This window comes from Colwellia sp. BRX8-7 (assembly GCF_014077275.1).
Taxonomy (GTDB): domain Bacteria; phylum Pseudomonadota; class Gammaproteobacteria; order Enterobacterales; family Alteromonadaceae; genus Colwellia_A.
In genome coordinates this window covers 115343-167365 of sequence record NZ_JACGVP010000012.1, presented here as the reverse complement: position 1 = coordinate 167365, position 52023 = coordinate 115343, and the positions used below count along the sequence as shown (strand labels likewise).

Annotated in this window: 46 protein-coding genes, 1 other RNA gene and 2 pseudogenes (1 of these 49 running past the window's edge); 24 read left to right on the top strand and 25 right to left on the bottom strand. The window is 37.8% G+C overall.

The window, feature by feature from the left end; all coding sequences use genetic code 11:
* The first annotated feature begins 222 nt into the window (after positions 1-222).
* Positions 223-1041 (top strand): site-specific integrase, encoded by an 819-nt coding sequence (locus H4J57_RS13355; RefSeq protein WP_182243293.1) that lies wholly within the window; start codon positions 223-225, stop codon positions 1039-1041.
* Positions 1042-1106: 65 nt separating this feature from the next.
* Positions 1107-2166 (top strand): annotated as a pseudogene (locus tag H4J57_RS13350) (IS91 family transposase).
* A gap of 389 nt (positions 2167-2555) precedes the next feature.
* Here the strand turns inward: H4J57_RS13350 and H4J57_RS13345 are convergent.
* Both H4J57_RS13345 and H4J57_RS13340 read right to left on the bottom strand, forming a co-directional pair.
* Positions 2556-3791 (bottom strand): hypothetical protein, encoded by a 1236-nt coding sequence (locus tag H4J57_RS13345; protein WP_182243291.1) that lies wholly within the window; start codon positions 3789-3791, stop codon positions 2556-2558.
* A 75-nt stretch (positions 3792-3866) separates the two neighbouring features.
* Complete coding sequence (locus tag H4J57_RS13340) at positions 3867-4778, bottom strand: MBL fold metallo-hydrolase (RefSeq protein WP_182243289.1); 912 nt, start codon at positions 4776-4778, stop codon at positions 3867-3869.
* Between the two features lie 268 nt (positions 4779-5046).
* Here H4J57_RS13340 and H4J57_RS13335 point away from each other — a divergent pair, with 268 nt between their 5' ends.
* From H4J57_RS13335 to H4J57_RS13320, 4 genes are all read left to right on the top strand, one after another.
* Positions 5047-5985 (top strand): LysR family transcriptional regulator, encoded by a 939-nt coding sequence (locus H4J57_RS13335; RefSeq protein ID WP_182243287.1) that lies wholly within the window; start codon positions 5047-5049, stop codon positions 5983-5985.
* Between the two features lie 434 nt (positions 5986-6419).
* The gene (locus H4J57_RS13330) at positions 6420-7472 is read left to right on the top strand and encodes an AraC family transcriptional regulator (protein WP_182243285.1); all 1053 of its coding nucleotides are present in this window, start codon (positions 6420-6422) and stop codon (positions 7470-7472) included.
* 130 nt (positions 7473-7602) lie between these two features.
* Positions 7603-9861 (top strand): S41 family peptidase, encoded by a 2259-nt coding sequence (locus H4J57_RS13325; RefSeq protein ID WP_182243283.1) that lies wholly within the window; start codon positions 7603-7605, stop codon positions 9859-9861.
* 70 nt (positions 9862-9931) lie between these two features.
* Positions 9932-11269: an amidohydrolase family protein gene (locus H4J57_RS13320; RefSeq protein ID WP_182243281.1), complete on the top strand. Its 1338-nt coding sequence runs from the start codon at positions 9932-9934 to the stop codon at positions 11267-11269.
* Positions 11270-11403: 134 nt separating this feature from the next.
* On the opposite strand, the gene H4J57_RS13315 is transcribed toward H4J57_RS13320, so the two are convergent.
* On the bottom strand, positions 11404-11634 hold the full coding sequence (locus tag H4J57_RS13315) for a transposase (RefSeq protein WP_182243279.1): 231 nt from the start codon (positions 11632-11634) through the stop codon (positions 11404-11406).
* 226 nt (positions 11635-11860) lie between these two features.
* Between H4J57_RS13315 and H4J57_RS13310 the strand changes: the two genes are divergently transcribed.
* The 6 genes from H4J57_RS13310 to H4J57_RS13285 all read left to right on the top strand — a co-directional run bounded on the left by H4J57_RS13310 (position 11861) and on the right by H4J57_RS13285 (position 19135).
* Positions 11861-13132 carry an efflux RND transporter periplasmic adaptor subunit gene (locus tag H4J57_RS13310; protein ID WP_182243277.1) on the top strand — a complete coding sequence of 424 codons (1272 nt, stop codon included), beginning with the start codon at positions 11861-11863 and terminating at the stop codon, positions 13130-13132.
* A gap of 71 nt (positions 13133-13203) precedes the next feature.
* The gene (locus H4J57_RS13305; protein WP_182243275.1) at positions 13204-13971 is read left to right on the top strand and encodes an ABC transporter ATP-binding protein; all 768 of its coding nucleotides are present in this window, start codon (positions 13204-13206) and stop codon (positions 13969-13971) included.
* Entirely contained in the window at positions 13958-15241 is a 1284-nt protein-coding gene (locus H4J57_RS13300; protein WP_182243273.1) for an ABC transporter permease, read from the top strand. Before H4J57_RS13305 ends, H4J57_RS13300 begins: the two co-directional genes overlap by 14 nt.
* 21 nt (positions 15242-15262) lie before the next feature.
* Positions 15263-16477 carry an FtsX-like permease family protein gene (locus tag H4J57_RS13295; protein WP_182243271.1) on the top strand — a complete coding sequence of 405 codons (1215 nt, stop codon included), beginning with the start codon at positions 15263-15265 and terminating at the stop codon, positions 16475-16477.
* A 19-nt stretch (positions 16478-16496) separates the two neighbouring features.
* Positions 16497-17792, top strand: a complete 1296-nt coding sequence (locus tag H4J57_RS13290) for a sigma-54 dependent transcriptional regulator (protein WP_182243269.1) — start codon at positions 16497-16499, stop codon at positions 17790-17792.
* Positions 17786-19135 (top strand): PAS domain-containing sensor histidine kinase, encoded by a 1350-nt coding sequence (locus tag H4J57_RS13285; protein WP_182243268.1) that lies wholly within the window; start codon positions 17786-17788, stop codon positions 19133-19135. The genes H4J57_RS13290 and H4J57_RS13285 overlap by 7 nt, the downstream gene beginning before the upstream one ends.
* A 483-nt stretch (positions 19136-19618) precedes the next feature.
* Here the strand turns inward: H4J57_RS13285 and pgi are convergent.
* Positions 19619-21085 (bottom strand): annotated as a pseudogene (gene pgi / locus H4J57_RS13280) (glucose-6-phosphate isomerase); the annotation flags it as partial.
* A gap of 559 nt (positions 21086-21644) precedes the next feature.
* Entirely contained in the window at positions 21645-22205 is a 561-nt protein-coding gene (locus H4J57_RS13275) for a hypothetical protein (RefSeq protein ID WP_182243266.1), read from the bottom strand.
* 229 nt (positions 22206-22434) lie between these two features.
* Here H4J57_RS13275 and H4J57_RS13270 point away from each other — a divergent pair, with 229 nt between their 5' ends.
* From H4J57_RS13270 to H4J57_RS13260, 3 genes are all read left to right on the top strand, one after another.
* The gene (locus H4J57_RS13270; RefSeq protein ID WP_182243264.1) at positions 22435-22635 is read left to right on the top strand and encodes a hypothetical protein; all 201 of its coding nucleotides are present in this window, start codon (positions 22435-22437) and stop codon (positions 22633-22635) included.
* 125 nt (positions 22636-22760) lie between these two features.
* A complete protein-coding gene (locus H4J57_RS13265) occupies positions 22761-23195 on the top strand; it encodes a phage integrase N-terminal SAM-like domain-containing protein (protein ID WP_182243262.1) in 435 nt (144 codons plus the stop codon).
* Positions 23196-23213: 18 nt separating this feature from the next.
* Positions 23214-23495, top strand: coding sequence for a tyrosine-type recombinase/integrase (locus tag H4J57_RS13260; protein WP_182243261.1), 282 nt, complete (start codon positions 23214-23216; stop codon positions 23493-23495).
* Between the two features lie 602 nt (positions 23496-24097).
* Here H4J57_RS13260 and H4J57_RS13255 read toward each other — a convergent pair.
* Genes H4J57_RS13255 through H4J57_RS13230 form a run of 6 tightly spaced genes read right to left on the bottom strand, consistent with a single transcriptional unit; the run spans position 24098 to position 29056 of the window.
* Positions 24098-25369 carry a lipopolysaccharide assembly protein LapB gene (locus tag H4J57_RS13255; RefSeq protein ID WP_182230112.1) on the bottom strand — a complete coding sequence of 424 codons (1272 nt, stop codon included), beginning with the start codon at positions 25367-25369 and terminating at the stop codon, positions 24098-24100.
* A gap of 5 nt (positions 25370-25374) precedes the next feature.
* Positions 25375-25989, bottom strand: a complete 615-nt coding sequence (locus H4J57_RS13250) for an energy transducer TonB (protein ID WP_070374081.1) — start codon at positions 25987-25989, stop codon at positions 25375-25377.
* A gap of 3 nt (positions 25990-25992) precedes the next feature.
* Positions 25993-26394 (bottom strand): biopolymer transporter ExbD, encoded by a 402-nt coding sequence (locus H4J57_RS13245; protein WP_070374082.1) that lies wholly within the window; start codon positions 26392-26394, stop codon positions 25993-25995.
* A gap of 12 nt (positions 26395-26406) precedes the next feature.
* Positions 26407-26931, bottom strand: coding sequence for a MotA/TolQ/ExbB proton channel family protein (locus H4J57_RS13240; RefSeq protein WP_146798594.1), 525 nt, complete (start codon positions 26929-26931; stop codon positions 26407-26409).
* The gene (locus H4J57_RS13235; protein WP_070374084.1) at positions 26931-28274 is read right to left on the bottom strand and encodes a MotA/TolQ/ExbB proton channel family protein; all 1344 of its coding nucleotides are present in this window, start codon (positions 28272-28274) and stop codon (positions 26931-26933) included. Before H4J57_RS13235 ends, H4J57_RS13240 begins: the two co-directional genes overlap by 1 nt.
* Positions 28274-29056 carry a DUF3450 domain-containing protein gene (locus H4J57_RS13230; RefSeq protein WP_070374085.1) on the bottom strand — a complete coding sequence of 261 codons (783 nt, stop codon included), beginning with the start codon at positions 29054-29056 and terminating at the stop codon, positions 28274-28276. The genes H4J57_RS13235 and H4J57_RS13230 overlap by 1 nt, the downstream gene beginning before the upstream one ends.
* Positions 29057-29505: 449 nt before the next feature.
* Here H4J57_RS13230 and H4J57_RS13225 point away from each other — a divergent pair, with 449 nt between their 5' ends.
* The 3 genes from H4J57_RS13225 (at position 29506) to H4J57_RS13215 (ending at position 31281) form a co-directional block, all read left to right on the top strand.
* Positions 29506-30291, top strand: coding sequence for a TSUP family transporter (locus H4J57_RS13225; protein ID WP_182217993.1), 786 nt, complete (start codon positions 29506-29508; stop codon positions 30289-30291).
* Between the two features lie 21 nt (positions 30292-30312).
* Entirely contained in the window at positions 30313-30918 is a 606-nt protein-coding gene (priC, locus tag H4J57_RS13220) for a primosomal replication protein PriC (protein WP_182217995.1), read from the top strand.
* Positions 30919-31017: 99 nt separating this feature from the next.
* Positions 31018-31281: a late competence development ComFB family protein gene (locus tag H4J57_RS13215; protein ID WP_070374088.1), complete on the top strand. Its 264-nt coding sequence runs from the start codon at positions 31018-31020 to the stop codon at positions 31279-31281.
* A gap of 564 nt (positions 31282-31845) precedes the next feature.
* Here H4J57_RS13215 and ffs read toward each other — a convergent pair.
* From ffs to pspA, 11 genes are all read right to left on the bottom strand, one after another.
* An RNA gene (ffs, locus tag H4J57_RS13210) (signal recognition particle sRNA small type) lies at positions 31846-31942 on the bottom strand.
* A 159-nt stretch (positions 31943-32101) separates the two neighbouring features.
* Positions 32102-32959, bottom strand: coding sequence for a DUF3014 domain-containing protein (locus tag H4J57_RS13205; RefSeq protein ID WP_182217997.1), 858 nt, complete (start codon positions 32957-32959; stop codon positions 32102-32104).
* A 145-nt stretch (positions 32960-33104) separates the two neighbouring features.
* A complete protein-coding gene (gene maiA / locus H4J57_RS13200) occupies positions 33105-33758 on the bottom strand; it encodes a maleylacetoacetate isomerase (RefSeq protein ID WP_182230114.1) in 654 nt (217 codons plus the stop codon).
* A 33-nt stretch (positions 33759-33791) separates the two neighbouring features.
* A complete protein-coding gene (gene tyrR / locus H4J57_RS13195; protein WP_182218000.1) occupies positions 33792-35342 on the bottom strand; it encodes a transcriptional regulator TyrR in 1551 nt (516 codons plus the stop codon).
* Positions 35343-35452: 110 nt separating this feature from the next.
* Positions 35453-35791 carry a 4a-hydroxytetrahydrobiopterin dehydratase gene (locus H4J57_RS13190; RefSeq protein WP_146799733.1) on the bottom strand — a complete coding sequence of 113 codons (339 nt, stop codon included), beginning with the start codon at positions 35789-35791 and terminating at the stop codon, positions 35453-35455.
* A gap of 9 nt (positions 35792-35800) precedes the next feature.
* Complete coding sequence (gene phhA / locus H4J57_RS13185; RefSeq protein WP_182214954.1) at positions 35801-36613, bottom strand: phenylalanine 4-monooxygenase; 813 nt, start codon at positions 36611-36613, stop codon at positions 35801-35803.
* A 230-nt stretch (positions 36614-36843) separates the two neighbouring features.
* Positions 36844-37887, bottom strand: coding sequence for a YcjF family protein (locus tag H4J57_RS13180; protein WP_182243260.1), 1044 nt, complete (start codon positions 37885-37887; stop codon positions 36844-36846).
* A gap of 254 nt (positions 37888-38141) precedes the next feature.
* Entirely contained in the window at positions 38142-39572 is a 1431-nt protein-coding gene (locus tag H4J57_RS13175; protein ID WP_182214950.1) for a YcjX family protein, read from the bottom strand.
* A 132-nt stretch (positions 39573-39704) separates the two neighbouring features.
* Positions 39705-40151, bottom strand: coding sequence for an envelope stress response membrane protein PspC (gene pspC, locus H4J57_RS13170; protein WP_182214948.1), 447 nt, complete (start codon positions 40149-40151; stop codon positions 39705-39707).
* A complete protein-coding gene (gene pspB / locus H4J57_RS13165) occupies positions 40148-40360 on the bottom strand; it encodes an envelope stress response membrane protein PspB (protein ID WP_182214984.1) in 213 nt (70 codons plus the stop codon). Before pspB ends, pspC begins: the two co-directional genes overlap by 4 nt.
* Positions 40361-40416: 56 nt before the next feature.
* Positions 40417-41085 carry a phage shock protein PspA gene (gene pspA / locus H4J57_RS13160; RefSeq protein WP_182214946.1) on the bottom strand — a complete coding sequence of 223 codons (669 nt, stop codon included), beginning with the start codon at positions 41083-41085 and terminating at the stop codon, positions 40417-40419.
* 191 nt (positions 41086-41276) lie between these two features.
* On the opposite strand from pspA, the gene pspF reads away from it, so the two are divergent.
* Genes pspF through H4J57_RS13130 form a run of 6 tightly spaced genes read left to right on the top strand, consistent with a single transcriptional unit; the run spans position 41277 to position 47689 of the window.
* Positions 41277-42368 carry a phage shock protein operon transcriptional activator gene (gene pspF / locus H4J57_RS13155; RefSeq protein ID WP_182214945.1) on the top strand — a complete coding sequence of 364 codons (1092 nt, stop codon included), beginning with the start codon at positions 41277-41279 and terminating at the stop codon, positions 42366-42368.
* Between the two features lie 9 nt (positions 42369-42377).
* Positions 42378-44003 carry an ABC transporter substrate-binding protein gene (locus H4J57_RS13150; RefSeq protein ID WP_259364600.1) on the top strand — a complete coding sequence of 542 codons (1626 nt, stop codon included), beginning with the start codon at positions 42378-42380 and terminating at the stop codon, positions 44001-44003.
* A gap of 1 nt (position 44004) precedes the next feature.
* Positions 44005-45033, top strand: a complete 1029-nt coding sequence (locus tag H4J57_RS13145) for an ABC transporter permease (protein ID WP_182214943.1) — start codon at positions 44005-44007, stop codon at positions 45031-45033.
* Positions 45023-45916: an ABC transporter permease subunit gene (locus H4J57_RS13140; protein WP_182214941.1), complete on the top strand. Its 894-nt coding sequence runs from the start codon at positions 45023-45025 to the stop codon at positions 45914-45916. The genes H4J57_RS13145 and H4J57_RS13140 overlap by 11 nt, the downstream gene beginning before the upstream one ends.
* Positions 45916-46905 carry an oligopeptide/dipeptide ABC transporter ATP-binding protein gene (locus H4J57_RS13135; protein WP_182214940.1) on the top strand — a complete coding sequence of 330 codons (990 nt, stop codon included), beginning with the start codon at positions 45916-45918 and terminating at the stop codon, positions 46903-46905. The genes H4J57_RS13140 and H4J57_RS13135 overlap by 1 nt, the downstream gene beginning before the upstream one ends.
* Position 46906: 1 nt before the next feature.
* A complete protein-coding gene (locus H4J57_RS13130) occupies positions 46907-47689 on the top strand; it encodes an ATP-binding cassette domain-containing protein (RefSeq protein WP_182214938.1) in 783 nt (260 codons plus the stop codon).
* Between the two features lie 76 nt (positions 47690-47765).
* Here the strand turns inward: H4J57_RS13130 and yeiP are convergent, their stop codons facing one another.
* From yeiP to H4J57_RS13115, 3 genes are all read right to left on the bottom strand, one after another.
* Entirely contained in the window at positions 47766-48338 is a 573-nt protein-coding gene (gene yeiP / locus H4J57_RS13125; RefSeq protein ID WP_182174511.1) for an elongation factor P-like protein YeiP, read from the bottom strand.
* 95 nt (positions 48339-48433) lie between these two features.
* Positions 48434-49354: a M14 family metallocarboxypeptidase gene (locus tag H4J57_RS13120; protein ID WP_182243259.1), complete on the bottom strand. Its 921-nt coding sequence runs from the start codon at positions 49352-49354 to the stop codon at positions 48434-48436.
* A gap of 302 nt (positions 49355-49656) precedes the next feature.
* Positions 49657-52023, bottom strand: partial view of an exo 1,3/1,4-beta-D-glucan glucohydrolase gene (locus H4J57_RS13115; RefSeq protein ID WP_182243258.1) — the 3' portion only. It continues 210 nt past the right edge of the window; only the last 2367 of its 2577 coding nucleotides appear in the window; its start codon lies off the right edge, out of view — the gene reads right to left on this strand; its stop codon occupies positions 49657-49659.

Genomic DNA, 52023 nt, shown 5'->3' with positions numbered 1-52023 from the left:
GAAAACGAAGATGCCCTACAACGAATCAAAATATTTAGAAGCATTAAACCGAAGAGGATCGCCACTGTTAAAATTTGCAATAAATAGCTAAATTTTACTAGTTGTCCACCTCAGGGCGTGTTGTTGAACGAAGCCGTTCTGCGGCAGAGTAGCTTTGTAACTACCTTCCATACTCAATAATAGCATTGTCACTTCGATGATGCGTTATTGGAGTATAACCCTATGAATCAATTAAAAGAGCAACACTATAATTTTATTTATGAACAACATCTCATCAACTTAAGGCTACAAGGTAAACGTCCTTCAACCATTGATGCTTATGCCCGTGCAGTACGTCGTATTACCGCCTTTTTTGATAAGTCTCCTGATACGTTAACAACGCCTGATTTAAAGCAGTATTTCAACAATCTCATTCAAACCCATTCTTGGAGTACTGTTAAGCTTGACCGTAACGGTTTGCAATTTTTTTACCGCTATACCATTAATAAACAATGGGAGTGGCTTGCTATCGTCAAGCCTCCACAAGTAAGGCGTATACCCGATATTTTAACCTCCTCGCAAGTCAGTGAATTGATTAACCAAACCAGGAAGTTACGCTATCAAGTCTTTTTTATCACCCTGTACTCTATGGGGCTACGGTTAAGTGAAGGCCTTAATTTAACCATACATGATATCGATAAATCGACAATGTTAGTACATGTTCGTGATGGCAAAGGAGGGAAAGACCGTATGGTACCTATGCCTGAAATCACCCTCTTAGCCCTGAGGAATTATTGGAAAACACACCGCCACGAGCGTTTGATTTTCCCTGGAGCACAGTCAAAAACGAATACGTCTATGGATAAAGGTAGCATTCAAAAAGCGCTAAAACGTGTGCTTCAACACTGCCAGATTAAAAAACACATTAGCCCACATTCACTTCGTCATTATTTTGCGACGCATCTGCTTGAGCAAGGGCTTGATTTGCGCTCTTTACAGCAATTACTTGGACACGCCAGTCTCAACACCACTGCACGCTACACTCAACTTACCAAAGTTTAACAACGTGATATGTCACGCGCTGTAAACGACTTATCAGGTAAACTTACCATTACATGGTCTGTAAAATGAGTACCTTTATCGATTTACTACGACAACATCACCAAGCCCTTGAAAATCAGTATAGCGTTAAATTAACACCTGATATGCGTCACGCGATTTTGCCATGCTTTCATGTAAAACTGCCCAGCAAGGAAAATCCTTATGGGCTTGTTCATCTTGTGAGCATCATGATAGCCAAGCGCTTTCTTGTGGCAATAGAAATTGCCCACGATGTCAGCAAAGTACAACGTCAACGTGGCTTGAAAGACAAAACCATTACAACGTTTACCTGTTGAGTATTTCATGACTACGTTTACGTTGCCCTATGAATTGAGGGCCTTAGCTCGCAGGCGACCTAAGGCCCTCTATCAAATCATGTTTAGTGTCAGTGCCTCGATTTTAAAAGGCTTTGCACAGCACAATAACTTAGGAACAATTGGCTTTACTTCCGTCCTTCATACAAATAGTCGAAAATGTGACCTGCATCCTCATATACATATTATAGTGCCCAATGGCGGCTATGATGCAAAACGTAAACAGTGGAAGAATGGCAAGTTGGGTTATTTGTTTAATGCTAAGGCTCTCGCTAAGGTATGGCGAGCTCGAATATTTGAGGCAATTAACCAACATCATGATTTATCGCTGAAAAATATTAAAATCATGCCCAAGAAATGGGTCGTAGATTGCAGAAAGGTTGGCTATGGTCTGCCTGCTTTAAAGTATCTTTTAAGATACCTTTATCGCGGTGTGTTAGCGGATAAAGATATTATTCATCATGATAAAGACAATGTGACGTTTCGCTATATAGATAGCACCACTAAAAAAACAGACACTCACACATTGCCCACATTGAAGTTCCTATTACTTATCTTACGCCATGTATTACCTAAGGGATTAAAGCGCGTGAGAGATTATGGGTTGTTATCCTCTGGCGCACGAAAGCTACGGCTATTGATACAGCTGTTACTTACCGAATTTACTCATGTGTTACCGCCGAGCATTACGCCAATAAAGCCCAAAGCAACACGGGTTTGTCCGTGCTGTAAGAATAATATGTTATGTACGGGCGTCATTAGGGCTGGCTAAAAAAAGAAGAAGATAGGGATAATGGCTTTAGTTGTAGAGCAAGAGGAACGATTAAAATTTATGAATAAGTAACCAAATTAACGAAAAAAACACTCGTTTTTTGTTCTTTGGTTCAGTGCGCCTGGTATTTACATACCAGGCTATAGCCACTTTAATCCTAATACGTACAACCCTCCTGCTTGATAATTTCATAAATAGAGATTATCAACATCAGGTTAGTAGCGAAGTAATTAGTGTAACCTGAAAAAAATTCAGTTTACTATTGGCGTTTTTTTCACTTCTAATACAGCGACTGATTAGTCGTTCAGAAGCCATAAGGGAATCATTGATGGACCGATAACGGACATTTGTTCTAATCAAATCGAGCGCCTGCATCAATTCATTTTATTTCATTTTGTAATACAATTTAAGTCTTGAATGAATACAGCCCCCGATTCTTTGCCTTGCGCATCATGATTGGGTGTGGCAACAATGGCAACCCCATTAGATAACCCAACGTTCCATCCAAATTTATCATCTGATCTACTACTCTTGGCTACAATCTTGGATGTATAACGCCAACCGCCAGAGCCTTTCTTATATACGTAAAGTGCTCCAGCATTGGAACCGTTAGCATCATGGTTCATAGCACTTATGATTGCAGTATCGCCGCTCAATGCAACGCCACGCCCAAACCTATCGTCAGCTTGGCCATCAGGTGAAGTCAACTTAACTTGTTGTGTCCAAGTACTTTCATCTCGCACAAAAATATATGCAGAGCCTGCATCTATCCCTAGCTCTTCAGTATCGTCTCGTCTTGCGGAAACTAGTGCGGTATTGCCTGACAGTGCGACCCTTACGCCAAAAATATCAGTTTTCCCGCCATCAGACGCCATGAGTTTAGCTTCTTGCTCCCACTTATTTTCCTTAAGAACATACACGTATACGGCTCCAGCGTTTTCCGCTTTTTCGTCATGTAAATCAGCCCCAACAAGAATGGTATTGCCGTCAAGAGCAACGCTTATGCCAAATAAATCTCCCGCTGCGCCATCACTCGCTGTTATTTTAGTTTGATAGCGCCACGATTCGTTTTCTCGTTTGTATATATATGCGGCTCCTGCGTCGTTACCCAACGCATCGTTTCGGGGAGCGCCAATGATAAGGTGATTTTTGGTGAGTGCAATACTCTGACCAAAAGCATCTCCTGGTTTTGCATCAGGTGCAGTGAAAATATGACGTTGCTTCCAAGTATTCACCTCACGTTCAAAAGAGACAACAGCGCCCGAATCTTTCCCTTTATCATCTCTTCTCGATACACCTAACATGGCAACATTATTGTTCAATGCCACGTTGCCACCAAGTGTATCTTCGGCGAAGGCCGGCTCTGCAACAAGTTTTGCTTGTTTTTGCCAACCATTATCACCTAACACAAAGACATAAGCGGCTCCAGCGTCTATTACACCATTGATATCCGCTTTAAGTGCACCAACTAATGCTGTGTTGCCATCGATAGCAACTCCGTAGCCAAAAGAGTCTCCTGCCTTACCATCATCGGCTAGAATAATATCTTGTGCCGCAAAGCTATTCGCAGCGACTAATGTAAGCGTTACACATATGTGGCGTTTGACCTTATGTATTAATTTCATCAATTTTTTCCTATCTGTTTCAATCTAATAACAAACAAAATGTAAATATTAATAAGCATTCTGCTTCACAAATAACTACTCGAGCAGTCCCGTTATATCGTAGTAATGTGTAATCACCATTCTCTCGGTGGTGATAAAGGCCCAGTTCCATTTTTGAGTATAACTATTTAAAGGATTTATCGCCTTGATAGCCCCTAAGGACAAACCTTGGTCAATCAAAGCTTTTATGATGTTGTGTGTTTCGTTCAACATGGCGATACTTGCTTCTAAGTCACCTATTTTTGCTATTGTCCCATGTCCGGCGATAATTTGCGTATCTGCGTCAGCGACTTCAATTATTGCCTTGAGACCGGCAATGAATCCTACTACCGAACCACCATTATCAATATCTATGAAAGGGAAACGGCTGGTAGCAACGAGATCGCCTCCATGGATTACATTGGCCTCCTTGAATGCAACAAATAGGTCACTGTTTGTATGTGCATTCGGCGCGTGATAAAGCGCTATACTTTGTCCGTTCATCTTTATCGATACATCTTCTGTGACGTCAATTGTCGGGAAATATTGTGATGTAAACTTGGGAGCTTCACGGCCTAACGCTTTGAGTGCCACTGGGCTTTCAAGGTAGCGACGAACATTTGGGTGAGCCATAGTTATGGCCCCACGCTCCTTGAAATACGCATTACCTCTGACATGATCTCGGTGAAAATGTGTGTTGAGAATAAGGTCAACATCGCGGTTATTAGATAGCTTTTTCTGCGTAACATCAATAAGTTCAGCCAGGTGCTCCATCTGTGTATCAACCATGAAAACACCGTCTTCACCAATTAACACGACAACGTTGCCTGAGCGGTCCGTTCTTAGTTCGAAAATACGACTACCAAGATCAGTTACCTTGATATCGAAACCTTTATGTTGGTCGTGATTGTGCGCAACTGCAAAACCACACCAACAAAAAAACGCGATAAGCTGAATAATTTTTTGCATTATCAATAACCAGAATTATTACTTTTATGCAGTGAGGCTAGTAAACCAAGTAGGTAAACCATTAATGTGTGAGCTATCTTCATCTTTGTACTCGTTATCTGTGTTTGACTATTAAATTCATATTAAGAGATCATAGACATAAAATATAATTTTATAATGACATCACATTCATTTCTAAATATGATGAATAGATTAATATGATATCTTATACATAAATTTATATGATTAATTAATGCAATAATTAATGCAATAATTAAGGACATTAAATATGCGGCCCCATGAATTAAAATTATTGGTTATTTTTGATGTAATAATGACCGAAAAGTCAATAACACAGGCTGCTGAGCGATTATCAATGACTCAACCCGCTGTTTCAAATGCTGTGGCCAGAATGCGAATATTATGGAAGGATGAGTTACTTGTTCCAGATGGTCGAAAAATAAAGCCTACAGCCTATGCAAAAAACCTTTGGGAACAAGTACGAGACTCCCTTCATAATATCAATCAAGCTATAGAGCCTGAAGATTTCGAAGCCAGAAGTGCTATGCGAACATTTAGAGTTGCTTTACCTGATATTGCCCTCGATACACTTTGGTTGGATTTACGGAAATTATTCGAAAAAGAAGCCCCTGGACTAAACTTACATGCTGTTCCTTATACTATAGCGTGTACAAAGCCAATGTTGGATGGTGCTGATGTTGACCTTGTTATAGGACAAAGCAATCGTTCATTAGAAAATATCTGTACAGATCACTTATTTGATACTAGCTATGTCTGTGTCATGCGTAAAGATCACCCTTTAACAAAAAAGCGCCTAACTGTTGAAGAGTTTTCCTTAGCAGAGCATTTGTTAGTTTCATTATCTGGCGATATTGCTAGCCCTACAGACCAAGCATTACAGCAATTAGGATTAACTAGACGAATCGCTTTTACGGTTAATAAATTTTCCTCCGCTGTCCCTATTATTAAAGAGAGTGATCTTATTGCAATTCTACCTACTGATCTTATTCATAATTATTTAGATTGCGGTGAGCTTGCAATTGCCCACCCGCCAGTAGATATTCCTCATTCTTCCATTTCCATGTTATGGCATAAGCGACAAAGTGCCGATAAAGGGTTAATGTGGTTGCGAAAGCAAATAAAGCAAATATTCATTAAACGAAGAACAGATCAGGTTGAAAAAGTGTTGGGTTTTATTGATTCGTAGTTTTGTATTATTAAGTGCCCATCACGCCAGGGTCTTCATTGTCGGTTCATCTGTCGTTAACAAGCATTTTTTTAAAAAGTAAGGGTGAATTCCTATCTTTCAAGGCTTTTAAATATTTTTCTTCGCTATATGTCACTTTCATTTTCCAACAGGGACATAAAATCCGTATCCACTTAAATGTTAGTATTATTATTGCTAAGAATTACCTTTTGTATAATGGTCAACTAAATCTCTAGAGTATTTAAGGCACTTTTTTCAACTCATTTAATTTCTGATTGGGTGTTATATAATTTACACCAAAATATTATCTCTCATTATAAAATTAACTGCTGTGGCAAATAATATCGAATTCACGCATAATCAATACAGACCTACTTCTAAGATAAAAAGATATATTCGTTGATTTATTATTTTCTTACTATAGATTCATATTTGTGACAGAAATTTCACTCAAACCACTTGATATTTTACATATCATCTATTTAGCCATTGCTGTTTTTGGCGTGTTATTAGTTTTTGGTCAAAGTCGCTTCAAAGCTTTGCTTTTATTGCTAAGTTGGCACGCTCTCGAAGAGATATTTAATTTAATAGAAGAGTTGAAGATTTTTAGTCAACTTCCTTTAATAACACCTGCTATTCAGTTAGCCGTTGGGCCATTGTATTATTTGTTTGCCAAAAATCTAATTTATGGTGACATTCAATTAAAAAAACACATGTTTCATTTTTTACCTGCGTTTATTGCTCTGGGGTTTACCGCTTGGTGGCCCCAATTAATGCAAGTAGCTTTTGTTATATTCTTGATATATTTCTTTTTAACTTTTCGATTATTACAGCACTACCATAGGGTGCTTGCTGAAATAACCTCTGATGATGCAAGCTACGCACTAAAATGGTTAACTCGAACATTTATTGTGATTGGGGTTATAAAAATCGTTGATGCTGTTCGGTTGAACGTGCAATTAGAAGTAAGTTATGAAGTGTTTTATTATCAGTATTTTGTTATTGAAATACTTTCGTTGTTCATCACGGTATATCTCGCGTTAAAGGCTCTTCGTCACTCACACCTTTTTTCAGGATTTAGAGAGTTTGAAGAGACTGTCATTCAACAAAATAATAAATTAAGCAATGAGTCTAGTATTGAACTGGAACAGGCACGTAGTATATTTTCCAGTCTAGATAAGCATTTGCAGAAAACCCATGGCTATCGTCAAGCAAAATATTCGCTACGACAGTTGTCCGAAGAGCTTGGTTTAACAGAGCAAATGGTCTCTTGGTCTATCAATCAAGGCGGAGAACTCAGTTTTTCTGACTACATAAATTCATTGCGTATAGAAGAAGTTAAATTATCTTTACTCGATAAATCGCAGAAAAAAAGCATTTTAGATATCGCCTTTGAGGCAGGGTTTAATTCTAAATCTACCTTTAATGCCGTTTTCAAGCAGTCTTTAGGCGTAACGCCTAGCCAATTCATTAAAATAAATACATAACATTATCAAATAGATACAATTAATAACGTGTGATATGTTAATTCTGGACGTCCAGAATTAACATACTGGACGACTCCCTACTACCTAACTTGTACATTTTAGCCACTTACAACAGTATGAGCTAAACATCATGACAAATACAGGTAATCAACACTTCCATATTGATACTGATAAAGCATCAATATGGAAGTGTATTCAAAAATCAATATTAACCATTATCTTTTTCAGTGGCACTTGTAACGCTGCATTATACCCTGTCAAGTTAGCACCTTTGGGTACTAACCTTATGGTATCTAAAAATGCATTATCCGCCAATTGTCATAACATTGAAATATCTACTATCGCAAAGACATTTACTGTAGCGAAAGAATCACAAGTTCAACTAACCTGTGTCGATTTTACCTATTTAGGTAAAGATAGAACATTGAAACTTATTTTCAATGACAACAAACTCGATATGGTTCAAATCTTCAATATGCGTAACATGCTACCTGACATTAAAAATACCTTAATAACAAAATATATTGAACCTACCATTGGCGCAAGATGGTTCGATTACTTTGACGATGAAGGAATATCTTTAGATGTTCTTAATGAGAGCTTAACCTTTGTTTCTGATCGCTTAAAAATACAATATCGCCAAGATAGTGAAGATAAAAAAGATAATCACATAAACCTAAATCTAACCAAAGTTCAGTGGTTACAAGATTTAAACGCACTCGATCATTATATTCGAAATAACCATATCAATCCGTATTATCACAACAGTGAAAAAGGATACTTACAGCTTTTTTATCAAGCTTATGATTATATAAATCAAACCAAAAATCCAGACAGTAATATTATCAATGGTTATATTGAAAAGCTTGTGGCTTATACGGGAGACGGACATTCTTATGTTGTTGGTAGAACCGCTCGGTATGATGAATACCGATTCTTTCTGGATTATTTCGATGAGGATATGCATATTATTAGTGTTGATGAAAACAATGAACATCTATTAGGTGCAAAAGTTATAGCTTTTGATAACACCAATGTCGTTGAAGCTAAAAAGCTGATTCAACCCTTTTCCCCTTCCGTTAATAGTAGCAGCATAAAAAGAGAATCTATTTACCTGTACAGACATCCCGGTTTGTTATTTGCTGCTGGCATTAGTAAATCGGCTAAACAAGTTGAATTAACATTACAATTGACTAATGGAGAGCAAGTAAATCAAACATTTTATAAGAATTCAGATAAAGAAATAAAATGGACTCAATTACAAGAAAATAAAGGGATTAATATCCCTTTACATCGTCAAAAAACGGATAAAAGACAGTGGATTAAATATTTACCTGACAGCAATAGTCTTTATTTGCATTATGGAATAGTGCTAGAAAAGGAAAAAGGAGATATTCGTCAATTAAGTCAAGAGCTTGTTAAAGCCATAGACGATCATCAAGCTGATAAACTTATTATTGATATACGTCATAATCCGGGCGGAGATTCTCATTTTAATGCGGCCTTAATCAATGTGATCAGTAAACACAAAAAAATAAACCAGCACGGTAAACTTTTTGTCCTCACTGGACGTAACACTTTTTCAGCAGCCATTAATTTTGCCGGTAATATGGAGATGAGAACTAAAGCGATATTTATTGGTGAAAAAGTAGGAGATAGCAGTTCATTCCCTGGAGAGTCAGGCCCACAAGCTAGCTTCAAGTTACCTAATTCTTCTATCGTTGCGAATTTATCGTTTTCAGAATGGAACGCCACATTTGATTATGATCAGCGAGACGCTGTTGGGCTCGATATTCCTATTTCCCTAAGTTATATTGATTTTATTACAGGACAAGATCCTTTGCTTGCTGCTGCATTGGAATATAAAGCACCTGAAATTAAAGTCAGTAAACTCAGTCGTGATCAACAACACAATTGGGTCGGTCGTTATGACTTTAGCCCAGACAAAGCATTAAAAATTTTTAAACGAGGAAAACAGTTAAAGATGGAAATTACTGAGTGGATTTTCACTGATCTTTACCCTATTTCAAATACCGTAATGCTAACGGATATTAGCGGTGTAAAGTTGAAAAAGTTATTTAACGGAAAATTAGTTTTATTGCAAGATGGCAATGAAATAAAAACGCTTAAAAAACTCAAAGAACAAGACTTAAAACCGCTAGAATTGTTGATTTCAGGTCAATATTCTCTTGCTAAGGATTCGTATCAGGAATTGCATAAAAAAAATCCATCATTACTCTCTATACGAGGTAACAGTTTAGGCATTTTAGCTTCACATGTGAGAGCACGACATAATACGCCTAAGTTATATGAACAATTACGTGAAATTGCTATAGCCCTTTATGGCGAGAAAATTGTCAGCTGGGACGCAGATGCGATCGATATATAAAGCATAGACACTAATATCGGATTTGAAGCAGAGTTACCTGCATATCACTATTTTATTAATTGGAGAACATATGAAATTTTTATTTAAAAAAGTCAGTATATTATTAATTGCAACTGCTAGCATGCAAGCTCAAAGCGAAACCCTAGTCTTTGAACATGTCAATATCATCCCTATGGATAAAGAACACATTTTATACGACCATAGGGTAATTGTTGTCGATGATAAAATTACCCGTATAGAGCCCTCGTCTGCCAAGTTAACAGCTAAGGCTGACCGTACCATAGATAGTACTGGTCAATATATGATCCCAGGACTTTCTGATACACATTACCATCAAAATGGATGGAGCACTGACAAAGATGACTTACAATATAAACTGCTTATTGCGAATGGTGTTACTAGCATATTAAGTATGGGTGAATGGGGAGGACAAGATGCTATTGCAACAAGGTACCGAGCCAATAAAAAGTCTACATTGGCGCCCTTTTTCGCAACTGTTGGCCCTCAGTTAGATGACAACAATATAAAAACCCCAGAAGATGCAATAAAAATGGTGCGATTTCACCAAGACCGCGGATATGATTTTATTAAAATTCATGGAAACATAGCTAAAGAGGCTTACCTCACATTACTCAATGAAGCAGAAAAAGCTGGGATTCCAACTTTAGGCCATACACAACGTGACAAACCTTTCGAACTTGCTTTACGCATGGCAAATATTGTTCATGCCGAAGACATTGTTATGGCATTCTCTGATGAATCAAACCTATCTGTTGTTGATATGGACGAAAAGCTCGCAAAAGATATTGCCACTCAAGTTAAAGACAGCGGTATCTATGTCGCTCCGACAATAAGTACGGTTGCTATGATTCAGGATTGGACAGACCCGGAACGTTTTGAGGTACTTAAAGTTCGACCGATCAATAAGTACTTGCCAAAAGATGCTCTAGCATGGTGGTTAAGTCCCGAAAGTGACTACTTTCAACCATTTTTCAAAAGTGAACATGGACTAGAGTACATAGATAAAGTGATTAAAGGAACACGTATGCTAACGACTGCCTTACACAAAGCTGGCGTACCTCTGCTGATTGGCTCAGACAGCTTCGGCATTCAAGTAACTGGATTTTCAGTTCACGAAGATATGGAGCAATTACAAAGTGTCGGGGTTCCTCCATATCATGTACTAAGAGCTGCAACGGTTATGCCCGCTCGTTTCTTAAAACGTACAGCTAGCGCAGGAACAATTAACGAAGGAAAGAATGCACAATTTGTTATTCTTGATAAAAATCCATTAGATGATATTAAAAATACGCGAGAAATTGCAGGCGTAATGCTAAAAGGAAAATGGTACGAGAGAAAACAATTAGATGAAATGTTACAGCAGGCAGAGGATGCCTATAAGAAATAAAATTACATCAATCAATATATTAGAGCGGTTGAATTTCCAACCGCTACTAGCAAACAAATTAAAAGCGATTTAAAAACTGATGAGATTTGATAAAACATGAACTTTCATTGCTAAACACAGTAAGTAAATAATACTTATATGTGAATAGACATTAGTAGTAATATTGTCTTAACAAGAAAGTGATCATCTTGTGCTTTAACCGATTTAAGTTTACCCGATAATTGACCTCGCAAGTGATAAAACGTTTTAGTGCAAATACCTAAATGGTCCGATTCTATAGAAACTGAATAACCACTTTCATTCGTTTGTTTAACTGCTTCAATTTTAAATTCTTGGGTATAACGTTTGTCTTTACTTATAAACATCTCTAATTGAAGCTAGAAAGTAATTTATTGGCTGTCTAGTAAACTAGGTGAAGTCCGTTTTTTGTCTTCGGACAAATGGACAGTACCGGACAGCCATACTGTCCGAACGGACACTCATAACTTTTTATATTTTATAAAAACAAATCAATTCAATGGCTTGCTGGCAAATTAAACTTGGCACCGTTTCTGCTATATATATTATTAATTTAATATACAGGTGATATTTATGATTGCAGATACCGACAGCCAAGACGAAAAAATTAGTATCGTCAAAAAGCCATTACCACTAAAACTTATTTTTGCATTAACTACTATTCTTTTAACAGCTTACTTTATGCAGTCTTCTATTAGTCAATGGTATTCATCTATCCCTAACGTTGAAATAAACACTTTAACGATTGCACCTGTAATCCGTGGAGATCTCATTCGAGATGTCGCCGTCTCGGGTAAAGCAGTTGCAGCCAAAGCACCGCAGTTATACAACACTGAAGTTGGAAAAATTACATTGTTAGTAAAACCAGGGGAAGCTGTAACCAAAAACCAATTAGTTGCCATACTCGAAAGCCCTGAGCTTAACGCTTTAATCAAACAACAGGAATCTACTCTAGATCAACTGAGCATTAACGCTAATCGAGGTGATTTAGAAGATAAAGAGGCTAAACTTGATTTGGAAAGTAACATGAATGCTGCGCAATCAAGTCTAAATGTTGCGAAACGAGAGGGACAACGTGCTGAAATAGCACATAAAAAACAAATTATTAGCGAAGTTGACTGGTTGAAAAGTCAAGACGTATTAGCCGATGCAGAGCGATTTTATAAACATGCAAAAAAACGCGTTATATTAGCTGATGAGAGAATGACTTTTGAGAAACAATATCGTCAGTTTTTAGTGCAAGAGCAACAGTTAATTTTAGACGAGCTAAAACGTCGTCATCAAGCATTAGAAATAAAAACCCCTCTTACCGGTGTTGTCGGCAATTGGTTAGTTGCTCAAAAAAATTCAATTGCCGCTAACACTGCCATTATGACCATTGTCGATTTATCAGAATACGAAGCAGAACTTAGTGTACCTGAATTCTACGCCGATGATTTAGGTCTTGGGCTTACCGTTGCTATGCAAATTTCAGGAACAGATGTTATCGGTGAAATTATCGCTATATCACCTGAAATAAAAGGCAATCAAGTAAAAGTGCGAGCCAAACTTGTTTCAAAAAGTAGCATTCAATTAAGACAAAATCAGCGTATTAATGCACGTATAGAATTTGAAAAGAAAAGTGACGTATTAATGCTAAAACGAGGCGGTTTTATGGGCTCGTTTGCTGGTAAATTTGCCTTTAAAACTCTTGATAATAATACCGCTGAAAAAATTGCAATTTCTACAGGAATTAACAGTGTTGATTATATTGAGCTGATATCAGGCGTTGTAGAAGGTGATCAAATTATAATTTCAGACTACCAACAATTTAATTATGCAGAGCAAATCAATATTAGCGATTAATGCTCTGTAACTAAAATCAAAACTATTCGCCATAAATAAAATATTGGCTCAAAGGTTAAAAGGAAATACTTATGCTTAAAATGAACAATGTTTCACGTATCTACCGTAATGACACCATTCAAACCCATGCGTTACGTGATTTTTCACTAGAGGTTAAATCTGGTGAGTTTGTTGCCGTTACAGGCCCTTCTGGATCAGGTAAATCAACTTTTCTTAATGTAGCTGGATTATTAGATAACTTTGATCAAGGAGAATATAAGCTTGATGGGATCAGTGTTCATGGCCTAAAAGATGATGAGTTATCCAAGTTAAGAAATGAAAAAATAGGATTTATTTTTCAAAGTTATAACTTAATCCCTGACTACAGTATTTTTGACAATGTTGATATGCCACTTCGATACCGAGGTTTTTCTTCAGCTGAGCGAAAACGACGTGTAGAGCAAGCATTAGAAAAAGTAGGGTTAGCCTCTCGCGCAAACTATTTTCCAAGCCAATTATCAGGTGGGCAACAACAACGTGTTGCTATTGCGAGGGCTTTAGCTGGAGAGCCAAAAATATTATTAGCTGATGAACCAACTGGTAACTTAGATTCATTAATGGCTCGTCAAGTAATGGAATTGCTTCATAAATTAAATCAAGAAGGCACGACCATTATTATGGTGACCCATGATCCTGACCAAGCAAGGGAAGTAAGTCGTAATATACAAGTTGTTGATGGAGAAATTTCTGATTTCAGCATTTATGCACCTTTACAGTCGTTAGAAATTGAGTCAGTCCAATCGAATGATGCGTCATCAAAAAATCGTAAAGAGCAGGAGGCTGTTGATGTTAAAATATAATTTGAAATTAGCGATTCAAAGCTTTAAGCGTGCGCCATCACTGTACTTTTTAGTGTTGTTAACATTATCTGTTGGTGTGGGGCTGTTGTCTGCTAACTTAGCCTTAGTCAATGCTATGGCTGGTGATCCTATCCCTGAAAAGAGTGACCAACTATTTCATGTGAGTATGAATACTTGGCCTAATGAGCAGCCATCAGAAGGACCCTTACATATTTTAAGGTACCGCGATGTGAAGGTGATTTCTGAATCAGACATTCCAAAGCATAGTGCCGTATTTTATGCTTCAGGTGTTTACGCAAGAGATTCAAAATCAAGCAGTCTACAGCGTTTTGATTCAAGTGTAAGAGCAACAAGCCCAGGTTTTTTTGCTTTAACCAATGCACCATTGGCATATGGTAGTGCATTTACTAAAAGCTCAGGTATGGAAGTTGTTATAGGTGACGAGCTTAATAAAAAAATATTTGCAGGTAAGAATAGTGTCGGTGAAACCCTTGAACTTGATGGTGAACTTTTAACTATAGTTGGAGTATTAAAACCCTGGTCTTTAAGGCCATTGTTTTATCATGCCACCGAAGGGCGCGCGTTTAATTTAACTGATGATATATATGCGCCAATAGAAACAGCGATAGATTTAGGTTGGTCGATCCATGCAAGGAGTTCTTCAACAGACAGTAACAAAGGCGTTCAATTTTCGCGAGATCTTAATGTTTTTTATTTACAAGCATGGGTTGAACTGGAAAATAAAACTGATTTACCACTTTTTCAAAACTATTTGGATAATTATAGCCAATCCTTAAAAGATGCAGGTGAACACCCTGGAGATATTATGAACGAGCTACGTGATGTCAATGAATGGTTACTTGAACAAAATATCGTAGATCAAAAAATATTAGCATTCACGCTCGCTTCAGTACTGTTCTTATGTGTTTGTGTTTTTAATGCGAGTAGCTTGCTATTAGCACGTTTCCATTCGGCTAAATTTGAGGTGGGGTTACGACGAGCAATCGGCGCAAGTAATAAGCATATGTTGATGCAAGGTCTCACTGAAAGCGCGTTGTTAGGTATTATTGCTGGGATCACATCAATGTTATTGAGTTGGTTGTTTTTAAAACTGTCAATTCAATTCTTACCTGACTTGGCCAATCTGGCAATATTAGAACCAAAGCTTTTGATTCTAGGTATGCTATTAGCTTTAGGTACGGCTATCTCGAGTGCCCTTTATCCCTTGTATCGAGCCAATCGTTATGCGATTTCAGCTGAACTTAAATAATTAAAAAGATAAGGAAAAATCATGAACTTCAAAGCACTACTTAAGTCCTTATTGTTGCGTAAATTCACAACCGGACTGTTAATCTTACAATTGGCCATTACGCTAGGTTTATTGGTAAATAGCGGTATTCTAGCGTTAGACACCCAAGCGAAAATTTCCCTACCAACGGGGTTAGATAATGAAAACATTCTGATTGTTTCAACTCACCCAACATCAGGCAATTATCGAGACTTAGATTATTTTCGTTCAATTGCCACAGAAGACATGGTGAAACTTAGCCAATTACCTGGCGTGAATAGTGTTTCAGTGACTAATCAATTACCTATTCGTACCGGTGGTATGCGAAGAAATGTTTTTGATTTAGATAATCCAGAGCAAGACAAAAATGACCTGTATTTACAAGACGTAAAATATATTTTAGCCGAAGAAAACTTAGCAAAAACGATGGGGTTTACTATATTGGAAGGCCGATTTCTTAATCGCAGTGATCAGCTCGATTTTGATAGTGAAGAAAAACCCAATATAGTCATAACAGCATCACTTAAGAGAGGACTTTATGGAGATGAGTCTGCGCTGGGGCAAGAGACTAATAATGGTTTTATTGTTGGTGTCATTAAAGACGTTATCCTTGACCCGACTTTACCCTTAGACAAACAATATGGCTATTTCACCAATGCCGTGATGAAACGCATTTATATTGCCCGTTATTACGTGCTCAATGTAGAACCGGGTCAAATGGCAAATGTGCGTAGTAAAGTTAGAGATACTATTCTGGGTGTACAAGCCGAGCGCGATATATTTAACATATTTACCATGCAAGAACATTTACTGGCTTTTTATAGAGATGATCAAGGCTTAGCTGATCTATTTCTTCTACTATGTAGTTTGATGTTATTTGTTACCGCAATTAGTAGTTATGCTTATTCGCAGTTCCATATTTCAAGACAACAAAAATATATTGGTATTCGAAGAGCATTAGGCGCTCGTAAAAAAGATGTTTTATTATACGTACTAACAGAGAACTGGTTAGTTTATGGTATGGGGTGTTTGCTCGGAGTATTTGTTGCTTTTGGTTTCAATATTTTGTTAAGTCAGCACATTATCTTAAGTAAACCCGATATAATGTTATTTTGTTTAGTCACTTGTGTTATTTTTATTTCAGGTACACTAGCGACATGGTTACCCGCAAAACGCACCAGTGATATTCCGCCCGTTGTGGCAACTAGAACAGTGTAAAAGTTTAACAAGGAAATATATGATCCAGGTTTTAGTGGTTGACGATAACCCTGATATATTAGAAGCGCTTGATTTGTTGCTTAGTTTGCATGGTTATAAAGTGCAAACTGCAGATAATAGAAAAAAGGCTTTTTTGGCGGTAACTCGTCACAGCATCGATTTAGTTATTCAGGATATGAATTTTGATCAAGGTATTACATCAGGTGATGAAGGCCAATTACTTTTCAAAGAGTTAAAATTACTAAAACCGGGTTTACCCATAATTTTGATCACGGCATGGACACAACTAGAAACGGCTGTAGCACTGGTAAAAGCAGGAGCGACCGACTATTTACAGAAGCCTTGGGATGACAATAAGTTACTTGCATTAGTTGCAGAGCACACCCAACGCAGTAGTAATAAATTACAACAACCGAAGAGTAAGTTACCGACAGACCATGGGATGATTTATCAAAGCGCTGAAATTCATGCCTTAATGGCTGACGCTAATAAAGTCGCATTAGCCGATGTTAATGTACTAATTACCGGTGCTAATGGCTCGGGTAAAGAAAAATTAGCGGACCACCTTCATCAGCAGTCGCCGAGATTCGCCAGCCCTTTTGTTAAAGTGAATATGGGGGCAATACCACAAGACTTAATAGAAGCGGAATTATTTGGTGCTGAAAAAGGCGCTTTTACCGGAGCAAACCAATCAAGGCAAGGTCGTTTTGAAGCTGCTGATGGCGGTACGTTATTTCTTGATGAGATCGGAAATTTTTCACTGGCGGGACAAATGAAACTGCTGCGTGTTCTACAAACCGGAGAATTTGAACGCTTAGGTTCAAATCAAACCATTAAAGTCGATGTTCGGGTTTTAAGCGCAACCAATACTAACTTAGTTCAGGCAGTGAAAGACGGAAGTTTTCGAGAAGACTTATATTATCGACTCAATGTTATTGAACTTAACTTACCGCCGTTAAATGCACGCAAAGCCGATATTATTCCCTTGGCGAATCACTTTATAGGGCACGAATACTCTTTGAGTGATGACGCAAAAAAATATCTTTTGTCGCAGACATGGCAGGGTAATGTAAGAGAGTTAGAGAATGCCTGTAAGCGTGCAGTTGTATTTGCAAATGATAAAAAAATTACAACACAAGATTTTAGTAGTTTGAAGCTCAGTAATATAACAAAAAACGAAAAACAACATATTGAGGATATGTTAGTCAAACATGTTGGAGTAATAAAACATGCTGCTCAAGAGTTAGGTTTCAGCCGACAAGCACTATATCGTCGTATTGAAAAATATAATATTGACCTTGATACGTTATGTTGATTATAAAAATAATACTGATAAATTTATTATTTATCGCAAGCTTCTTTTTATTATTACCACAATCTCCGTGGTTATTTGTATTTACGACATGTGGTGCTATTTTTCTTACTGTAATGTTATTACATAAAGAAAGTAAACAGCAACAGAAAACACTTCAAGCCATTTTTAATGGTTTACAAAATTTGCAAGACGGTGATTTTTCTATCAGCTTAAGCGAGAACATACAGCAGAAGAAAAATGCTGAACAACATCAACTTATCACGTTATTTAATCAAGTTACCGATAAATTACGTTTAGAAAAACAATCTCTTTACCAGCGAGAGCTTTTGTTAGACAAAGTGGTTAATGCATCAGATGTTGTAACAGTGCTAGTTAATCATAGAAATACTATTATATTTGCTAACCGAGCCGCTCAACACTTTTTCCATTCAACCAATCTTATGGGTCAACAATGGGCAGAGTTGCTTGCTACACAAATGCCAGAATTGTTACAACACCATGATAAAAATAATGCCATTATTCAATTAATGATCAAAGATAGAATGAGTGGAGTTAGCCATGATCCGACTTTAGGCGATGAGGACAAAACAGAAGAAAGCTGGCATTTAGCTCGCCACCTTTTGAAATTACATAATTCAAATCACCAATTAATCTTACTTAAACCATTAACTAAAGAGCTGCACCAGCAAGAGTTACAAACGTGGAAAAAAGTGATTAAAGTGATTAATCATGAACTCAATAACTCGATCGCGCCAATCAGCTCTATGTGCCATAGTGGATTGATTTTAGCGGAAAGGCTTAATGAACCGAAATTAGACCGAGTGTTTAATACTATCTCTGGACGGATCAATAAACTGTCTGAATTTATAAAAAGCTATAGCCAATTAGCGAGACTCTCAATTCCTCAGAAAACACCTTTCAATATTATCAATACAATAGATCAACTAAAAAGCCTTTATCAACTAGAGTTTATTTGCTCAGAAAAAGTTGTCCTATTAAATGCAGACGAAAGTCAGATTGAACAGTTATTGATAAACTTACTTAAAAATGCGAGAGAGTTTTCACCTAACCAGTCCACTGAAGTCACGTTGAATATTCATGATGATATGCTAAATATTGTAATTCGAGACTACGGCAATGGTATGTCTCAAGAAGTAATGAAAAAAGCATTCTTACCTTATTATTCTACGAAAGTAGATGGCAGTGGTATCGGCCTAAGTCTTTGTCGAGAAGTTGTCGATGCCCATCATGGACAAATTACGCTAAATAATCATCCAAAGGGGGGATTACAAGTAACAGTTTGTTTGTCTTTGAATGGTCATATGACATTTAAAGTATCGTGATTGCTCTTCTGCTGTATGTAATAGGGTGAGTTGGGTTCAAAATTTAGCGTAAGCAGTTAAAAAAAATTATTTTATTATCTGTATTCGATAATTTGGCAACACTGTAATGGTTTAATATAACTGGAAGGATTAATAGCTTAAAATAAATAAAAATTTAAAGGTATTCAAATAACCAGAAAACAAAAATTAGCTACACTCCTCGTCAAAAACTAGAGTATGCCAAACTAAAGGTACAATAAAATTATACCAACAAAAAATATCCACGAGATATCTAGTCCTTGCGCCTCAGCTATTATCCGCTGGAAAAGGCAATACTTGGATGAATTATCCGGTCATACTCCTCAAAATGCTAATGCGATCAGCGTTGACCAACATCGGTTCCAATCGTTTGAGAAGCAATTAAAACAATAACAAAGGTACTCAGCACGGGGCAAGCCCCGAGACTTTCGTTACGTTTTGTTAAAATAATTCGTGCTCCATTTTCTATTTGGTGCGATTTTTTACTTCTTCAAAATGCATCATAAGATTATACGTAGAGCTATCGTGTGTAAGCGCAATAGAGTTATTCTGAAGCTCACTTTCAATTTTACTTGCTAGCCCTTTACCAAGTTCAACCCCCCATTGGTCAAAAGAACATACTTGTAAGATGATACCTTGGAAAAAAATTTTATGCTCATATATAGCAATTAAATTACCGAGTGTTGATGGGGATATTTGATTGATCAATAGCGTGTTTGTTGGCCGATTTCCCTTATGAACCTTGTGCGGTGCAACCTTATCTATGTATTCTGGTAAACGCCCTTTTGCTTTTAAGTCATCCCTAACTTGTTGTTCGTCAACGCCTTGCATTAACGCTTGAGTCTGCGCGAAAAAATTAGCCATCAGAGTTTCATGATGCCCCTCAATTGGAGTATTACTCTAGACAGAACCTATAAAGTCTGCAGGAACAATATTATTACTCTGATGTAAGTACTGATAAAAAGCATGCTGACCATTTATACCGAGCTCACCCAATATAGAGGGCACGGTTGGATAATTAATCGTTTCACCAAACCAATTAACTGATTTTCCGTTGCTTTCCATTTCAGCCTGTTGTAAATAGGCTGACAACATATGTAGCGATTGATCGTAAGGTAAGATCGCTTGTGATTGAGCACCTAAAAATGTGCAATTCCATACGCTTAATAAAACCAATATAACGGGTATATTTTGCTCTAAAGGCGTTTCACAAAAATGACAGTCCTTTTCATAGGCACCTTTAAGGAGTTCAATAAAATGATCGAAGCCTAGATTAATCGCTATAGGTAAGCCTATCGCAGACCATAATGAAAATCGTCCTCCAACCCAATCCCACATATCAAAAATATTTTCTTCTAATATGCCTAGTTTCATTGCGTTGACTTTATTGGATGAAACTGCAATAAAGTGTTTAGCGATAGCTGACTCATCAAAAGAAGCAGTGGTTAGCCATTTCATAGCGGTTTTGGCGTTTAGCATAGTTTCTGTGGTAGTAAATGTTTTACTAGAAACAATAAATAGTACGTTTTCTGGTTTTAATGGTCGAAGTACTTCTGCTATTTGAGTACCGTCTACATTCGAAACATAATGCACATTGACACAATCATCACTGTATCGCTTCAATGCTTCTGTCACCATTTGTGGCCCTAAATTAGAACCACCAACCCCGATATTTACAATGTCTGTAATGCGTTTCCCAGAATATCCTTTCCACAAACCTTGACGTATCAACGTGCTAAATTTTTCTATTTGACCAAGTGTTTTTTCAACATCTTTCGATATGTTTTTACCGTCCACAAATACAGCATTTTTAGATCTATTTCTCAACGCGGTATGCAATACCGCACGGTCTTCGGTTCTATTAATTCGCTCTCCGCTAAACATTTTTTCACGCCAGGATTCAACCTCACATTCTTTAGCAAGAAGCGTTAAACCGCAGTTACTCACCAAATTAATACTGTCTCAATCGCACGTAAGTTACCGATTATTTTGAGTCTAGAAGAGATAAAGCTGTTTCTTGCAACAGCTGATCATCCTAAATACCATGCTGCATTTTCTATTGCTTATGGTGCGGGGCTTCGCGTTAGCGAAGTCGTTTATGCCAACTAAAGTCAAACAGCAACAAGCGCTAATTCAAAATTACCCAGTCAAACACCCAACCACGATATAGCATTCCCCATAGTAAGCACTTGGTTCACGCGGTTTCGTTCTCTGGAGTTTGTTAGACACCAGCCTGAGGAGTGAAGCTTGTTGATCCTATGGTGTTTTGTCGCGCCTGGTATCTAACAAACCTAAACAATTGCGGACATTAAACCTTTGCATATTCAGGAGCATATTCAGGGTAACACTAATCGAAATTTCTGCTCGTTTGTGGGGTAAGTTCAAGCTCATTACTGCCTGTGGAATTTTAGTCTGACTAAAATCTCTAGCGACAAATAAGGTCAAACCGTCTATTTCAAACGCTCTGACCCCATTGACTAAGACCAGACAATTACTCAGTATTATTTCTTAAATATTCTCTATATTTTTCAATTAGCTCTCGCACTCTTGCATTCATCGAATTCAGATAACGAAGTTGGTATTTTGCTTGTGAAATTATAGGCATTGCAGGATTGTAGCTCAAGCGAAAGTTACGAAAATGTTTAATTTGAACATCGTATAATTCTTGCTCATGATAAACACCGCCAATGTTAAATAAGGCAGCCTGATCAAACCAAGCAACCACTTGATTATTATTCGTTGTTAACCAGGCAACATCTATTAATTCTCCTATAACAATTCTTAATCTTATCGTTTTAGAGCCCCCTTGTTCATAAAGAGTTATGCGCTGTTTTAACTCGTCAACGAGCCGAGTATTTTCAGAGAGGACCTCGATGCTTTGTTTTAAATTAGATAAAATTTCTTTCCTTATGCTTGCCATCGCTACGTTCACTTCGTGTCGTCTATCCATATCTTCTTTCCAAGAATCAACGGCAAGGGCGACTAAAACAGCAAAAATAATAGTTATCGTTTCTAGTGCTAAACCTTTGTAGTTTTTTATTTTTAAAGGCATATTAAAGTCCATGTATTTAGTATGTATCTATATTGGCTATCGTTTACCCAAATAACTGAGAAAGCAGAAATATTATGCGCTTCATCATGCATAACTATTTGTATACTAATTTATTTATCTTTATTTTGGAAGGTTGAACGCAAACAAACATAACACAACTAGTTTGAATTTATGAATGTCCCCATATTGCTCTAAATCACGATTTATCAGTGTATTCATTAGAAAAAATGTGGCGAAAGTTTTAGAGATAATACAGGAGTACACACCATTAATACCATCGATTGAAGGCAGTGGTGGCATTTATGCCAGTCAGGTTATTCGATTAATTGGTAATATTTATAGTCAAACAATGCGTATTTATATCTGTGGGGAACTATATCGTATATTTGTTAACATTAAGGTATTGATCATTAGTGACTTCCTCAACTAGCCAACGAACTAAACCGCTCCACGGTATTGGAGTTTTTAGCTAATCCTTTAAGCCCTTTAACCTTTCATATTCTTTTCTACTCTTAGTATTGAGGCATTTCGTCTCAATTAACGAGGAGTTTTAACATGATTTTTTCTACTTATTTTGATCCTGAACTGAGCCGACGTTTCACTGAAGACATGGTTATCCGTAAGCTTACGGCTAAAACACAGATAGGTTATGTCCGAGCACTAAATCGTTTATGTGAATATTTGAATCGCTCACCTGAAGACGTTACCCGTGACAATTTGCGCGAGTTCCAATTGTTTTTAGTTGAAGATGGCGCAACAGGCACAACGATTAATTGCATCCTTTCTGGTTTGAGGTATTTATATAATGTTACGTTAGGTAAACCGCAGTTACTCACCAAATTAATCACTGTTTCGGTTGCACGTAGGTTACCCATTATTTTGAGTCTAGAAGAGATAAAGCTGTTCCTTGCGGCGGCAGCTCATCCTAAATACCATGCTGCATTTTCTGTTGCTTATGGTGCGGGGCTTCGCGTTGAACAAGGTAAATGAAGCCGAGACAGATACGCTATGTTATCTCCTGCGCTACTCGAGCATTTACGACAATGGTGGTTGTTTGCTAATAAACATGGGCAATTGCACCGTGAAGGTTGGTTGTTTCCTGAGCTTAATCCGATTAATCATATGACGAGTCGTCAGCTTGCTAGAATTTGTACAACAACGGCCAAGAACGCTGGCATTAATAAAAAGGTATCGATGCATACCCTACGTCATACTTTCGCGACTCAGTTATTATTAAATGGAGCCGATATTAGAACGGTACAAGAGTCACTTGATATATACCAATCATAAAACATACTATTATTTACCTGAAGACTACTCAAATATATACACATGTTATTGGTCAGCATTCGTCCGGAACTCTAAGCCCTATAGATAGATGATTACAAATGGGTAGGTCATTAACCTGCCTCACTTTGTGCCCCAAAGCGAGATAGAATTTAATACCTAAAATCATATTAATTTAATGTCCGCTTTGGTATTTTCTAATCAAATTAGAATTTTTGACTTTATAGATTCCTGATGAAATTTTGAATAATTCTATTGTCTAACGCAGAGCTGATTTGTATCGGTTCAAATGTGGTTAAATAAACTAGGCTAATGTCAGCAATCGTATCAGAGAAGACCTTTTTGGTGATGATTTAGGGTGTTAGGAAAGGTCTCTTTTATGGCAAAAGTGATCATTAGAAGGCAATCTCATTTAGTGATTGGTAGTCTCAAACATTATGTGCTGTAACACTATACAACGGCTCAATTATTTTAATGAGGCGGTCAGTCTAAAAATTTATCAAGGATAATCAACTAAATTTGACAAAGTATCTTTTGGATTGAAGGAATTTTAGCGATAAAAAAACCAGCCATAAGGCTGGTTTTTAACGCAAAGACAAAAGAAGTTAAATAGAAACGTTCTTACGTGCTGCGGTATCTTTGATATAAGTAACCCAACCTTTAGCCGTTCTACGTGACTTAGGGTCTTTTAATGCTTTTTGTACATAAACATTGGCTTGCTTATAATTTTCAAGATAAAAGTATGATTCTGCAATACTTTGGTTCAAGCGACCTTCGTTACTAACACCAATCTCGATGGCTTTCTTTAAAGCAACTATCGCTTTAGCAAATTGCTCATCTTGATTTAACAACATACCTTGCTTGCTGTAATGCTTAGATAAATTAGTCATTTTGGCTAATTCACCGTAGTAAGCAGCAGCTTTACCTATATGCTGAGCAGCATGCCAGCTGTTAGCTAAAGTAAAGAGGTTTTTGTCATCACGAGGTACAACGCCCGAATCAATATACTTTTCCATTAAAACAGCTGCTTTATGTGGAATTTGACTTTGAGCATACAAGTTAGCAAGCATCTTAATTTCGTTTTCTTTATCAAGATAGCCTTGCTTATAAGCTAGATCCAATGTCTGTAAACTTTTTGGATAATCTTCAACCATCGCATAAAACGAGGCTAATTGAGTCCAAAATAATTTAACTTCAGGGAATAATTGCACTGCTGTTTCTAAAACTTCAACACATTCTTTAAACATCTTACGTTCATAATAAGAGTTTAATTTAAGAACATGTGGGTTTTGGTTTTTCTTATCACCAAAAACCGCGATAGCATTATCTGCAGCAGGAATAACCTTAGCGTATTGTTTAAGTTCTAAATTAGCCTGAGCTATTTTGATCCAAACATTACCATCAGTTTCCCCTGTAAATTTCATCCAAGCATCATAAGCAACAAGCGCTTCTTTATAGCCTTGTACTTGCATCTGCAAGTCACCCACTAGTTTCAGTGAGTCGGCATGCTCTTTCTCATTTAAGATATCAGGTGCAAGTGCTTTGTTAAGGTAGATAATTGCATTCTTTTCATCACTTTTCTGCGCATACATCACGCCAATAAAACGATCTAAAAAAGCAATATCATAATCTTTTTTTGCATTTATTTCTAAAAGCAAAGTCAGAGCATTATCGATGTTAGAACCATCTTCAGCTTCAACGCCGTAAGCTTCAAAAGCTTTGGCTACCTTTTTACCAACAGTTGGACCAACAAGCTGTGTTTTACGCTCTTGTCTCTCACTCTGTTCTTCCCCTATAGCATAAGCTACAGGAGATAAAGGCAAATGAGCAATCGTTACTGAACCTATGATCAATATAGATATAAAAATCTTATTCATTCTGATTACTCCTTATTCATACTAAAGTCTAGTTGTACCGTTAAACCAGGACGACGTTGAGCAACACCGTCAACAACTTTTGGCTTGTAACGCCATTTTTTCAAAGCGCGTTTAGCCTCTCTGTCAAATATACGTTTCGGTTCTGAATCGATGACTTCAACATCTTCAACACCACCAAGTTCGGTAATGGTAAATGAAAGCTTAACCCAGCCTTCTTTACCATCACGAGCGGCTTGCTGTGGATACTTAGGGTCAATACGTACGATTGGCGATGCATCACCGTCACGTCCAAAACCAGCTCCCGGAGCAGACATACCTGAATTAGCACCAGATAATTGCACACTAGGCATATTAAACGTTAGTCCACCTGAGTTGTTATTAGCTTCAGGCTCTGGAGCTTGAGGCTTAGGTGGCGTTTTTGGCGGCGGTGGCGGCGGCGGCGGTACACGCTGTCGACGTTCTGCTGCTGACTTAGGCGGCGTAGTATTAACTTCTACAATAATATTATCTAATGGATCTTGTTTCGTCATGTCACCACTTGAAACAAGAAAAGCCATAAAAGAAAATAGTGCAAAAGTAACCGCTGCGCCTAGTAGTAATGAAACTAAAAAGCGAACCATAGACTACCCCTTCGCTGCAGCAATAGAAATTCTATCTATACCTGCATCTTTAATCGCATCCATCACTTTAACAACTATGCCATGTTTTGCATCTTTGTCTGCTTGAATGATAACAACATCAGTTGGTTGCTCTGCTAATAATTTTTCAATGTTAGCAGCAACACGTTCGACATCAACGCGACGTTTATCTAACCAAATTTCGCCATTTTCTCTAACAGCAATAAAGATGTTAGCTGATTTTTGCTTACTTTGGTTAGCGGCTTTAGGTTTGTTAACTTCAATACCAGCTTCTTTTACAAATGAAGTGGTTACTATGAAGAAGATCAGCATGATAAATACGATGTCTAGCATCGGTGTCATATCAATTACTGCTTCTTCGTCTTCACGAATACGTTTACGTGCCATTCGAATATCTCTCTAGTGATGAGGTAAACTGTCAATCAGTTTAGCCTTTGCTAGTTTAACTTTAGCGTCTAACCTTGTACTGAAAAACACTCCTGATAACGCAGCAACCATTCCCGCCATTGTCGGGATAGTAGCCATTGATATACCAGCAGCCATCAGACGCGGATTACCTGTACCTTGTTGAGCCATTGTCTCAAACACACCAATCATACCGGTGACTGTACCTAGCAATCCAATCAGTGGACACATTGCCACTAAGGTTCTAATTGTGAGCATACGTTGCTCTAGTAATTCTGTCGCTTCGGAGATCCAAGTATCTCTAATCCGATGGGCATACCAAGATGTAGTATCTTGGCGTGCATCCCAACGATTGACGATATCGTCTTTCATTGCAGGATAAATTCTTGATAAGAACCAGTAGCGTTCAATCATCATTACCCACATCAGTAAGAGAGCGAAGGCAACAACATATAATACGTTACCACCTGTCGCAATAAAACTCCTGACAGATTCCCAAAGCTCTATCAGGAATAACATTATTTAGACTCCTTCTCAGCAATGGCAGCAATTAATCCTGCGCTTTGCTCGTCAAGCTTTTGCAATACTGACTTACTTTTACCCGCAACAACGCTGTGGATTAAGATAAGTGGTAATGCACAAATTAGACCTAATGCAGTTGTTACAAGTGCAAGAGAGATATCACCAGCCATTATTTTCGGGTCGCCTGTACCAAACAATGTAATCGTTTGGAAAGTCATAATCATACCGATTACTGTACCTAATAGACCCATTAATGGTGCAATAGCAGCAAACATTTTGATTAAGTTGATACCGCGATCGATTTTCGGTGTTTCGCGTAAAATAGCTTCATCAAGTTTAAGTTCAAGTGTTTCAGCGTCAACATTTTTGTTTTCGTGATAAACCTTGATTAAACGTCCTAGTGGATTGTTATCATTAGGCTGTTCAATATTCTTTTCTTGAGTCTTGATGCGAGAGCTAATAGTCGTTAAGAAAATCATACGCTCTAAAGCAATTAAGAAACCAATAACAAGTAATACTGTGATTGCATAACCAACAGTGCCACCTTCATGGTAGAACTCCATAAGAACTTTCTTACGAGTTTCAAGGGCTAAGATACCGCCACGTGAAGGATCTACGTATAGAGGATGATAGCCAGAAGTTTCACCAAAGAAATCAGAAGCTGTGCTAGAAATATAACCCGCTGGCTGTTTAGCCAAAGGTTGAATTTGACCAACTTCATCATTGTAGTTTAAGAAACCGTCAGCAGATACTAAGTTAAAAGTACCAATACGTGTAACAGTTTGCGTAGAGGTTGAACCATCTAAGCTTGTTACTTCAGCGCTAAACTGTGAAATTTTACCCGATTGAGTCATTTCAGTTTGTAAAGCAATCCATAACTCTTCAAGTTGCTCAAGTTCAGGTATTTTCTTAGAGTTGGCAATAACATCTAATGTTGCGCCACGTCCAGGAAATTCAGCACTTACAATTGATGTTACGATTTGACCGTAAGCATCAGCGGCAGCAGCACGAGTAACACCAAACATTTCGCCAAGAGTACCTTTAGCGTTGTCTAATTCAACTGAACGTTGCGCGATAGTAATATCGTTAGCAGCATATTCTTTAGTTAAACGGTCGTTACGTGTATTTTGATTAGCTAATTCTTTCTTAGCTTTATTCAAAAGTGCTTGCTTGTCTGCACGAGCTGAAGTGAACTCTGCTTCGCGCGCTTTATCAAGCTTGCCTTCAGAAATTCGATCGTTTTTAACTTGCTTTAATAAATCATCCAAGTCATTAGCTACGGCTGAAGTTGCTACAGTCATTGACGCAGCAAGCATTACAAAATTAATAATTTTTCTCATTATTTCGCTCCCGCTGCAAATACTGGTAATTTAGTTAAATCTTTTGGTAATTGGTTACGCGCCATAGCGATTGCATCTTTAGTAGGCTTTAAGTATTCATCGCCTAATGCTTCCCAACCGCGTGTTTCATTGTTCCAAACCCAAACATTTTTCATGTCTAGTGATTGAGCAACTAGAGCTACACGGCCCATATGAACGAAGTCAGCAGTAATTGTACGGTCGCCTAAATCAAGCTCACCTTGGTAAGCTGCAAAAACAGTACCGTAGTTTGCTTCAATTTCGTAAGCTTCAAGTACTAAACGAAACTGTTCAGATACCGAAATATCAGAAGCGCCTAGCACGTCACGTAAGTTAGCAACGCGCTCTTTACGGTTTTCAATATTCACAGGAATATCTAACGCTACAAACTTGTCTAACGTATCAATCATCTTATACATAAGAGGAACGATACCTTGTTTAGTTTTGTCAATACCAGCGATCTGATCTTCTAAAGATTTGATATTCGCAAGTTGGTCATTAACCATCAATTGAATGTGATCATTGTATTGAGATAAAGTTTCAGCTTCATCAACAGTTAAACGATATTCACCTAAAAGCTCAATAGTTTGTTCATAAATACTATTGATTTTTTGTTGTGATTTTTTAGAAGCTTGAAAAGTGCTAGCTTCTGCTTTTTGTAGTTCTGATAATGCATCTGCAGAAGCGAAGTTGCTTGCTGTTAATGCTAGTGCGCCAATTATCGTCGAAGCGATAAGGCTTTTCTTGTTGCTAAATTTGGACATAGTTCCCAACCAATTGCTATTGAATGTGGATAACATGGAGATGTTAACGCAAATTTAATAATCTGCCATTTTAAGTTTTTATTTCTCTAGAATAAAACAATGCAATACTCCCAGACGACAGCGTTGCTGTCAACTAGGTACATAAAAAAGGCTGCTAATTACCAGCAAATTACATAAATTTGCTGGTTTCGTTACAAAAAATAAACATTAAGTTAAAAAAATCATAAGTGATTTGCAGTAACTTTCTGAATAAATTAGGCGACTAAACAAACACAATTTTCTGTAAATATATTTGCTCCTATTAGTTTTACTAATTCATTCGTACTAAGTCAAATTTATTTATTGAAATATTGATAATATTTATAAAAAAAAGGTTGGTAATTTGACATATTTAAAGATTAAAACCGTGCTACTATTCGCCTATAGCACTAATTTACCTATATTTATTTATGTTTATAGATTCAACTTTTAATTTTGAAATATGGTTCACTTTATGTGCCATTGGATTTATCGCAGGACTCATTGATGCAATAGCTGGCGGTGGTGGTATGCTAACTGTTCCAACATTACTCTCGGCCGGTTTACCACCACATCTTGCTTTAGGTACCAATAAGCTTGCCGCTACTTTTGGTTCATTAACCGCTTCAGTGACTTTTTATCGTAAAAAGCTATTTGATCCCAAATTTTGGCGTTTATCTATTTTATATACGGCGATAGGTGCTGTTGCGGGCACGTTTGCTGTTGGCTATTTGTCAGGTGATTTTTTAGAAAAATTTATTCCTATTGTTATCGTTATCACTGCCATTTACACCCTGTTTTCTAAAACCATTGTCACTGAGTTAAAGGGGCTACCTGCGTTAACTTTTCGTTTAAAAATCACCCAAAGTATTCAGGGTTTACTCTTAGGATTTTACGATGGCTTCGCCGGCCCTGGAACCGGGGCATTTTGGACCGCATCCTCAAGTGCACTCTACAAAATAAACATATTACTGAGCTGCGGATTGGCGCGTTCAACTAATTTTGTCAGTAATTTTTGTAGTTTATTAACCTTTATTTATTTTGGTTATGTTAATTTTATTATCGGTATTTCGATGGGTATATTTATCATGCTAGGTGCTGCTGTGGGTGCACATTGGGCAATAAAGTTTGGTAACCGCTTTATTCGTCCTGTTTTCATCATCGTCGTTATTTCTATGTCAGCAAATTTAACTTATCATGCGTGGTTCACTCAATAACAAGGTCAGAGGTCGTCAAATATGCAATTAGCAATCGACAGAATTACAGCTGTTTTAGATAGTCTAGCTGAGCAGGCTAAAATTATTGATACTGAAAATCAGCAGACTAAATCACATTATCTTTTAAAAGATAAAGATATCTTTTCAGAAGCTTTATTTGCCACCAATAGTGATAAAATAGGCGCATATGTTGATGAGGTACGTGGTAAAACTATCGAATTAGCTCGGTTATTAAAGAGTGGAAAAAAAGAACTATCGCAAAATAGATTACAAGGTATTGAGCAACAAATATCATCAATAATCAATGCAATAAGATCAAACAAAGGGCTTCATCAAGAAGCACAATACCGATTAACAGCGATAAACGCTAGGCGCTATAAGAAAGCGGCAAAAGAACTCTTTAAATCCAGTCAAGCGCTCTATCAGCAATTAGCAGAGCACCACGAGTTTGAGCGCCGCTTACTTGCTATGCTCAATGAAAGAGAGCAACTTCGTCAAAGCGCAACGCCTGCCAAAGCAAAGAAAATATTGGATGAAGTCCTTGCCCTTCACCAAAGGTTAGGTCGATGTCGTCAAGCTATTTCAAAAATAGAGCGCGAAATAGAAGTTTCAGAAAAACCGCGATGATATCTGTTAAATAACTCGCTTTTTGCTTCATCTCGCATTAATCTTAAATAATAACAAACAATAAATTAATCTATTATTTAATCGTAAAAGAGGGCTGGAATGAGAATATCTGATGACATTCATAACTATTATGAAAAACTAGTCGTACAACATTTTGCCGCGCTAAAATTAGAAGAGAAATATGAAGCTGATTTTATTGCTGACCTAACCTGTGTAGTGCTAAATCAACTACCCACTCGTTATATTAGACATGAAGTTGATATGTCATTCTACTTGCCTGCTTCAGAACGTTTTGAAATGGAAAACAATGTAAAAGTTGCGATTAGTAAGGCAATAGAGTTTATGAAAACTCATAACACTTAACTACTGTTCTTTGATTTATTAAGAAGGCAAGTGGTCAAGTCAATGCTCACTTGCTTTTACCCTTAAGCATTCCCTTTAAATGATGACCTGCCCTTTTATTAAACCGTTAAAATTTTAATACCGATTAATATTCATTTTTTTAGCCATTAACTAGCTAAATGCTTTTTACTTCATCAGAAACCAGCTAACCCACTTAAATGGCCTTAAAAGTATAAAGACATAAATACACCTGCATTATATCTTTGCACTCATTTTTGAGCGTTTCAGTGCTTACAAGTAGGATTTATAAATGTGTGATGACATTAGCAAATAATTTATTAACGGCTGACAAGTATCATAACCCCTTTAGATAACATTGCTGCCAGTAAAATCATCTGTTGGTAAGTTGATATTTTCTTGGCTTGTTTGTTACGGGATATTCTTGGAACTTTAGATGGAATTATTTCGCTAGCGATAAATACAGGCTCGAATGTATAAATGGGGAATTTTAGTCGTATAGAGTTGGTATTGAAAGTTGCAAGGTAGTTAAAGATTGTAAGTGATTGATAAAAAGATTGGTGGCAACCCTAGCAGCCACACCTCGGCACATGAGTCGTCTGCTGCGGTTGCTTCCTTCCGGATCTGGCCGAGTTCACAGAGTATCATTGCGAGGGGACCGAAAGGGTCACCATAGAAAGTTGTCGTTCTCACTTCAACGGCGCGAATTATGGCTAAAGATTTAGCTTGATGCAAGCGCTAGTTATATAAATAAAATCGTTCGCTGTTTTTTTAACCACACTAGCAGGTGTATAGCTAAAATCACCTTGAAATTAGCTTAAAATTATGGACGCTCGCGTGCCAACCGTTCATTAATTTCTAATAAGACTGATTTAATCACCAATAGGTTTTCTTTACCTAAACGTAATAACAGTTTGTCGGCAGCATCAAGGGCTTCTATTTTTTCATCTTTAAAGCGAAACATCACACTGGGGCGAACTAAGTCTAATGATTCTTTTGGAATTTCCATATCCAAGACCTTGGTAATAGCATCATGTAAAACCTCAGTAAAGTTGTCGTCTGGATAGCCTAGCTCTGCATAAGCTTGATCAATCAAAGGCTTCATTTCAAAGTACGACTGCACCAGTGTTTCACTGTCAAATGAACGCAGTAAATCAACATAAAGTGTAAAACGTCGCGCTGCTGACTCATCCCACTTCCAATCACTACTTGCCCCGTTGCTAACCTCATTTGCTAAAAATTTAGTATTAGGTTTAATTAACGGACTATGAGCGTAAGCGATATTACCTTGTGCAAAATTATCAGTGAATACCACAAAACGGCGGATCATATCTTTATCAATGACCAACTTTAACAGTTCTTTACGCCAGGTAAAACTTGGTAGCTTTTCTTGTAACCAAACATCACTTTCATTTAAGGTTGGTAATATCGGTTCAGGCTCAATAGCAACGACGGGTTCTGTCACAACTAAAGGAAAAACTTCTTCTTCAGTTAATATCGGCTCTACTATAGGCTCGGGCGGAATTTCAGCTTTAACGATAGCCACTGGCGCCACTTCAACAACTTCTTGTTCGGTTGTCGATGACATATATAACCAAACTAAGGCGGCTATCACTATAGCAATAATAACGGCAATAATGCCCCAGGAGGTTTGTTTACCTTTTTGCGCTTGATCTTCCATAGGTACCTAATATTCAATTTATCTAAAGAATGCATGATGAATAACCATTGCAACTCGTTTTCATCTAAGTTGCAAGGGAATACGTGATCTAAAATAACTTTTATTTGAAATTGAGTTTTTATCTTTTTATATTATTACTTAACAATTATAAAATAGCATCGTCTTGATTTTCTGGTAGTGCTTTTATAAAAGCGGGTAACTGGTTGCAACGCTCAACAATGGCATTAATAAGCGGAAATGCTGACATATCTACTTTAAAACGATTTGCATTGTAAACTTGTGGAACAAGGCAAAGATCAGCAATAGTGACATCATCACCATAGCAATATTTTCCTGATACCTTTTGTAGTTTTTCTTCAAAGGCAGCAAAACCTATGCTCATCCAATGGTGACTCCAAGCTAATTTATCTCTATCTTCAGCACCTAGTGTATTAACAAGATATTGTTGTACACGTAAGTTTGTTACTGGGTGTACTTCACACGCGATATCTAAGGCAAGTGCTTGCACTTGTGCTTTAGCATAAAGACTTTCGGGATAGAGCTGTGGTTGAGGGTATTTATTATCAAGGTAATCAAGTATTGCCATACTTTGATTTAATACCAAGTCGCCATCAACTGTCTCATCAATTAACGTTGGAACTAAATGGGTCGGATTAAGTGCAATATAAGCTGCACTGTGCTGTTCACCGCCATTGTTAACTAAATGAACGGGTACAGATTCACAATCAATGTTTTTCAAGTGCAAAGCAATTCTTACTCGATATGCAGCGGACGAACGCCAATAACCAAAAAGTTTCATTTTATATCTCTATTTGTTATCTGTATGAATTATTTAAATTTTAACGGTTTTTTTATTGATGTCATATTCACGTAATTTATTTGCAATGGCGGTATGGCTTAATCCTAATTTTTTCGCTAATTGTCGAGTACTAGGATAAGCCGGGTATAGTTTTCTAAGTAAATCAGCTTCAAAACTTTTAACCGCAGCATCTAAAGTTCCTTCAAATTCCTTTTCTAGATAACCATGTTCACGTGTATATGCAGGTAATTGCAGATGAGAGGTCATCACAATACTGCCTTCCATTAATGATACCGCACGAATTAATACATTTTCGAGCTGACGAACATTACCTGGCCAAGGATAATGTTCGATAAAATCACGACAGTCATCTGACATAGTTACAATCGTTTTACCAATACGTTGACCAAATTTTACAATAAAAAACTCAGCCAGAGGGATAATATCCGAACGTCGGTCACGTAATGAAGGTATATTTAGTCCAAGTACATTTAAACGGTAGTAAAGGTCTTCTCTAAAATCGCCGGTAGAAACCATGCTAAGCAGGTCACAGTTGGTTGAGCTAATGATCCTGACATTGACCCTAATCTCTTCCTCGTCATTGACGCGACGAAAAGTACCATCTTGAATAACACGCAGTACTTTAGTTTGTAATTTAGGTGACATCTCCCCCACTTCATCTAGAAATATTGTGCCACCGTCTGCTGATTCAAATAAACCCCGCTTAGCTTTATTCTCGCCTTTTGAACCTGCACCAAAAAGTTCTGTTTCTGCATCGTCATCAGGTAATGCTGCACAGCTTAAAGTCATAAAAGGTTTGTTACTGCGATCACTCGCGGCGTGACAAGCATGAGCTAACAGCTCTTTGCCCGTGCCCGTTTCACCAACAATGAGCATTGAAGAGTCAAGGAGTGCCATGCGTTTTGCTTCACGAATAACTTTACGCATCGAGCCACTACTTGCTTGTATACCGGCAAAATTATTTTCATTCGCTTGTTTAAAGGCACTTATTTGTTGGCCTAAACGTGCTTCTGATTTTAAAATTAATACCGCACCCGCTAAAACGGGGATACCGCTTTGATCGGTCACATGGATAGGCATGATATCAGCCACAAAGTCATCATCTTGAAACTTTAAGCGACGCGTTTGAGCAAGTACTTCATCGGCATCTAACCAGCGATTAAAGTTAAAGCCTTTTAACCAATTGCCAACATTATCGCCAATAATTTCATGATCTTTACAGCCCATAATACCGGCAGCTACGGTATTTACAATACGGATATCACCTTTTGCATCAATAGATATAAAGGGATCAGGAAAAGTTTTAATGAGCGTGGAGAGTTCATTACGCTCACGTTCAGAGGGCATAAAAGGTGTTGTTTTTACATCATTCACGCCTTCAATTAAACGTAAACGTGGCATAAAGGTTTGTAATTGGCTAAATTCTAAGTCAGGTATGTTGATAAAAATTTCGCCTGGCTGCTTTAGTTCGATGCCACGTAAATTGATTTCATGTTCAACAAATATTTCTAATACTTCTCGGGCAATGCCGACTCGATCGCAACAAACAATTTCTAAACGCATTTACCTTACCTTAATAGCCAAGTATTCCTGTTAGGTATTGTAAACTAATTTGTACAACAAAAAAAAGCCCCCTGAGGTAGGAGGCTGCTATTATCTAATGTAAGCAAATATTACAAAAGTTTGTCAGTTTTTGCTGCACAAATAAAATCATTACGGTGTAGCCCTTTAATAGCATGTGTCCACCAAGTAATTTTTACTTTGCCCCACTCTAATAAAATCGCTGGATGATGGAATTCTTCTTCGGCTAATGCAGAGACTTTATTTGCAAATGCCCATGATAATTTATAGTTCTTAAATTTATACTCACGTTCAAGCATCATAACCCCGTCACGTACTTCAGGGATCCAGTCTGGTATTTGTGCTAATAGTACCGGTAACTCTTCATCACTCACTTGTGGCGCGCCAACTTGGCATGCTTCACATTTTTGTACAGATAATTGCTCAGTCATTATTTTTCCTTAACTCACATTATTAATTTCTTTTGCTGGAAACTTCGCTGGGTGTAAGCCTAAGGCTTGTGCTTGCTCAACCAACTCCATAATATCAGCCACTTCAAACTTTCTTAAATCATCTAAATCACTTACTTTATTCAGCATATAATAAATAGGCTGCATAACATCTATTCGATATGGCGTTCTTAATACGTCAAGTATGTTAAGTTTTTCACGTTCAACAATCTCGCTTTCAGTCGCGTGAATGGTTTCGCTCGGTGAAGACAAAATACCACCGCCATAAACTTTAATACCCTCAGGGGTATCTAATAAACCAAACTCGACCGTAAACCAATATAAACGAGCTAAAAATACTCTTTGCTCTTTAGTCGCATTAAGACCCATTTTTCCATAAGCCTCAGTGTAATCAGCAAACGACTTATTGGTTAATAAAGGACAATGGCCAAATATTTCATGAAAAATATCAGGTTCTTGCAGATAATCAAACTCTTCTCGGCTGCGAATAAAAGTAGCTACTGGGAATTTTTTTTCTGATAACAACTTAAAAAACGCACCAAAACCAATCAATGCCGGTACTGGCTCACACTGCCAACCTGTTGTTTCTTTAAGTACTTTACTAACTTCTGCCAACTGTGGAATTCGGTCATGTGGTAAATTTAATAATTTTGAGCCTAATTTATATTCGTCACACGCTTTGTTTTCAACACATTTTAATTGACGAGTGATCAATTCCTGCCAAACGCTATTTTCTTCATCTGACCAATGAATGTGACCATTTTCATCAGCAACTCGCGAAATATACTTCGTCGCCATCCCCATGATATTACCTTATTTTAATTTTTATCATTATTCACTCACCAATGAGTGAGTCATGTTCTTCACTGATAATAAAACAAGCTTGACGGGAAAAATACCAAACGCTAACTGACTATTATTTAACCAGACAATAATAGCGTATAGAAAAAATTACAAAAATGTAAATACAAAAACAATAACAAATAAAATCAATAAGATAAAAACAACTTATTTATTCCTCACAAGGAATAAAACTACCTTATTAATAATTTTTTTACCTGACTGAGTATTTTTTTCCTCACTTGAGCTATTTTAGGGGTGTTTTCTTCAAAAGGAATGGGTCGACAAAGCTTAATAGTTTGAATACCCAAGCGTGATGTTAACATACCCGCGCCGAGTCCTTGTGCCATGCGCGCAGATAATTTACCTAATAGTTCAGCACCAACCAAGTCAGCTCCTAAATCAATGACTAACTCACTCGCGCCGGCATAAGCCATGTTAACGAAAACTTGTTTAATTAATTTTATTCGACTCCAGTAGCCAATTTTTAAACCATAAAGGCCGGCAATTTTGTCAATCATCCGTAAATTTCGCCAAAACATTAGCATCATATCAACAAGAGCAATCGGGCTTAAAGCAACTAATACTACGGCTTCTGTTGAAAATTTAGCGACTTCATCTAATGCTTTCTCGTCAACTTTTGAGAGTATTTCACGGGAGTATAATTGGAGTAACTCTTCATCACTGTATTCCTCTTTGACCAACGACTGCCAACTTTTTTCATGCTCAGACATCAAATCACAAGGTAAGTTTGCTGAAATGCTTTCACATAAAGCTTTTGCGTCAATATGTCGAGGGGAAGCTAAGTCAGTTGCTAATATATCTTTTGCTTTTGCTTGTGTACTTTGCTGGCGTTTAAATTGTCTTAATGCTGAATACTCACGTATCGCCGTTGAACCAACAATAACTGACAAACCAAAGAGCAGAACACCATACATACCAGCTAAAATAGGAGATTGAGCAAAGCCCTGTTGAAAAAATGTAAAGGTTTCTACCATAACAACGCCAGCAAAAACAGTGCCTACAACCCGCCATAACCAACGAGGCCTAGTTTTTTCCTGTGGGTTATCATCATTTAAATACCCTTGCTTAATTAATGATAAATCTTCTGATGCCTGCCAATCGTCATTACCGACAACAACTTGTTGGCCATTTGAAGGTAAATGACTTTTCTTTGTCGTTAACTCATCATTTTCAAAAAGAATTTGCTGTTGATATTTTTCATCGAGTTCATTCATCTATTTTATCTCCAAGCAAAATTGTATTACTTGCTTCATTCTTATATTTATCAAGGTCGATCATTTTATTTATCACCGGGTAAAAACTGCATCACTTGATCCATGAGTATCGATGGCTGGTAAGCACTATGCTTAGCGGCCAACACATCAACAATCATTTCATTTTATCACCAAGTAAAAACTGCATTACTTGGTCCATGCGTATCGATGGCTGGTAAGCACTATGCTTAGTGGCCAACACATCAACAATCATTTCATTTCATTTTATCACCAAGTAAAAACTGCATTACTTGGTCCATACGCAGGTGAGGTAGACATTCATGTTGTCCAATCGGATCCATCGGAGCAAAGCTAATAAAATTAAAAGTCTCTTGCTGCCAATAATCTTGTTCGGGTAATTTACTCGGCACCGCACCCGGAAAAACCGTAATTAGCTCTCCATTTTCAGAGCGTTTGCCACGAAGCACAGGAATGTCTTGCCCTTGGTAACGACTCGTTCCTGCTTGTGTCGTTTTAACAGAAGCTAGCGCCAGTGTTTTCATTTCAATAACATCATAATTTAACTGATGTTTAGTTTGATAAACAAGCTGGTCGAGTAATTTTACTAAGTTATGGTGTTGCTCTGGCGTAACATGGTCAGCTTTGGTCGCAGCAAATAATAACTTATCAATTTTTGGCGCAAACAAACGAGAAAACAAACTACTTTGACCATAGCTAAAGCTTTCCATGATCATGGTCATCGCTGTTTTCAAATCAGCAAAACTCTCAGGACCATTATTTAACGGAGTTAAACAGTCTGCTAATACAATTTGTCTATCGAAATTAACAAAATGTTCTTTATAAAAAGCTTTAACAACACGTTCTTTATATTCAATAAACCTTGCTCTTAGCATACCGATTAAACAGTCATCACTGGCATTTTGATAAGCATTTTTATCCATTGTTTCAAAAGCAGTGAAAGGGAAAAATTGCAAAATGGGCGCATCTGCTAATTCTCCAGGTAAAATAAAGCGTCCGGGCTGAATAACCGACAAACCAAGTTCGTGACGAAAGTGTAATAAAAGCTCAGTATATTCTTTTGATAAGTCAGCCAACCTTTGCTCATCGACCTTGGCAAAGGGATCTATTTGATTCACTTTTTCTATAAAGCTTTCTGCTGATTTAAACCTAGGTTCGGTAAGCAATAATGCTGTTGTTTGTTGTGACCACTGTTCAAACGTTTGATTTAACATCGGTAAATCAAGTAACCACTCTCCTGGATAATCAGTAATATCTAGGTATAAAGTTGCTGTATCACTGGCATATTTCAACAATGACTCTTTGGGCTTATAACGAATAGCAAGTCGCATCTCACTAATACCATGGGTCGGCTCAGGCCATGTTGGTTCATTTTGTGAAAAAGCTGACATTGCTCGGTCATATTCAAAACGGCCAATGTGTAAATGCTTTTGAGGCACTCGTTTAGCGGCAATGAAGCGCCCTTGATGAACAACATTAAAAAAACCAAGCTGTGAATGATTGCTTTCATTAACGAGTTGGTTGACTAAAGAAGTAATAAAGGCTGTTTTGCCACTACGACTGAGACCTGTAACGGCCAAAGTAACGTGTTGGTCGAGCGTTCGATTTAATAAATCACTCGCTTTTTGCTTTAATTTATTCAGCTTTTTTTTATTTATAAATGCCATGAATTATCTTACTGAAAGTTATATTAATATTTAATGGATACACTTAATCACAAAGACAAGTCGTACGCTTAACTATTTGTTAAGCGAACAAGCTAAAAAAGCGGCAAAAGCCGCTTTTTAATTTTTTGTTGATCACAACTTATTGATTTCTCGAGAAACAGTAAACTCAGGTGAGGTAACATAATGCTCCATCGCTCGAACTTCCCTTTCTAGGGATTTAAATTTATGTCTAATATCCTGAAAAGCTTGTTTAGGCGGCTCTCCAGATTGCCAAATACGCGACTTCACCTTGATAGACTCAGAAGAAAGTTCTTCTTCTGTGTGCATGGTAGCTGATGCATATTGTGATTGTGCTGGTTGTGGTTTTTTAGCGGTAGCGCCTGGTTTTTTATCTAAAATAAACCAACCAGCAATATAAATAACCACAAACCAACCCATACCTAGTAAAACACCCGAAACCACTAGAATACGCACTAACCATGTTTCCCAGCCAAAGTAATCAGCTAGACCAGCACAGACGCCAGCAATTTTTCCTTGGCTCGAGTTTCTGTATAATTCACCACGGCGCTTGTCTGTCATACCTTGCTTCTCCAGTCAGGTGTTTCAGCATCTAAAATAGCTTCAAGCGTTTTAATTCTCTCGGTCATTTTATCGGCTAATTCAGAAAGTTCAGATAATTGCTTGTACTCTTCTTCACTAAAACCTTGGGTTATCTGGCGCTTACTTCGGTAATGTAAAATCAACCAAATAGGGGCAACTAACAACATAAAAATGATGACAGGAACCATTATAAGTTCTTCCACAGTACTTCTCCTTATAAGTTATTCAACACAAACTGAGTTATTTAGTTTTTCTTATCTGATTTCATTTTAGCTTTTAATTGCGCTAATTCATCATCAATATTTTCATCAGATTCTAAATCAGAGATTTCATCTGCTAATGATTTGCTCCCTAAATCAAGGGACTCAACTTGTGATTCGATATCATCAATTTTACGTTCATAACTATCAAAGCGACTCAGTGCGTCATTAACTCGACCACTATCGATATTCTTTTTCACTTTTAAACGAGACGTCGCTGTTTTTTCTCGCATGATAATTGCTTTTTGTCTTACTTTTGCATCCGCTAATTTTTCTTGTAACTGAGAAACTTCACTTTGTAATTTAGCAATATGATCATCAACGTGGTTCAACTCATCTAAAAGTGACAATGCATTCTCAGCACACTTTTTCTTTTCAACTAGCGCCGCTCTTGCTAAATCTTCACGGCCTTTGCTTAAGGCTAGTTCAGCCTTTTCTTGCCATTGTTGCTCATCTTTTTCAAAACGAGTCGCTTGACGAGATAAATCTTTCTTATCTGCTAAAATTTTAGCAGATGACGAACGTACTTCAACTAAAGTATCTTCCATTTCTTGAATGATCAATCGTACCATTTTTGCAGGATCTTCTGCTTTATCTAACAGGTTGTTAATATTCGAATTAATAATATCTGTAAACCTAGAAAAAATACCCATAACAACTTCCTCATTCAATAATTTAATTTAATGTTACTGATATCCTTTATTCATGTTTTGCGCCAAGTTTTACTATTAACTTAACTTCATGTTTTAAATAAAGTTATTATAATTAAAAAAAACACTTCAAACCTGGTGATTAATAAAATACACTATTTGTTAGTGAAATAAACCAATTATTAGGTCAAGTAATGTCGCGTTTTAACCAAAAGGATAATCTTCTTGGACAAGCAAATAATTTCCTTGAAGTTTTAGAGCAAGTCTCACAAGTAGCGCCTTTGAGTAAACCTGTGCTTATTATTGGAGAAAGAGGGACAGGTAAAGAGCTTATTGCGGCTCGGCTGCATTACTTATCTAAACGTTGGGATCAAAATTATTTAAAGCTTAATTGTGCGGCATTAAATGAAAATTTATTAGAAACAGAATTATTTGGCTATGACAGTGGTGCATTCACCGGCGCGAGTAAACGCCATGAAGGTCGTTTTGAGCGTGCGGACAATGGCACCCTCTTTCTTGACGAAATAGCCAATACCTCCGGGTTAATTCAAGAAAAGCTATTAAGAGTCGTTGAATACGGTGAGTTTGAGCGTGTGGGTGGCTCAAGAACTATTAATACCAATGTACGCTTAATTGCCGCAACCAATGAAGACTTACCCACCTTAGCCGATGCTGGTGAATTTAGAGCGGATTTACTTGACCGACTTGCTTTTGATGTTATTACCCTACCACCGCTTCGAGAACGAACTGAAGACATTATGATGTTAGCTGAAAGCTTTGCGATTAACATGGCGCGCGAATTAGAATTTGAGCTCTTTAGCGGTTTTACTGAAAAAGCGAAACGTGCCATGCTTGAATATCATTGGCCTGGAAACGTACGAGAATTAAAAAATGTTGTCGAGCGTAGTGTTTATCGTTGTAATAACCCACATTTACCCGTGCATGACTTAGTCATTGACCCGTTTGAGTCACCTTACCGACCTTCTCAGCGTATTAAAACCCAAGACAGGATATCGGTAGCAGCGCCGAGTGTTGATAAAGAGAACAAAGAGGAAAAACGCCAAGAGGTAATCCATCAACAGTTGCCTGTTAGTCAATCATTGGTCTTCCCTTTATCATTAAAAGACCTTTCTCAAGACTATGAGATTGATTTGATTCAATCAGCTTTAGAAAATTGTCAGTATAACCAAAAGAAAACTGCCGACGCACTCAAATTAACCTATCATCAACTAAGAGGTTACTTGAAAAAGTATAACTTATTAGAAAGTGCAGTAGACGAAGGGTAGTTGAGTTATATGTCGATATTCGCTGTTAAAAAACATTTATTGAAGATAATGACCTTGCCATTTTTATGTTGGATAACGGCATGTGATATTGATAATGATCCCTCATTAACTGACCATAGTATTGTCTATTGCTCTGAAGGCTCTCCTGAAAGTTTTAATCCGCAAACGGTTACCTCTGGTACCACCATTGATGCTACGTCTAATCAACTCTATAACCGATTAATTTCATTTAGAGGCGAAGAAAACACTATTGCTCCGTCGTTAGCAAAGTCATGGCATGTGACGCGTGACGGTAAAATGGTTACTTTTTATTTACGCAAAAATGTTGCCTTTCATCAAACCGATTATTTTACCCCAACACGTTTTTTTAATGCCGATGATGTACTGTTCAGTTTTAACCGTATTTTATTACCTAAGCACCCTTTCCATCAAGTTTCGGGTGGAAAATACCCTTTTTTTCAAAGTGTAAGTTTTTCAAATGTCGTTGAAAGTATTGAAAAAATCAATGAATATACTATACGTTTTAAGTTCAAATACGCAGACAGTTCAATTTTGGCTAACATTGCCAGTGACTTTGCCGTTATATTATCAAAGGAATATGCTGACACCTTAGTGTTAAAAAATATTAAGCGAGAAATAGACACGCTGCCCATTGGCACGGGTCCCTTTAAATTAAAAGATTATCGTCCCGGCGCCTATATTCGCTATGCTCCCCATAAAACGTACTGGGATCAACCAAGTACTTTAGAGCAACTTATTTTTGATATAACGCCCAGTAATACAGGGCGATTAACAAAATTATTAGCGGGTGAATGTGATGTAATTGCTTTCCCCATTGCTCATAACAAAATAAAAAGTAAACCTGAATTAGAGCTACAAGCGGTGACTTCTTTTAATGTCGGTTATCTTGGCTTTAATACCTTAAAGCCACCTTTTAATAATGTAAAAGTACGTCAAGCCGTTGCATTAGCCGTTAACAAGCAAGCCATTATTGATACTGTCTATCAATCTAGAGCCGATATAGCACATAGTTTATTACCAACAACCTCTTGGGCTTATGATAAGAATACTTTACCGCAAACATTTGACTTAGCTGAAGCTAAAAGATTACTAACTGAGGCTGGCTTTCCTAACGGTTTTACTATGAATCTCTGGGCGTTACCGGTACAACGGGCATATAATCCAGACGCGGTTACTATGGCAAAGTTAATTCAAGCCGATTTAAAGAAAATAGGTATTAATGTGTTAATTGAAAACTCTCTCGATATGGGCTCTTTTCTTGAACAGCTGTCAAAAGGTGAGCATCAGAGTGTTTTATTAGGCTGGTCGGCGGATCACCCAGACCCAGACAACTTTTTTACACCACTGTTGAGCTGTTCATCAGCTAGAAGTGGTAACAACAGAACATTTTGGTGTCATAAAAAGTTTGATAACTTAATACAGCGAGCATTAGAAACAACAAATGTGGCCCAACGTAAAAAGTTTTATAGTCAAGCGTTAGCGATTATTTCAACTGAAGTGCCGTTAATTCCCATTGCTCACTCTAAACGATTTCAAGCAAGGAAAAACATTGTTAAGGGTGAACTATTATCTCCCTTTGGTGGCATCGACTTTAGCAGGGTGAGTAAAAACTAATATGCTGATATTTACCCTACGCCGTCTAAACTTATTCATTTTCACCATGTTTCTACTGACATTGCTGTCTTTTAGTTTGAGCTTTTTATTTCCTGGTGAACAGTTAATCAATATTTCTGGGCAAATCAATGCGACACCTAAGCAATTGATAGTTTTAGCTGAGCAGTATCAAACAAATAATAATATTGCTCAGCAATACTTTTCGTATATAAGTCATCTTTTCCAGGGAGACTTAGGTATTTCAATGGCCAGCCAATTGTCTATAAGTAACGAGATCATGCGCTTTTTACCCGCGACAATTGAACTGTCTTTAGTGGCACTTTTCATTGCTATGGTCTTTGGTATTCCTATTGGCTTTATTGCCGCCATTAAACACCGTAAAGCTACCGATAATATTATTTTAACTATTTCTATGCTGGGTTATTCAATTCCTGTTTTTTGGTTAGGCCTATTAGCCATTCTTATTTTTTCTATCCAATTAGGTTGGCTGCCATCAGCAGGACAGCTCAGCTTAGTGTTTGAAATAGAACATGTTACTGGCATACAGTTTATAGATATTTTATTAAGTGACAGTCCTTATAAGTGGCAAGCCTTTCAAGATGCCAGCGCACATATATTTCTACCTGCGTGTGTTATCGCCCTAGCTCCAGCGACCATCTTTGTACGCTTAGCTCGCACGGCAATGATGGATGTGCTCGACAGCCAATACATACGTGCGGCTAAAGCAAAAGGGCTAAGCTTTAAGCAAATTATTTATCATCACGCGATACGAAATGCTATGGTGCACGTTATTCGAGATGTTGGTTTACAGTTTGCTAATTTAGTAACTATTGCCATGGTGACTGAAGTTATCTTTAGCTGGCCAGGCATCGGCCGATGGTTAATAGAAAGTATATTTCAGCGTGACCATACTTCAATTCAAGGTGGGCTTTTAGCGCTTTCTAGTTTTATTTTTATTGTGCATATTGTCATCGATTTTATCTATGCAGCACTTAATCCTTTAGCAAGAGAGAGTCGAAATGGCGCGTGATAAAATATACTTAGAGGAAGAGTTTCCTTCACCATTACTGCAACTTTGGCATAATTTCAAAGTAAAACCCGTAGTGATGATAGGTTTTAGCTGTTTTATTTTCTTAACAATTCTCGCTTTATTTGCACCTTTTATTACACCTTATACTCCCGTTGAAAATCACTTAGATTTTTTATTACTGCCACCAGCATGGCACGAAGATGGTAATGTCAGTTTTTTATTAGGCACCGATAATTTGGGTCGTGACATGTTGTCTCGCTTAATGCACGGCACATCACTGACTTTTGGCTTAAGTTTTGTTGTGGTGCTTATTTCTTTAGGTATTGGTGGTGTTATTGGCTCGGTATCTGCTTTAACATCAGGAATAAAATCAAGTTTTCTTAACCATTTTCTTGATGTGATTTTATCTATTCCTTCTTTATTGCTGGCAATTGTTATTGTCGCTATCTTGGGGCCAGGGTTGAGCAATACCTTATGGGCGATTATTATCGTGCTTATCCCACAGTTTGTTCATATAACCCGTAATGTCGTTACTCAAGAGTTCAGAAAAGACTATGTTCTGGCTTCACGATTAGACGGAGCAAGTTCATTTAGAATTTTATATCATTCTGTTTTTCCTAATGTTTTAGAGAAATTAATTAGCCAAGCAACGTTAGCCCAGTCTGCTGCGATACTTGATATTGCTGCATTAGGCTTTCTTGGATTAGGCGCACAAATTCCCATGGCAGAATGGGGGGCGATGCTAAAAAATGGTATCGATTTATTCTATATTGCCCCGTGGACGGTTTATCTACCTGGTTTGGCGATTCTTTTTGCCGTGGTGGCAACTAATTTAGTTGGTGAAGGCATGAGACACGCCCTTAAAATCAGTAAGGAAGCTTAATGAACCTTCTCGATATCAGAAATTTGTCTATTGTGCTGAAATCAGCGACCAACCCTATTTTAGCGGTTGATCGCGTCAGTTTAACCATGAAAGAGGGTGAAGTTCGTGGTTTAGTTGGAGAGTCTGGTTCAGGAAAATCTTTATTGGCTCAGGCTATTATCGGCGTACTTGATGAAAAGTGGCATGTTGACGCTGATAGGTTTCACTGGCGAGGAAAAGATTTAATGCGCTTATCTGTTGATGAACGCAAAGCCATTATTTCAAAAGATGTCGCGATGATATTTCAAGAGCCGATGGCGTGCTTAGACCCAACAATGACCATAGGGATGCAACTTACCGAGGCGGTTGATGGCGAACAATTAACCGGTTATTTTTGGCAAAAAAATCAACAACGTAAAGAAACCGCGATTAGTCTCTTACATAAAGTCGGTATTAAGCAGCATAAAATTTGTTTAAAAAAATATCCTCATCAGCTTAATGAAGCGTTATGTCAGCGAGTAATGATCGCCATGGCACTCGCTAAACGCCCTATTCTCCTCATTGCAGATGAACCCACCGCGGCAATGGAGAGTACCAATCAAGGGCAAATTTTTCGCCTATTGGCGAGTTTAAACCAATTAAAAAACATGTCGATATTATTGATAAGTCATGACCTTGAGAATGTCACACATTGGACAAATACCATTACGGTGATGTACAGCGGACAATTTGTTGAAGCGGGTACCACCAAGCACATATTTGAACAACCGTTTCATCCCTACACTCGAGCACTCGTTGATAGTAGCCCAAAGTCAAATAGTGGCTTGCCAGCAAAATCACGGTTAATGGCGCTACCTGGCAGTATTCCTATTTTACAACATTTACCTATAGGTTGCCGATTAGGCCCAAGATGCCCTAGAGCGCAACAGGCCTGTGTTGTAGCACCTAAGGTAACAAACTATCATGGTCATCAATTTAGTTGCCACTTCTCGCTAAAGGGAAGTTATTAATATGCCAATATTATTACAGGTTAATAACTTAAGTAAGTCGTTTAGAATAGGCAGAAAATGGTTTAATCAAAAATATTTTACCGCACTCGAACCGATTTCATTTGAGGTACAAGCTCACCATACCTTAGCTATTGTTGGAGAAACAGGATCGGGTAAATCAACCTTAGCAAAATTATTGGTTGGTGCGGAACTACCTTCAACGGGCAGCATAAAACTTAATGGCCAAACATTACAACCTGGAGACTTTAAGCAAAGATGCCAGCATGTACGGATGATATTTCAAGACTCTGGGACAACATTGAACCCAAGCTTAACCATTGGGCAACTACTGAATGAACCTTTGTTGATCAATACCAAATTAAATGAAGAAGACCGCCATTGTCTAATACGAGAAACATTACAAAAAGTAGGTTTGCTCGCTGAACATATGAATTTTTATCCACATATGTTCTCTGGTGGTCAAAAACAGCGCATATCATTAGCTCGGGCGATAATATTACAACCACAGGTGATTATATTAGATGAGGCCTTAGCTTCTCTCGACCCTTCGTTACGCTCGCAAATGATTAACCTGTTGCTCGATTTACAAGAACAGATGGGACTCGCTTATATTTTAATTTCTCATAACTTAGGTATTGTTAGGCATTTTAGCGATAAGATAATGGTTTTAAGCAAAGGACAAGTCGTAGAGATGGGCGACACAGCAAAAATTCTCAGTCGACCAAAACATCAATATACCAAGAAACTTATTCTCAACCAAAGATTCCAACTGTTACACCGCTAACAACTAACCTAATGGTTAGATCAATAAAGCCAGCAAATGCTGGCTTTATAAAAGTGGAGATAAAGTAAACGAGACTTTATTTCTCAGCGCGTCCCATAAATTTACGTTCTTCAGTGTTCACTTTGATTTTATCACCGATTGAAATATGTTCAGGCACCTGTACGGTTAAGCCCGTAGATAAAATTGCCGGCTTAGTGCGAGCTGTTGCCGAACCACCTTTAATTGATGGGTCTGTTTCAGTAATAACCAGTTCAACACTCGGGGGTAAATCAATACCAACCGCAGCACCATCAACAATAATAATTGATAAACCTAAGGTATCTTCACAAATAAATAGAGCTTCGTCAGCAATACTTTCTTTGTTAAGGTTGTATGGCGTGTAATCTTCATTGTCCATAAAGACATATTCATCACCATCGATGTATGAAAACATCGCGGGACGTCGGCTTAGGTCAGCGAAGTTCAGCATATCTGAGTCTTTAAACGTCTCATCAATCTTACCGCCAGTGACAACATCGTACATACGCATACGGTATAAACTACCACCGGCACGACCTTGAGGAACTGATCGCTCTATATCTCTTACAATAAATACTTTTCCGTTATGCTCTACCGCAGCATTTTTCTTTATATCACTGGCCTTTGGCATGGATAATAATTCCTAAAATTAAATGTCAGAGAAAAATAGCACGAACTTAACATTATGAAAATGTTTTAGTGTGCAAATTTTTCGGTTTTATCAGGTTATTCACTTTTTAAAATATAATCTAAACCACCCGTTATAGCAGCCACTTGCGCTAGAATGCAGTTTTCATCATCAACTTTTGGGCTGTCGGGGTAAACTTCGGTGGTGGTCAAGAATTTAGCATTGGTTAAGCCCATACATAATCCTAACTCGCGCGCAGCATAATTAATAACGCCCGGCTGCTCAAGGGGTACACCGATCAATTTACCGCTTTCGTCAGCAGGCGCTATATGGGTAACTTCTTCAACGGCATCAATAATCGCTTTTTGAAAGTCAGCGACTGGCTTCACGCTATCGGCGACTAAATAAAAGCCATCAGGGATTTGCCATTCTTTTTCTTCTATCGCATCTCGAGCACAAAGTGCTGGTCGAAATGTTGAATTATCGGTGTCAGTCGTTTCGTGTAAATCTATATGCACAAAAATATCACTGTTGAGCTCGGCAACATACTTCATTATCGCTGCTGACTCTTGCGCTGGGCTGTTTTGATAGAAAGAACGATTGGGATCTATCGCTTTGCAATTCCAACGGTTAACTGTTTCATAACCCCAAGGGCTGATACAAGGCGCAACGACAATATTAAAGTGTTCCGCATATTTGCCGGCTTGTGTTTGGGCAAAGCGTAATGCCCCCTGCACTCCACTGGTTTCATAGCCATGAACACCACCGGTCACTAAAACTGTTTTTTTATTGTCTTGCCAGTTTTTTGTTTTAATCACATACAAAGGATAACGACTTTCATCAAGCGATAATGCGCCATATTGAAGAACATCAAAATCTTCTTTTAACGCGTTTATCTTTTCAACGACTTCATCTTGATATGAACGGGTTACTGTTTGTGCTTTAAACCACTGAACATTTTCTTTTTCAGTCCATTTTTTGCCTGGCGTTCCAATCGGATAGTTTTCTTCTTGATTCATTTGATTTTCTTTTGATATTGTAAATATTATCAGCAAGTTTACACGCACATAGCGACAACCGTAAGGTCATTATCAATAAATACGCTGATTCGACCAGAAAAAAGGATAAAGCTCAACAATCAGCCTTATCCTTATCCTTTAAGTTAAATAGACTACTGCGGGCAGTTCAATGGCGCGCTAGTCGCTTTATTTGACACTAATCGAATATGGTCATTATCAATAAATACGCTGATTCGACCAAAAAAAAGGATAAAGCTCAACAATCAGACTTATCCTTATCCTTATCCTTTAAGTTAAATAGACTACTGCGGGCAGTTCAATGGCGCGCTAGTCGCTTTATTTGGCACTAATCGAATATGGTTAACAGATAAATTAATCGCGCCCGAGGTACGCAATTCAAAAGGCACAGCAACTTTACTCAGCTGCAGACCTTTTTCAGCAAAGCAATGTAAGCTAATAGCAATATCTTGCCACTCACCCTGCTTAGATGCCGCTAATTGTGCTTGAATATTATAACTTGCCTGACAATTTGCGGTATCGCCAAGCGTTTCACAATTCATGGTGATATAAACAGGCGCGTTAATATCACTGTCTCTTTTAACTGAAAATGTTAAGTCAGCATTTTTTTCGAGTTCACTAGTAAGATCTTCTCTAAAACCGTTGCTGTTAATAAATTTAACTCCCGCACTCGCTGCGCCATTGGTCTTAAGTCGAAATGAATCTTCTTGTATCTCTTTATCAACCGTTCGATAAGAAATTCCTTTAAGTGATTCACTACTCGACTCTATTTCAATGTTTTGTTGTTGAGAAAACAATAACATTTTCCAAGGCGCTATCGCCTTACCTAAGAAAATATCGGTAATTAAATGCGTATTAAGCGCCACATTAGATTGCTCAGACAAGTCAGCTAATAAAGTGTCGTCTTGGTAGGTTAAACCATAGCCATATGAAAATAATGGTTGGTAGTCTTCGTCAAAACGATTGACAATTTGTGTTGGTAATTTAGGCCAAGAGAAAGACAATTTACCGGTAAAGTCGTGTTGGATATTATCAGCTGGGCTTTTCAATAAAACATCTGCGATTGCCTTACCCTCTGAGCCCGGTAGCCACGCAGCGACAAATGCATCGCTAGCATTGAGTTCAGCATTGACCCACATAGGTCGACCACTAATAAAAACAGCAACAACAGGTACTCCTTTTGCTTTAAGTGATGTAAGTAACGCTAAATCTTTTTTATGACCGCGCTGATATTCAAGGTTATCAATATCACCATACCCTTCAGCATAAGGTTCTTCACCAAAAACGACAATCGCTACATCGGGTTTGTTTGTGTAACTGCCATCAACACTCAAGGTTACTTGACCACCTGCGGCACTGACTTGTTGTTCTATCCCAGAATAAATAGAAGAGCCACCGATAAAGTCTGAATTTTTATTACCAGTTCCTTGCCAAGTAATACTCCAGCCCCCTGACTGTTTACCGATATTATCAGCGGCATCGCCCGCTACTAAGATATGTTGCTTAGGTGATAAAGGTAATAGCTGTCCGTTGTTTTTTAACAACACTAAGGATTCGCGAACCGCCTGACGAGCAACTTCGCGGTGCGACTCCCCGCCAATTAAAGCGATGTTCCCTGATAAAACACGCTTGGCAGGACTGGGCTTTTCAAAAAGCCCGGCGCGGACCTTTACCCGTAAAATACGCGTTACGGCATCATCAATACGTGACTGCAGAATATCGCCTTGCTTTACTTGTGCAATTATATTGTCATAAAGTGGTCGCCACGCTTCTGTTGGCACCATAAAAATATCTAAGCCAGCATTAACCGCTTGAGCGCAATTTTCTTTGATACAGCCTTTAACTTGCCCGTGACCATTCCAATCACCGACAACAAAGCCGTCAAAACCCATTCTATTTTTCAAGACATCGGTTAGCAAATATTTATGACCATGGACTTTATCTCCATGCCAACTATTAAATGAAGCCATTACCGACTGAGCACCCGCAGTTAAACCGCCAACATAGCCTTGGGCATGCACAGTAAAGAGCTCTTGCTCGCTCGCTATGTTTTCGCCTTGATCATCGCCACCTTGCGTACCGCCGTCACCGATAAAATGTTTAATGGTACTGATCACGCGTTTATCACCTAAAAAATCTTTATTGGCATGACCTTGTAAACCTTTGACGACTGACGCTGCGTATAAGCGAACAATTTCAGGATCTTCTGAGTAGCCTTCATAGGTTCTTCCCCAACGATCATCTCTAACCACGGCAACAGTTGGAGCAAACACCCAATCAATACCGGTAACCATGACTTCGGTCGCGGTTATTTCTGCTATTTTCTCAATAAGTGTCGGATTATTTGCTGCGCCCAAGCCAATGTTATGAGGGAAAAGTGTCGCCCCGATAACATTATTATGACCGTGCACCGCATCAGTGCCCCACATCGTTGGAATTGTTGAACCGTCGAGTGAATCATCAACAGATGCTTGATACATTTTCTCAGCCAATAAAACCCAATCTGCAGGGGTAGAATGCTTATTATTATTGGGGAAACCCCCACCACCATTTAAATAAGAGCCAAAACCATAGGTTCGCATATCCTCAAGGGTAATATCACGAATTTCAGGTTGGATCATTTGCGCCACTTTTTGTTGCAAGGTCATCTT

Coding starts and splice junctions, on each gene's coding strand:
- H4J57_RS13355 (WP_182243293.1), top strand. CDS start 223: ATGAATCAATTAAAAGAGCAACACTATAATTTTATTTATGAACAACAT.
- H4J57_RS13345 (WP_182243291.1), bottom strand. CDS start 3,791: ATGAAATTAATACATAAGGTCAAACGCCACATATGTGTAACGCTTACA.
- H4J57_RS13340 (WP_182243289.1), bottom strand. CDS start 4,778: ATGCAAAAAATTATTCAGCTTATCGCGTTTTTTTGTTGGTGTGGTTTT.
- H4J57_RS13335 (WP_182243287.1), top strand. CDS start 5,047: ATGCGGCCCCATGAATTAAAATTATTGGTTATTTTTGATGTAATAATG.
- H4J57_RS13325 (WP_182243283.1), top strand. CDS start 7,603: ATGACAAATACAGGTAATCAACACTTCCATATTGATACTGATAAAGCA.
- H4J57_RS13320 (WP_182243281.1), top strand. CDS start 9,932: ATGAAATTTTTATTTAAAAAAGTCAGTATATTATTAATTGCAACTGCT.
- H4J57_RS13315 (WP_182243279.1), bottom strand. CDS start 11,634: ATGTTTATAAGTAAAGACAAACGTTATACCCAAGAATTTAAAATTGAA.
- H4J57_RS13310 (WP_182243277.1), top strand. CDS start 11,861: ATGATTGCAGATACCGACAGCCAAGACGAAAAAATTAGTATCGTCAAA.
- H4J57_RS13305 (WP_182243275.1), top strand. CDS start 13,204: ATGCTTAAAATGAACAATGTTTCACGTATCTACCGTAATGACACCATT.
- H4J57_RS13300 (WP_182243273.1), top strand. CDS start 13,958: ATGTTAAAATATAATTTGAAATTAGCGATTCAAAGCTTTAAGCGTGCG.
- H4J57_RS13295 (WP_182243271.1), top strand. CDS start 15,263: ATGAACTTCAAAGCACTACTTAAGTCCTTATTGTTGCGTAAATTCACA.
- H4J57_RS13290 (WP_182243269.1), top strand. CDS start 16,497: ATGATCCAGGTTTTAGTGGTTGACGATAACCCTGATATATTAGAAGCG.
- H4J57_RS13285 (WP_182243268.1), top strand. CDS start 17,786: ATGTTGATTATAAAAATAATACTGATAAATTTATTATTTATCGCAAGC.
- H4J57_RS13275 (WP_182243266.1), bottom strand. CDS start 22,205: ATGCCTTTAAAAATAAAAAACTACAAAGGTTTAGCACTAGAAACGATA.
- H4J57_RS13265 (WP_182243262.1), top strand. CDS start 22,761: ATGATTTTTTCTACTTATTTTGATCCTGAACTGAGCCGACGTTTCACT.
- H4J57_RS13260 (WP_182243261.1), top strand. CDS start 23,214: ATGTTATCTCCTGCGCTACTCGAGCATTTACGACAATGGTGGTTGTTT.
- H4J57_RS13255 (WP_182230112.1), bottom strand. CDS start 25,369: ATGAATAAGATTTTTATATCTATATTGATCATAGGTTCAGTAACGATT.
- H4J57_RS13250 (WP_070374081.1), bottom strand. CDS start 25,989: ATGGTTCGCTTTTTAGTTTCATTACTACTAGGCGCAGCGGTTACTTTT.
- H4J57_RS13245 (WP_070374082.1), bottom strand. CDS start 26,394: ATGGCACGTAAACGTATTCGTGAAGACGAAGAAGCAGTAATTGATATG.
- H4J57_RS13240 (WP_146798594.1), bottom strand. CDS start 26,931: ATGTTATTCCTGATAGAGCTTTGGGAATCTGTCAGGAGTTTTATTGCG.
- H4J57_RS13235 (WP_070374084.1), bottom strand. CDS start 28,274: ATGAGAAAAATTATTAATTTTGTAATGCTTGCTGCGTCAATGACTGTA.
- H4J57_RS13230 (WP_070374085.1), bottom strand. CDS start 29,056: ATGTCCAAATTTAGCAACAAGAAAAGCCTTATCGCTTCGACGATAATT.
- H4J57_RS13225 (WP_182217993.1), top strand. CDS start 29,506: ATGTTTATAGATTCAACTTTTAATTTTGAAATATGGTTCACTTTATGT.
- priC (WP_182217995.1), top strand. CDS start 30,313: ATGCAATTAGCAATCGACAGAATTACAGCTGTTTTAGATAGTCTAGCT.
- H4J57_RS13215 (WP_070374088.1), top strand. CDS start 31,018: ATGAGAATATCTGATGACATTCATAACTATTATGAAAAACTAGTCGTA.
- H4J57_RS13205 (WP_182217997.1), bottom strand. CDS start 32,959: ATGGAAGATCAAGCGCAAAAAGGTAAACAAACCTCCTGGGGCATTATT.
- maiA (WP_182230114.1), bottom strand. CDS start 33,758: ATGAAACTTTTTGGTTATTGGCGTTCGTCCGCTGCATATCGAGTAAGA.
- tyrR (WP_182218000.1), bottom strand. CDS start 35,342: ATGCGTTTAGAAATTGTTTGTTGCGATCGAGTCGGCATTGCCCGAGAA.
- H4J57_RS13190 (WP_146799733.1), bottom strand. CDS start 35,791: ATGACTGAGCAATTATCTGTACAAAAATGTGAAGCATGCCAAGTTGGC.
- phhA (WP_182214954.1), bottom strand. CDS start 36,613: ATGGGGATGGCGACGAAGTATATTTCGCGAGTTGCTGATGAAAATGGT.
- H4J57_RS13180 (WP_182243260.1), bottom strand. CDS start 37,887: ATGAATGAACTCGATGAAAAATATCAACAGCAAATTCTTTTTGAAAAT.
- H4J57_RS13175 (WP_182214950.1), bottom strand. CDS start 39,572: ATGGCATTTATAAATAAAAAAAAGCTGAATAAATTAAAGCAAAAAGCG.
- pspC (WP_182214948.1), bottom strand. CDS start 40,151: ATGACAGACAAGCGCCGTGGTGAATTATACAGAAACTCGAGCCAAGGA.
- pspB (WP_182214984.1), bottom strand. CDS start 40,360: ATGGTTCCTGTCATCATTTTTATGTTGTTAGTTGCCCCTATTTGGTTG.
- pspA (WP_182214946.1), bottom strand. CDS start 41,085: ATGGGTATTTTTTCTAGGTTTACAGATATTATTAATTCGAATATTAAC.
- pspF (WP_182214945.1), top strand. CDS start 41,277: ATGTCGCGTTTTAACCAAAAGGATAATCTTCTTGGACAAGCAAATAAT.
- H4J57_RS13150 (WP_259364600.1), top strand. CDS start 42,378: ATGTCGATATTCGCTGTTAAAAAACATTTATTGAAGATAATGACCTTG.
- H4J57_RS13145 (WP_182214943.1), top strand. CDS start 44,005: ATGCTGATATTTACCCTACGCCGTCTAAACTTATTCATTTTCACCATG.
- H4J57_RS13140 (WP_182214941.1), top strand. CDS start 45,023: ATGGCGCGTGATAAAATATACTTAGAGGAAGAGTTTCCTTCACCATTA.
- H4J57_RS13135 (WP_182214940.1), top strand. CDS start 45,916: ATGAACCTTCTCGATATCAGAAATTTGTCTATTGTGCTGAAATCAGCG.
- H4J57_RS13130 (WP_182214938.1), top strand. CDS start 46,907: ATGCCAATATTATTACAGGTTAATAACTTAAGTAAGTCGTTTAGAATA.
- yeiP (WP_182174511.1), bottom strand. CDS start 48,338: ATGCCAAAGGCCAGTGATATAAAGAAAAATGCTGCGGTAGAGCATAAC.
- H4J57_RS13120 (WP_182243259.1), bottom strand. CDS start 49,354: ATGAATCAAGAAGAAAACTATCCGATTGGAACGCCAGGCAAAAAATGG.